This window comes from Micromonospora sp. NBC_00617 (assembly GCF_045161355.1).
Classification (GTDB): Bacteria; Actinomycetota; Actinomycetes; order Mycobacteriales; family Micromonosporaceae; genus Micromonospora.
The window spans coordinates 6,521,108-6,578,078 of sequence record NZ_CP107751.1 but is presented as its reverse complement, the minus strand read 5'-3'; the positions used below and the strand labels follow the sequence as shown (position 1 = coordinate 6,578,078).

General features: G+C 71.5%; 52 protein-coding genes, 1 tRNA gene and 2 pseudogenes (2 of these 55 cut by a window edge). 17 read left to right on the top strand and 38 right to left on the bottom strand.

Annotated elements, in window-relative coordinates; genetic code table 11:
- On the bottom strand, positions 1–137 hold the 5' portion of the coding sequence (locus tag OG505_RS30500; RefSeq protein WP_112726490.1) for a precorrin-4 C11-methyltransferase. 109 nt of this gene lie to the left of the window's left edge; the window shows 137 of its 246 coding nt (coding positions 1–137); the start codon lies at positions 135–137; its stop codon lies off the left edge, out of view.
- Positions 138–228: 91 nt separating this feature from the next.
- Complete coding sequence (locus OG505_RS30495; protein WP_405429452.1) at positions 229–564, bottom strand: hypothetical protein; 336 nt, start codon at positions 562–564, stop codon at positions 229–231.
- Between the two features lie 551 nt (positions 565–1,115).
- On the opposite strand from OG505_RS30495, the gene OG505_RS30490 reads away from it, so the two are divergent.
- Positions 1,116–1,538 (top strand): GntR family transcriptional regulator, encoded by a 423-nt coding sequence (locus OG505_RS30490; protein ID WP_405429451.1) that lies wholly within the window; start codon positions 1,116–1,118, stop codon positions 1,536–1,538.
- A gap of 96 nt (positions 1,539–1,634) precedes the next feature.
- Here OG505_RS30490 and OG505_RS30485 read toward each other — a convergent pair whose 3' ends face one another.
- Both OG505_RS30485 and OG505_RS30480 read right to left on the bottom strand, forming a co-directional pair.
- The gene (locus OG505_RS30485) at positions 1,635–2,177 is read right to left on the bottom strand and encodes a hypothetical protein (RefSeq protein WP_405429450.1); all 543 of its coding nucleotides are present in this window, start codon (positions 2,175–2,177) and stop codon (positions 1,635–1,637) included.
- Between the two features lie 184 nt (positions 2,178–2,361).
- Positions 2,362–4,374 carry a hypothetical protein gene (locus OG505_RS30480; protein WP_405429449.1) on the bottom strand — a complete coding sequence of 671 codons (2,013 nt, stop codon included), beginning with the start codon at positions 4,372–4,374 and terminating at the stop codon, positions 2,362–2,364.
- 909 nt (positions 4,375–5,283) lie between these two features.
- Here OG505_RS30480 and OG505_RS30475 point away from each other — a divergent pair.
- A complete protein-coding gene (locus tag OG505_RS30475; RefSeq protein ID WP_405425859.1) occupies positions 5,284–6,399 on the top strand; it encodes an ISAs1 family transposase in 1,116 nt (371 codons plus the stop codon).
- A gap of 526 nt (positions 6,400–6,925) precedes the next feature.
- Here OG505_RS30475 and OG505_RS30470 read toward each other — a convergent pair.
- A tRNA-Tyr gene (locus tag OG505_RS30470) sits at positions 6,926–7,009 on the bottom strand.
- Positions 7,010–7,156: 147 nt separating this feature from the next.
- Here OG505_RS30470 and OG505_RS30465 point away from each other — a divergent pair.
- A complete protein-coding gene (locus OG505_RS30465; RefSeq protein WP_007465350.1) occupies positions 7,157–7,651 on the top strand; it encodes a YajQ family cyclic di-GMP-binding protein in 495 nt (164 codons plus the stop codon).
- A 237-nt stretch (positions 7,652–7,888) separates the two neighbouring features.
- Positions 7,889–8,533 (top strand): signal peptidase I, encoded by a 645-nt coding sequence (gene lepB / locus OG505_RS30460; RefSeq protein WP_405429448.1) that lies wholly within the window; start codon positions 7,889–7,891, stop codon positions 8,531–8,533.
- A 627-nt stretch (positions 8,534–9,160) separates the two neighbouring features.
- Here the strand turns inward: lepB and OG505_RS30455 are convergent.
- The 9 genes from OG505_RS30455 to OG505_RS30415 form a co-directional block, all read right to left on the bottom strand.
- Positions 9,161–9,739 (bottom strand): 2'-5' RNA ligase family protein, encoded by a 579-nt coding sequence (locus tag OG505_RS30455; RefSeq protein WP_405429447.1) that lies wholly within the window; start codon positions 9,737–9,739, stop codon positions 9,161–9,163.
- 125 nt (positions 9,740–9,864) lie between these two features.
- Complete coding sequence (locus OG505_RS30450) at positions 9,865–11,124, bottom strand: MFS transporter (RefSeq protein ID WP_405429446.1); 1,260 nt, start codon at positions 11,122–11,124, stop codon at positions 9,865–9,867.
- A gap of 141 nt (positions 11,125–11,265) precedes the next feature.
- A complete protein-coding gene (gene htpX / locus OG505_RS30445; RefSeq protein ID WP_405429445.1) occupies positions 11,266–12,141 on the bottom strand; it encodes a zinc metalloprotease HtpX in 876 nt (291 codons plus the stop codon).
- A 111-nt stretch (positions 12,142–12,252) separates the two neighbouring features.
- Positions 12,253–13,731 (bottom strand): NADH-quinone oxidoreductase subunit N, encoded by a 1,479-nt coding sequence (locus tag OG505_RS30440; protein WP_405429444.1) that lies wholly within the window; start codon positions 13,729–13,731, stop codon positions 12,253–12,255.
- A 40-nt stretch (positions 13,732–13,771) separates the two neighbouring features.
- Positions 13,772–15,280, bottom strand: coding sequence for a NuoM family protein (locus tag OG505_RS30435; RefSeq protein ID WP_405429443.1), 1,509 nt, complete (start codon positions 15,278–15,280; stop codon positions 13,772–13,774).
- Positions 15,281–15,335: 55 nt separating this feature from the next.
- Positions 15,336–17,270, bottom strand: a complete 1,935-nt coding sequence (locus tag OG505_RS30430; RefSeq protein WP_405429442.1) for an NADH-quinone oxidoreductase subunit L — start codon at positions 17,268–17,270, stop codon at positions 15,336–15,338.
- Entirely contained in the window at positions 17,267–17,620 is a 354-nt protein-coding gene (gene nuoK / locus OG505_RS30425) for an NADH-quinone oxidoreductase subunit NuoK (protein WP_405429441.1), read from the bottom strand. The genes OG505_RS30430 and nuoK overlap by 4 nt, the downstream gene beginning before the upstream one ends.
- A complete protein-coding gene (locus OG505_RS30420) occupies positions 17,617–18,168 on the bottom strand; it encodes an NADH-quinone oxidoreductase subunit J (protein ID WP_405429440.1) in 552 nt (183 codons plus the stop codon). Before OG505_RS30420 ends, nuoK begins: the two co-directional genes overlap by 4 nt.
- A 55-nt stretch (positions 18,169–18,223) precedes the next feature.
- Positions 18,224–18,835: a NuoI/complex I 23 kDa subunit family protein gene (locus OG505_RS30415; RefSeq protein WP_405429439.1), complete on the bottom strand. Its 612-nt coding sequence runs from the start codon at positions 18,833–18,835 to the stop codon at positions 18,224–18,226.
- 95 nt (positions 18,836–18,930) lie between these two features.
- Between OG505_RS30415 and OG505_RS30410 the strand changes: the two genes are divergently transcribed.
- Positions 18,931–19,506 (top strand): Uma2 family endonuclease, encoded by a 576-nt coding sequence (locus OG505_RS30410; protein ID WP_405429438.1) that lies wholly within the window; start codon positions 18,931–18,933, stop codon positions 19,504–19,506.
- Here OG505_RS30410 and OG505_RS30405 read toward each other — a convergent pair.
- Positions 19,487–19,915: an ester cyclase gene (locus tag OG505_RS30405; RefSeq protein ID WP_405429437.1), complete on the bottom strand. Its 429-nt coding sequence runs from the start codon at positions 19,913–19,915 to the stop codon at positions 19,487–19,489. The genes OG505_RS30410 and OG505_RS30405 overlap by 20 nt on opposite strands.
- Before the next feature lie 116 nt (positions 19,916–20,031).
- Between OG505_RS30405 and OG505_RS30400 the strand changes: the two genes are divergently transcribed.
- A complete protein-coding gene (locus OG505_RS30400) occupies positions 20,032–21,051 on the top strand; it encodes a glutathione S-transferase family protein (RefSeq protein ID WP_405429436.1) in 1,020 nt (339 codons plus the stop codon).
- Positions 21,052–21,226: 175 nt separating this feature from the next.
- Here OG505_RS30400 and nuoH read toward each other — a convergent pair whose 3' ends face one another.
- Together nuoH and OG505_RS30390 are read right to left on the bottom strand one after the other, a co-directional pair.
- Positions 21,227–22,189 (bottom strand): NADH-quinone oxidoreductase subunit NuoH, encoded by a 963-nt coding sequence (nuoH, locus tag OG505_RS30395; protein ID WP_405429435.1) that lies wholly within the window; start codon positions 22,187–22,189, stop codon positions 21,227–21,229.
- Between the two features lie 359 nt (positions 22,190–22,548).
- Positions 22,549–23,145, bottom strand: a pseudogene (locus OG505_RS30390) (NADH-quinone oxidoreductase subunit C); the annotation flags it as partial.
- Positions 23,146–23,260: 115 nt separating this feature from the next.
- On the opposite strand from OG505_RS30390, the gene OG505_RS30385 reads away from it, so the two are divergent.
- Positions 23,261–24,307, top strand: a complete 1,047-nt coding sequence (locus OG505_RS30385; protein ID WP_405429434.1) for a glucose 1-dehydrogenase — start codon at positions 23,261–23,263, stop codon at positions 24,305–24,307.
- A 17-nt stretch (positions 24,308–24,324) separates the two neighbouring features.
- Here the strand turns inward: OG505_RS30385 and OG505_RS30380 are convergent.
- Both OG505_RS30380 and OG505_RS30375 read right to left on the bottom strand, forming a co-directional pair.
- Positions 24,325–25,089 (bottom strand): annotated as a pseudogene (locus OG505_RS30380) (DUF2252 family protein); the annotation flags it as partial.
- 60 nt (positions 25,090–25,149) lie between these two features.
- Complete coding sequence (locus OG505_RS30375; protein ID WP_405429433.1) at positions 25,150–25,731, bottom strand: NADH-quinone oxidoreductase subunit B; 582 nt, start codon at positions 25,729–25,731, stop codon at positions 25,150–25,152.
- A gap of 655 nt (positions 25,732–26,386) precedes the next feature.
- Here OG505_RS30375 and OG505_RS30370 point away from each other — a divergent pair.
- Positions 26,387–26,950, top strand: a complete 564-nt coding sequence (locus OG505_RS30370) for a SigE family RNA polymerase sigma factor (protein WP_405429432.1) — start codon at positions 26,387–26,389, stop codon at positions 26,948–26,950.
- A complete protein-coding gene (locus OG505_RS30365; protein WP_405429431.1) occupies positions 26,943–28,151 on the top strand; it encodes a hypothetical protein in 1,209 nt (402 codons plus the stop codon). Before OG505_RS30370 ends, OG505_RS30365 begins: the two co-directional genes overlap by 8 nt.
- A 44-nt stretch (positions 28,152–28,195) precedes the next feature.
- Here OG505_RS30365 and OG505_RS30360 read toward each other — a convergent pair whose 3' ends face one another.
- From OG505_RS30360 to OG505_RS30335, 6 genes are all read right to left on the bottom strand, one after another.
- Entirely contained in the window at positions 28,196–29,752 is a 1,557-nt protein-coding gene (locus tag OG505_RS30360; RefSeq protein WP_405429430.1) for a pyridoxal phosphate-dependent decarboxylase family protein, read from the bottom strand.
- A 21-nt stretch (positions 29,753–29,773) separates the two neighbouring features.
- Positions 29,774–31,210: an MFS transporter gene (locus tag OG505_RS30355; protein ID WP_405429429.1), complete on the bottom strand. Its 1,437-nt coding sequence runs from the start codon at positions 31,208–31,210 to the stop codon at positions 29,774–29,776.
- A gap of 75 nt (positions 31,211–31,285) precedes the next feature.
- Positions 31,286–32,413, bottom strand: coding sequence for a hypothetical protein (locus OG505_RS30350; RefSeq protein ID WP_405429428.1), 1,128 nt, complete (start codon positions 32,411–32,413; stop codon positions 31,286–31,288).
- Positions 32,410–32,937, bottom strand: a complete 528-nt coding sequence (locus OG505_RS30345; protein WP_405429427.1) for a SigE family RNA polymerase sigma factor — start codon at positions 32,935–32,937, stop codon at positions 32,410–32,412. The genes OG505_RS30350 and OG505_RS30345 overlap by 4 nt, the downstream gene beginning before the upstream one ends.
- Positions 32,938–33,043: 106 nt before the next feature.
- Positions 33,044–34,075 carry a TolB family protein gene (locus OG505_RS30340; RefSeq protein WP_405429426.1) on the bottom strand — a complete coding sequence of 344 codons (1,032 nt, stop codon included), beginning with the start codon at positions 34,073–34,075 and terminating at the stop codon, positions 33,044–33,046.
- A gap of 101 nt (positions 34,076–34,176) precedes the next feature.
- Positions 34,177–34,491, bottom strand: a complete 315-nt coding sequence (locus OG505_RS30335) for an MGMT family protein (RefSeq protein WP_405429425.1) — start codon at positions 34,489–34,491, stop codon at positions 34,177–34,179.
- A gap of 13 nt (positions 34,492–34,504) precedes the next feature.
- On the opposite strand from OG505_RS30335, the gene proB reads away from it, so the two are divergent.
- Positions 34,505–35,662, top strand: coding sequence for a glutamate 5-kinase (proB, locus tag OG505_RS30330; RefSeq protein WP_405429424.1), 1,158 nt, complete (start codon positions 34,505–34,507; stop codon positions 35,660–35,662).
- 64 nt (positions 35,663–35,726) lie between these two features.
- Entirely contained in the window at positions 35,727–36,968 is a 1,242-nt protein-coding gene (locus tag OG505_RS30325; RefSeq protein ID WP_405429423.1) for a glutamate-5-semialdehyde dehydrogenase, read from the top strand.
- A gap of 9 nt (positions 36,969–36,977) precedes the next feature.
- Here the strand turns inward: OG505_RS30325 and OG505_RS30320 are convergent, their stop codons facing one another.
- From OG505_RS30320 to OG505_RS30295, 6 genes are all read right to left on the bottom strand, one after another.
- Positions 36,978–37,883, bottom strand: coding sequence for a prenyltransferase/squalene oxidase repeat-containing protein (locus tag OG505_RS30320; RefSeq protein WP_405434818.1), 906 nt, complete (start codon positions 37,881–37,883; stop codon positions 36,978–36,980).
- Positions 37,884–38,019: 136 nt separating this feature from the next.
- Positions 38,020–39,201 carry an adenylyltransferase/sulfurtransferase MoeZ gene (moeZ, locus tag OG505_RS30315; RefSeq protein ID WP_405429422.1) on the bottom strand — a complete coding sequence of 394 codons (1,182 nt, stop codon included), beginning with the start codon at positions 39,199–39,201 and terminating at the stop codon, positions 38,020–38,022.
- A gap of 121 nt (positions 39,202–39,322) precedes the next feature.
- A complete protein-coding gene (locus tag OG505_RS30310; protein WP_405429421.1) occupies positions 39,323–40,162 on the bottom strand; it encodes a DUF3152 domain-containing protein in 840 nt (279 codons plus the stop codon).
- A gap of 82 nt (positions 40,163–40,244) precedes the next feature.
- On the bottom strand, positions 40,245–41,084 hold the full coding sequence (locus tag OG505_RS30305) for a DUF3152 domain-containing protein (protein ID WP_405429420.1): 840 nt from the start codon (positions 41,082–41,084) through the stop codon (positions 40,245–40,247).
- A gap of 5 nt (positions 41,085–41,089) precedes the next feature.
- Entirely contained in the window at positions 41,090–42,064 is a 975-nt protein-coding gene (locus OG505_RS30300) for an alpha/beta fold hydrolase (protein ID WP_405429419.1), read from the bottom strand.
- A gap of 23 nt (positions 42,065–42,087) precedes the next feature.
- On the bottom strand, positions 42,088–45,687 hold the full coding sequence (locus OG505_RS30295; RefSeq protein WP_405429418.1) for a hypothetical protein: 3,600 nt from the start codon (positions 45,685–45,687) through the stop codon (positions 42,088–42,090).
- 147 nt (positions 45,688–45,834) lie between these two features.
- On the opposite strand from OG505_RS30295, the gene OG505_RS30290 reads away from it, so the two are divergent.
- Together OG505_RS30290 and OG505_RS30285 are read left to right on the top strand one after the other, a co-directional pair.
- Positions 45,835–46,473: a TetR/AcrR family transcriptional regulator gene (locus tag OG505_RS30290; RefSeq protein WP_039909051.1), complete on the top strand. Its 639-nt coding sequence runs from the start codon at positions 45,835–45,837 to the stop codon at positions 46,471–46,473.
- Positions 46,474–46,535: 62 nt separating this feature from the next.
- Complete coding sequence (locus OG505_RS30285; protein WP_030329796.1) at positions 46,536–46,763, top strand: DUF3107 domain-containing protein; 228 nt, start codon at positions 46,536–46,538, stop codon at positions 46,761–46,763.
- Between the two features lie 76 nt (positions 46,764–46,839).
- On the opposite strand, the gene OG505_RS30280 is transcribed toward OG505_RS30285, so the two are convergent.
- Positions 46,840–47,490, bottom strand: a complete 651-nt coding sequence (locus OG505_RS30280) for a ferritin-like fold-containing protein (RefSeq protein ID WP_405429417.1) — start codon at positions 47,488–47,490, stop codon at positions 46,840–46,842.
- A 317-nt stretch (positions 47,491–47,807) separates the two neighbouring features.
- Between OG505_RS30280 and OG505_RS30275 the strand changes: the two genes are divergently transcribed.
- Complete coding sequence (locus OG505_RS30275) at positions 47,808–49,496, top strand: DEAD/DEAH box helicase (RefSeq protein ID WP_405429416.1); 1,689 nt, start codon at positions 47,808–47,810, stop codon at positions 49,494–49,496.
- An 89-nt stretch (positions 49,497–49,585) separates the two neighbouring features.
- On the top strand, positions 49,586–50,767 hold the full coding sequence (locus OG505_RS30270; RefSeq protein ID WP_405429415.1) for a class I SAM-dependent methyltransferase: 1,182 nt from the start codon (positions 49,586–49,588) through the stop codon (positions 50,765–50,767).
- A 13-nt stretch (positions 50,768–50,780) separates the two neighbouring features.
- Here the strand turns inward: OG505_RS30270 and OG505_RS30265 are convergent, their stop codons facing one another.
- The gene (locus OG505_RS30265; protein ID WP_405429414.1) at positions 50,781–51,605 is read right to left on the bottom strand and encodes a GSU2403 family nucleotidyltransferase fold protein; all 825 of its coding nucleotides are present in this window, start codon (positions 51,603–51,605) and stop codon (positions 50,781–50,783) included.
- A complete protein-coding gene (locus OG505_RS30260) occupies positions 51,583–52,155 on the bottom strand; it encodes a hypothetical protein (protein ID WP_405429413.1) in 573 nt (190 codons plus the stop codon). The genes OG505_RS30265 and OG505_RS30260 overlap by 23 nt, the downstream gene beginning before the upstream one ends.
- 276 nt (positions 52,156–52,431) lie before the next feature.
- Here OG505_RS30260 and OG505_RS30255 point away from each other — a divergent pair, with 276 nt between their 5' ends.
- Positions 52,432–52,671, top strand: coding sequence for a hypothetical protein (locus tag OG505_RS30255; protein ID WP_405429412.1), 240 nt, complete (start codon positions 52,432–52,434; stop codon positions 52,669–52,671).
- A 360-nt stretch (positions 52,672–53,031) separates the two neighbouring features.
- Here OG505_RS30255 and OG505_RS30250 read toward each other — a convergent pair whose 3' ends face one another.
- Positions 53,032–53,373, bottom strand: a complete 342-nt coding sequence (locus OG505_RS30250; RefSeq protein ID WP_405429411.1) for a hypothetical protein — start codon at positions 53,371–53,373, stop codon at positions 53,032–53,034.
- Positions 53,374–53,613: 240 nt separating this feature from the next.
- Between OG505_RS30250 and OG505_RS30245 the strand changes: the two genes are divergently transcribed.
- Positions 53,614–54,030 (top strand): helix-turn-helix domain-containing protein, encoded by a 417-nt coding sequence (locus OG505_RS30245; RefSeq protein WP_405429410.1) that lies wholly within the window; start codon positions 53,614–53,616, stop codon positions 54,028–54,030.
- 148 nt (positions 54,031–54,178) lie between these two features.
- Here the strand turns inward: OG505_RS30245 and OG505_RS30240 are convergent, their stop codons facing one another.
- The 3 genes from OG505_RS30240 to OG505_RS30230 form a co-directional block, all read right to left on the bottom strand.
- Entirely contained in the window at positions 54,179–55,108 is a 930-nt protein-coding gene (locus OG505_RS30240) for a hypothetical protein (RefSeq protein ID WP_405429409.1), read from the bottom strand.
- On the bottom strand, positions 55,101–55,331 hold the full coding sequence (locus OG505_RS30235) for a heavy-metal-associated domain-containing protein (RefSeq protein ID WP_405429408.1): 231 nt from the start codon (positions 55,329–55,331) through the stop codon (positions 55,101–55,103). The genes OG505_RS30240 and OG505_RS30235 overlap by 8 nt, the downstream gene beginning before the upstream one ends.
- Before the next feature lie 133 nt (positions 55,332–55,464).
- Positions 55,465–56,971, bottom strand: partial view of a DEAD/DEAH box helicase gene (locus OG505_RS30230; RefSeq protein WP_405429407.1) — the 3' portion only. It continues 623 nt past the right edge of the window; only the last 1,507 of its 2,130 coding nucleotides appear in the window; the start codon falls outside the window, past its right edge; the stop codon is at positions 55,465–55,467.

Here is a 56,971-nt window from a genome sequence, read left to right as displayed (position 1 = left end):
ACGGTCTGCGTCGCGCCGTAGCGGGTCGCGTCGAGCTTCACGGCCAGGTCCCTGCGGGCGAACCTGTCAACGACCAGTTGGACGGTGACCCAGCCGGTTCGCTCCCGTCCAATGGTGGAGAGAAGCCCGCGGTGCATCGGGTCGTTTGGTCCACAGCCTCGACACTAGACTGGGCACACGACCGGCGCGATCGACGGCACCGGCCGGCCTTCCGCAAGCGGGACCCCCTCACTCATCGTCGGCCCCTGGCCGTCCGAGTACCTGCTTCACCATGTCGCCAAGTTGCTCGGCCAGCTCGATCGCTTGCAGCAACGACAACTCAGCCCAAGCGTTCCCGCCCCGGCACGTCACGTGAACTCCGACCATGGCGCCACCCAAAGCCTCAGCACTGATGAGGTAGGTGACGACGAGGCCGCCTGACCGACTCTCGCCGACCCGCTGCATTGGGCCACGATGACGACGGGCCATGTGCGCCATCACCGGCGGCACCAGGTAGCCGCAGCGATCCGGGGCGCACCAGTCCGGGTGGCTCGTGACGGGAGTCGGCTTGTTCGTACGACTCATCGCGGCCACCGCCCGCCGTTGCCCAGGTAGAGCTGGGCCCGCGTCATCAAGGGCGCGTACCGGAGCGCAGGCAACTCACGAGTGGCGCCCGTCGACCACCGTGGCGAGAAGGCCGTAGAAGCCGGGCGCGGACTCGACGGAACGTTGCTGCCGGCACCCCGGGCCGACAGGCGCCTCCGAGACCACCAGGACGAGAGCCAATGGTGCCGACGATGAAAGCCGGACATCGCACCTCCACAGGTAGGCGGGGACCGGTGGCCAGCCACGGGGGAATGGGGCCGGCCACCGGCCCGGATGAAGGCACGGCGCACCGTCCGACGCCGGACGGGTCGGGTATCGCCGAGCCAACTTGTACGCGCGGCTACCGCAACCGGTCCGACAGGACGCCGCGCATCAGGTGCGACCAGGGCGGGCGCGAAACCACCCCTGACGCGGGCCGTCACTCCAGCCGCACACCAGGAAACGTATCTACAAGTGGATGAGTTGTCTAGGCGTCGAAACGGGTCACTTGGTTGGCACTTGGTAAGACAAGTGCCAGGTACGGTGACCAGGTGCCCACCCCGCACTACGGACAGCCCCGCTACCGCGCCATCGCCCAAGAGTTGAGAGAGCGCATCGAGAGCGGCACCATCCCGCCCGGAGCCCTCCTGCCTGCTGAGAGCGCACTCACCGCCGAATTCCGAGCAGCGCGAGGCACTGTCCGTCAGGCGATAGCCGCGCTACGCGAGGCAGGATTGGTGGCCACAGAGCACGGCCGTGGCACCTACGCCAGGCCGGACCGGGATGGAAACGGGTTAGGCATGATCGCAGAGCCCGAGATTCAGCAACGGGAGGTGCCCGCCGACCCGGAACTTGCGGCACTTTTCGCCGTTGATACTGGAACGGCTTTGCTCGAACAACAGGCCATAACTCGAGAAAACGGACTGGCAAACATTGTTGTCAGGACTTATCGACGACTTAAATCGAGCCCGTAAAGCTGGTCCGGAGTCAGTTAGGCCTAGGGGAATATCAGTAGTGGCAGACCTCGCGGATGTCCGGTTGTATAGCATGCCCCGCCCTGACCAAGATTTCTATCTTGAGTCCGTATCGTCCAACCCGCGCTGCGCGCCATACCAGTCACTTACAATCTTCAAGGGCTCAGCGAGCGAAGCCCTTGAAGATGGATCGGAGACCTGCTCGAGGAACCCCCTAATCACCTTCGCCGCCTCGTCATTCGCCGTACTCAAGTCGTAATCATTTTGGTTCGGCTGTAGGTTCAAGAGCGCCTGAAAAGACCCGTCGTTCAGGTAGTGGAGTCGGTCCGGGTTCTGGTTCGCCCACCAAAGCGCCGCGAGGCCTTGCTCTTGTGTGAGCCGCTGAAGATGCCTCAATTGATCCAGCATAGCTAGGCGTTGGGCCGACTTTTTACGACGCAAGCGTAAAATCCGCCGTTCAACTAAGCGATTCCAGGCAGAAGCTGAAAGCTCGGTCGAACCAAGCCAATTTAGCTTGGTCTCACCGACGCAGTGCGCTGTTTCGAGCCGCCTGTTCACTGCCGCTTGCGCGGCGGCGCGGAAGCGCAAGTCCCACTCTTTGGTGACTTCCTCGGCAGCCTTCCACAGTTCCTCTTTCACCGCCTCCGCGTCGACCGCTCGGACCTCTTGACCGTCGGTATTCCACCAGGTCGCTACAAGATAGGAGCGGAAATAGATACCAGGAACTGAGCTACGAAGTTCCGACCTTAATTTCACCGTGTGTACCGCGAATTCGTCCCTTGGCGAAGCCTTGAGCAGGCGCCGAAGACGTCGGCCGAACATATCAGACGCCGCTTTCTCGACCTGAAGGCGCGCCGTCTCGCGCCTTGCTCAGCTGACCCCATATCAGTTCCTGCATGAGGTGAGTTCGAAGGGGATCGCCGACATCCTTCCGTTCACTGTTGGCCCGCCTCAAGACCATCATCGCCAAGCTCTTATTCACCGATTCAGCAAGCAGGGGACCCACAATATCGGTAAGAGTTTCGGGCGCCACGTCTCCCTGTTCGCAAATGTCAATAAACTGGTCTAGGGCCGTGGCTAGCACCCGGCGCGGCATTGTCGAAGCAGTCGCCACAGCCCATCCGTCCTTGAAAAATGCTATTGATTCGTCATCCCTGTCGGACAGCAAAGCGGATTGCACGAAAAAGGGAGAGCGAGTAGTCAAGGCGATGAATGCTGGCAGTCCAGTTTTTGGTTGTGACCCCAACCATGTCCGGACGGTATCTAGGACTGCACGTCGAGAAATTTCGTCGTTACCCAGGGAAACGAGGGCCTTCTCGGCGGCCAGGAACCCCCTATCGCCGGGATCCCGAGACAACGCCCGACAGATTCTGTGCAGAGCGAGATTGGGTCTTTCCTGCCCGAGCCTTCTCCCGCATGCTTCGACCGCGAGCGCGGCCAGGCCAGGATCCTTATTCGTCACCCAGTTTAGCAGCCGCTGGCGGACTTGGGCACCGACTCCTGGCTCAAGAACAGTAAGATCTAGAATTTCAAGAGCCAGTGACCAACTCTGTGGATAGTCCGTCACAATTTTTCGCACGAGATCTATATAGGCGGTGCTTCCAGCTTGAAGAGCCGCTTTGACAGTAACGTCTGCTATCCGCCGAACACGAGATTGAGGAACATCTGTTGCGAGAGCCAGTAGCCATTCTTGAAGGTAAGGATGAGCCTGTGGCCATTCGTTCCAAACGAAGCGGATGACTGCTTCATCCAGACCTTTGCGCTGATGAGAGATTGAAAACCTATCTCTAACCTGCTGCGCCTGCAAGAGTTCTAGATAGCCGGTCCTTCCAGGCCCGGCCAACGGCGCCACTTCAGCCTCTCGGTCTTGAAGTATCTCAAGAAGCTTCTTCCGAGCATCTATGATATCGGCCGGTAAGCTGGGATCAAGTACCGCTGCTGCCAGCATCGCTGCTCGCGCTGGAACGTCTTCGTGCTCCTTGAACCACTTGCTGAGGTGCTTCCTCCAGCTGCCAAACTTGTCGAGAACCTCACTGACCGCCTCAGCAAAATTGTCCCGACGCCAATTTTCAGCGATCTCTTCGGCCAATTCAGCGGCTTCAGAGGGGCTTCCGATTCGGCTGATCAGCTCTTGAATATCTCGTACCGACAGCCACTCTTCGTAGTTCGCAACCTCGAATTTCGACTGTAGGTGGCGCTCCACGATTTGGGATGCGGGAGGAGGAGAGAAAGACTGCGTAAGGCCGCCCGTCGCACCTCTGCATTGAGACCAGACGTCTGACGTAGCTAGTACCACCAAATAAACCCCGTCATACCTAGCGTTATCCGCGTCTTGCGCTAAGTCTTCTCCGAACTCTAGGGTGGGCGGTTCGTCGCTGCTTCCGCTTAGGTCTAGCAGATAGCAGGTACCCGGCTCTTTCGGCAAGTGCCACGCATTGATCTCTTGCCAGCCCATCTTAATATAGTGCAGACCATTCAATCGCCTTCCGGCCTGCGTCAGCCGCTCTTGGCAGTCACTGAGAAGGCGGACCCCAAGAAGGTGCTTTCCCTTGTCCGGCGGAGCTTCGAGGATTATCAGGCCATGACGCCAAAGCAGACCCAGCAAGTCTTCGTAGCCCGCCGGCTTGATGAAGGAGGAGGAGGTGGCCTCCTTGATCGTTGTGTCGCTTATTCGCTTCGTTCGCAACTTGCTGTTGACTGTATATATAGTATCCCTGGCTGAAAAGATATTCGTGCCGCCCCCACCGGCATCCTGTGTGACAAGATGTCTGGCAGATTGCCCCGGGATGACTTCATCGGCCAAAAGAGAACTGTGAAGTCCGCTGTTTGTTTCCACAGACATCCCTCTACCTGAATCGGGTATCCCGGCCCGAGAATATGTTAAGGCTGCCGTTATCCGCCTTCTGGCTTACTCCGGAGTTGCTGATCCCATCCGACGCGCTTCCCAGCTTTCTCTCAAGTTCCTTTACGAGGTCATTCAAATCCGAAATAGCGGTTGGATGATTCTCCAGAATGTCTTCTAGGCGAACCGCCCAACTCGCGGCAGTCTTTCCGGCGAGCGCCTCTCTCGCGCTGTCGGACGCGGACGCCAGGGCCTGTCGGTCCCGGTCCAGTCGGGATTCCTTTGACGGTTCCCCGTTCTCGGAGAGAAACCGTCCAAATCTACCGCGCGCCGAGGCCCAGGCGTCCGTCATCATGCTGCCGACGAGAGCTGTGCCTGCGCTAAGGCAAAGAGCCACCGCTTCAGGGGGAAGCTCCATCTCTACCTCCGAGAGCTAGTCGGCATTTTAGCCAAGTTCATCCGCTACGTGCCTGCTGCGTCTAGGCATCGTAGGCTCGCCCTCTCCGGTAGAGCCCTGGTCTGTCAACTCCTCGTCACGAGGAGCTTTCTTCTTGCCGCAGTGCAAGCGGCGTGATAGCAAGGTGTCGCGCGCGTTCCAGGCAGCAATTAGAGGTGAATGCTCGACGCCCACCCGTAGGTGCTCTCCTCGTGTGTGCTCTCCTCGTGGCACAGGGCTGTTGCGTAGTCGGTGGCGGAGCATCTGAGCTGGGAGTTTGGGCGGAACTGGGGTCCATGTAGGACGGGTGCGATCCGTTGGTGATCATGAGGTTGCGAAGCCAATGATCACGAGAAGGACCGCACCCGCCGATGCCATCATCACCTACCGCAATGCTGCTGCCCCACCGGCCTACCGGTATACCCCTACCGACTGCGGTCACTGAGGGTGAACATCACAGCCTGATCGTGGCGTTGGCTACGGTGCCCGATCCGCGTGGCCTACGTGGCCGGCGCTATCCGCTGGTGAGCATCCTCTCCGTGGCGGTGTGCGCGGTGCTGGCCGGGGCGTGCACGTTCGCCGCGATCGCCGACTGGGTGCGAGATCTGGACCGGACGGCGTGGGGCCGGCTCGGGTTCACCGACCGGGTGCCCGCGGCCACGACGATCTGGCGGCTATTGATCCGTATCGACGCTGAGGTGCTGTCGGCGGTGCTGGCCCGATGGCTGCGGGCTCGGGCGGCGCCGGTCGTGGTGGCCGGGCGGCGGTGGCGCCTCGTCATCGCCGTCGACGGCAAGGTCGAACGCGGCGCCCGGCTTGCCGACGGGCGTCAGGTCCATCTGCTGTCGGCATACGACACCAGCACCGGCATCGTGCTCGCCCAGGTGCAGATCGCGGCGAAGTCCAACGAAATCCCCGCGTTCACCCCGCTGCTACGCCAGGTCGCCGCCCAACTGGGATCACTGAACGATGTCCTGGTCGTCGCGGACGCGCTCCACGCCCAGACCGGCCACGCCGAACTACTCGCCGCCGACGGCGGGCATCTGATGGTCGCGGTCAAGGGAAACCAGCCCACCCTGCACGCCCAGCTCAAGACCCTGCCCTGGGCGCAGGTGCCGGTCGGCTGCCAGACCCGCGAGACCGGTCACGGCCGTAAGGAGACCCGTACCGTCAAAGCCGTCACCGTGAACACCCCGGGCGGGCTCAGCTTCCCCCACGCGCAGCAGGCCGTCCGGATCACCCGAACCCGTACGATCAAGGGCAAGACCACCCGCGAGACGGCGTACCTGACCGTGTCTCTACCCGCCGAGCAGGCCCAACCCGCCGACCTCGGCACCTGGGCCCGTTCCGAGTGGCATATCGAGAACCGCCTGCACCACGTCCGCGACGTCACGCTACGTGAAGACGCCCATCAAGCCCGGACCGGGAACGGCCCCGCCGTCTTCGCCACACTCCGTAACACCTCGATCGGATACCACCGCACCAACGGTGCCACCAACATCGCCCGAGCCACCCGACGCGCCAACCGTCGACCGCACGACCTCATCGACGCCGTGACCAGGAGCAACCCGACAACGCAATAGCCCTGCCTCGTGGCATTGCCGATTTGTTCTGTTCTGGATCAAGGCGCCGCGCGCCGCGCGGCGCGGGCGGTGAGCCGGCCGGCGGCAAGCCGCCCCGGCCGCCTGCGGCGCCGGGGCGGAGAGCCGCCGCACTGCCGCCGGACCGCCGCCCCGAACTTCACTGATCCGAAAGCAGCACGACCACGGCCAGGCGGCACGGAAGCCGGCAGGTAGACCTGATCGCGAGCCAGGGCTTCCGACTGCCGCGCCAGTCCAACCCCGGGACTGGCTTGCCCCCGGCCTAGCCCCGCAGTCAGCGAAGCCCATAGGCAGCCCTCAGCCGGTCACTCCAGCCGTGATCGCGCCGGGCCGGCAACTCCCCGAGCACGAGCGTTCGCAGCCCCAGAGGAGCACTGAGAGGCAAGATCGAGCTGCCCACCATCTGCCCACAACCAGTCGTGACCGGCTGGACGCAGCCAGACTCGGCTAGATCAACGACAACGGCCCCCGATCAGCATCTCTGCTGGTCAGGGGCCGTGTCTGCACCTGGTGGCGGGTAGAGGATTCGAACCTCTGTAGCTTTCGCGACGGATTTACAGTCCGCTCCCATTGGCCGCTCGGGCAACCCGCCAGGGCACCCCACCGCGCCGTAACGCGGCGGCGGAAGCAAGGATAGCGGCTCACCCCGGGACCGACGCAACCGGGTACGGTCAGAGGGTCGTGCCGCTGGTCGGCGGCCGACGGCACGCCCAGACCGCCGGACAGCAGGAGCAGAAGCATGCCAGCGAACCCGTCATTCGACATCGTGAGCAAGGTCGACCGCCAGGAGGTCGACAACGCCCTTCGCCAGGCGGAGAAGGAGCTCTCGACGCGGTTCGACTTCCGCGGCACAGGCGCGGAGATCTCCTGGTCGGGCGAGGAGGCGATCGGCCTCCAGGCGGAGACCGAGGAGCGCGTCCGGGCCGCGTTGGACGTGTTCAAGGAGAAGCTGGTCAAGCGGAACATCTCGCTGAAGTCGCTGGATGCCGGCGAGGCGCGGCCGTCCGGCAAGGTGTTCAAGATCGACTGCAAGGTGATCCAGGGCATCGAGACGGACAAGGCCAAGGCGATCAGCAAGAAGATCCGCGACGAGGGCCCCAAGGGCGTTCAGGCGCAGATCCAGGGCGATCAGCTGCGCGTCACCGGCAAGAAGCGGGACGACCTCCAGGCGGTCATCTCGCTGCTCAAGGGCGAGGACTTCGGCGTCGCCCTCCAGTTCACCAACTACAGGTAAGGAGGCCCCGGCCAGCCTGGTCATCGGGCCGACCACGCTTTGTCACCTGGGCAGACGTCGTCGCCGGTGGTCGTCGTTGGTCGCTTGCGATCGGCCTCCGACGGCCTGGTGACGGCCTGGGCCTGTCGTGGCCATCCAGCCGGGGCCGGGCCACGGCGGCGGCGCGCCGATGGCGCCGCCGCATTTCGCGCCCCACGATCGGCGTGCGCGCGGACCTCGGCGTCGTAGGCTCCACCCGTGATTGACGAGCAAACCGAGAGGACGAAGCCGCGCAGCTCCTTCTGGAAGGAGCTGCCCATCCTGCTGGGTGTCGCTGTCCTCGTCGCGTTCTTGGTCCGCGCCTTCGTTATGCAGACATTCTGGATCCCGTCGGAGTCGATGGAGCACACGCTCAACATCCACGACCACGTGCTGGTCAACAAGCTCGTCTACGACTTCCGCTCGCCGAGGCGCGGGGAGATCATCGTCTTCGAGGCCCCCGAGCGGTGGGGCACCTCCGAGGGAGAAGACTTCATCAAGCGGGTGCTCGGCGTGGGCGGCGATCACATTACGTGCTGTGACGCCCAGGGCCGGATCATGGTCAACGGGAAGCCCCTCGACGAGCCCTACGTCTACACCGACGCGAGCGGCGTCCAGGACAAGCCGGCCGATCAGGACTTCGACGTCACCATCCCCGCCGGTCGGCTCTGGGTGATGGGCGACCACCGCTCCGCCTCCGCCGACTCTCTGCAGCACTGGAAGGGGTCCAAGGACATCCAGGAGTCGACGATCTCCGAAAATGCGGTGGTGGGGCACGCCTTCACCCTCTTCTGGCCGTTCAGCCGGGCCCGCTGGCTCCCGGTCCCGGGAACCTTCAACGCGGTGCCGGACGGCCCAAGCTGACCGGGGCGCGGACCGCCGCCCGGTCCGCCACGTCAAGCGGGCCTTGACGTACGTACGGGCGCTGCCGAACAGCCTGAGTCGGCTTTCGTGTCACGGACCGCGCCCCCGGCGGACACCGCCACAGTGGCGCAGTTGACCCAACCTCGCCCGGCACGGGCCCGGCTCCCGGGAGTCGGAGCTGGCCACCGGCGGCCACCCCTTCCCTCCCAGGTGAGCGATTGACCTGGCCCTGAGCGGCTGTGGAGTCGGCTCCTGGACGACCGGCATGCCGTCGCGCGGCCCCCGCCCCCATGCTCGGGGCTTGCCGCGCGGACCTGGCGCGCGCTTTTCTGCGCCGCGCTGCCCGGGGCGCGGCGCGGCTGGCTGCCGGCGACGAACCTCCACCACTCTGCCCGCTATCCCGTCTGCGGCGGCCCCGGGCTTCCCGCTCTCCGCGCCAGCCGCCGGGCATCAGGCGTGACGGCCGCAGAGCGACAGCGGCAGCGGCCGGCGCGCGCCCAGGCGGCGGCGCGTGCGGCCCGTCAAGGGCCGCCTTGAAGACGTACAGAAAGTTTGAACCACATCGCCGGCGGCCGGCGGCCGGCCGCCTCACTTCGGAGGCTGTCGTCCTGTCGCTGGCCTGCTGGCTCAATACCCGATGCGGACCTGTTCAGATCGCGTCCACTCGTACATGCGGTTGTCTCGGTGGAACTCCAGGAGGGCTACCTGGTGGAGGGCTACCTTGACCGGTGCCGCTTCAACCTGCGCCAGCGCTGCCGCGATGGGCTCTGCGGGCTGCGCCGTGTTGGAGTAGGCGATGCTCACGTGGGGGCGGTAGCCCTGGACATGCTCGGGCGCCAACTCGACGCTGTCCGGACCCAGCACATCTCCGATGACAGCCCTCACTGCGTTGCGCACCGCTGCGACTGGCTCGGACGGGAGCGCTGGCAGGTAGATGGCTTCGGGTCGCACGACAGGCCGGTGAAACGTGACGACGGGCGTAGGCGTCTGCGCAAGCTTTTGGCGGATCGCCCGGTCCAGCTCGGCCACCCGGTCGTCACTCAGGTCGTCGAGGAACCCGATGCCCTGCATGGTTAGGTGCAGCCAGGTTGGCGGAATGAGGTCAAGTCCGGGAAACGGCCGCAATGCTTCCTGGTAAGTAGCCGTCGAGCGACGCGGTCGCCGAGTAGAGCAGCTTGGCCATGATTCCCCCTCGTCGATGCCCATTCTGATGGACGCCGGGCGGCCACAGAAGCCATCGGGGCGTCCTCGTCAACCGGACACCGCGACTTGCAGCAACCCGAGTCGATCAAGGCGCGGGGCCGGACCGGACCGGGCCGGTCGGTGAGGGGTCAGACGGGGACGGGCTCTTCGGCGCGTACGGCCGAGGCTTCTGCCCGGGCGATGGGCCCGGCGGGCAGCGCGGCGACCGCGGCCCCGACGGCCACCGCCACCCCGGCGAAGACGAAGGCCCACGGCACGCCCCCGGCATAATCCACGATCAGGCCGGCCACCGCGCCGCCGGCGGCGCTCGCCGCCACGGCCACCGTGACGACCCAGGTGTACGCCTCGTTCAGCATGCCGGCCGGGGCGATCCGGCCGACCAGGGTGTTCTCCAGGGTCAACGCCGGCGCGATGGTGGCCCCACCGACGACCAGCGCCACGCCCAGCGCGAGCGGCGTGGGCATCACCGCGAACACCACGAAGGTGCCGGCCAGCGCGGCGAGCAGCAGCGCGAACTGGCGGGTCATGTTCGACGCCGGCCGGCGTACGCCGAACCAGAAGCCGCCGATCGCACTGCCGACTCCCCAGACCGCCAGCAGCAGCCCGGCCAGGCTCTCCGAATCGCCGGTGGTGGCGTTGCCGGCGTACGCCGGAACGGTCACACCGGCGGCGCCGAAGGCGATGCCCAGCCCGGCCACGCAGACCAGCAGGGCCGGAAAACCGCCGACCCGCAGCGGGCCGAGCCCGCGGGCGTGGTGTTCGCGCGGGTGCGGACGCCACCCCCGCATCACCCGACCGAGGGCGACGGCGGTGGTGCCCACCAGGGTGACGACCGCTGCCCCGATCAGCGCGGCGGCCGCGTCGGCGACCAGCACGAAGCCGGCCACGAGCAGCGGGCCGAGCACGAACACGATCTCGAAGAGCGAGGTCTCCGCGGCCAGGGCGGTGTTGCGCAGGGCGTACCGGCCGGAGGCGGGGCTGGTCAGCTCGTTCCAGGCGCCGCGGATGGCGGCGGTGAGCGGCGGGTACGTCGCACCGGCGACGCCGGCTGTCAGGTAGATGGCGGCGAGGGCGTCGTCGCCCGAGCGGCTGGCCAGCAGCAGTCCGATGAGCGCCAGCGGGTGAGCCACGGCGGTGACGAGCAGCACCGGGCTCGGGCCGACCCGGTCGGCGATCCGCCCGGCCACCGGGCTGAGCGCGGCGCCGGCGACGGCGTAGATGCCGCCGGCGACGGCGGCCAGCGCGTACCGGCCGGTCACCTGCTCGACCACCAGCAGCAGCGCCAGCGGCGTCATGCCGATTCCGAGTCGCCCGATGATGCCGGTGACCAGCAGGATCGGCGCACCGGGGATCCGCCAGACACCCAGGTACTGACGCAGCGCGGCCACCGTGAACCTCCGAGAATGTAATGAGCGTGAGCCGTTGTGACCCTAACGCCGCGGCTCGTCGGGGCAGTACCGGATATCGGCCCCGACACAGCGCTCCGCCCGCACCCGATGCGAGCGGGTGCGGGCGGAGAGCAGAGAAGGTCAGCGCTGGAACTGCACGGGCCCCGAGTTGGCGGCCATCCGCTCCAGCCGGGCGACCCGGTCCTCCATCTTGGGGTGGGTGGAGAAGAGCGCGGACACCGCGCCACCGGAGAACGGGTTGGCGATCATCAGGTGGGCGGTGCTGGTGAGCGTGCCCTGGGCGGGCAGCGGGCGTCGCCGGGCCACAGCGTCGATCTTGCGCAGGGCGCTGGCCAGGGCCAGCGGGTCCCGGCTCAGCTCGGCGCCCGACTGGTCGGCCTGGAACTCACGGCTGCGGCTGATCGCCAACTGGATCACGGTGGCCGCGATCGGGCCGAGGATCAGGGTCAGCAGCAGGACTGCCGGGTTGGGCGAATCCTCGTCGTCCCCACCGCCCAGCGGGATGAACCAGGCGATGTTCGCGAGGAAGGTGATGATGCCGGCCAGACCGGCAGCCACGCTGGAGATCAGGATATCCCGGTTGTAGACGTGCGACAGCTCGTGCCCGATCACACCCCGCAGCTCCCGGTAATCCAGGATCTCGGTGATGCCCTGGGTCACGCAGACCGCCGCGTGCTGCGGGTTACGCCCGGTGGCGAACGCGTTGGGCTGGGCGGTCGGGCTGACGTACAGGCGCGGCATGGGCTGCCGGGCCTCGGTCGCCAACTCACGCACCATCCGGTACAGCTCGGGGAACTGCGCCTCGCTGACCGGTTGCGCCCGCATCGAGCGCAGCGCGAGCTTGTCGGAGTAGAAGTAGGAAATGCCGTTCATGACCAGTGAGATGAGGACGGCGATGACCAGGCCGCCACTGCCGCCGAACCAGTAGCCCACCGCGAGGATCAGGGCGGTGAGCAGACCGAGCAGCGCGGCGGTCTTCAGACGGTTGTGGTGCACGATCTCTCCTTCGGTGCACGGATCGCCGGGATCCGCTGACCGGTTCAACAACCCGGTACCCGTCAACCATCCATCTCAACGCTGAGAATTAACTGAGACTGGAGTCGCAGGTCAGCGGGCGGCCAGATCCAGCACCAGCTGCGGGGCGAAGCCGAGCACCACGGCGGCCACCGTGGCCACCGCCAGCACCGCCGCCACCACACCCCCCAGCGGTACGGCCGGAGCCGCGCCACCCGATGTCGCCGTCGGCGCCCACAGCACGGCCGTGACCCGCAGGTAGTACGCCAGGCCGATCACCGCGTTCAGCGCCACCACCAGCGCCAGCCAGGCCGCACCGCCGTCCAGCAGGGACCGGACCACCGTCACCTTCGCGAACAGCCCGGCCAGGCCCGGCGGCAGCCCGGCCAGACCCACCAGCGCGAGACCGAGCGCCGCGCCCCGCCACGGGTGCCGGCGGGCCGCGCCGCGCAGGTCGTCCAGCGTGCCGCCGTCCGCACCCACCGGGCGCAGCGCGGTCACCCCGGCGAACGCGGCCAACTCCAACACCACGAAGAAGACGGCGTACGCCATTGCGGCGGCGTACGCGGCGGACCGCGCCTCGCCCGTGCGGCCGGCAGCCAGCGCCAACGCGCCCAGCGGGGCCAGGATGTAACCGGCCTGCGCCACCGAGGACCAGGCGAGCAGCCGGACGGTACGCCGCTGGCGCAGCGCCACCAGGTTGCCGACGGTCATCGTGAGCACCGCCAGCAGGGCGAGCACCGGGCCGGTCTGGTCCGCCGGCAGGGCCCGCTGCACCACGGCCAGCACCGCGACGAGGCCACCCAGCTTCGAGGCCGTCGACAGGTACGCGGCCACCGGCAGCGGGGCGCCGTCGTAGGTGGCCGGCGCCCAGGCGTGGAACGGCACCGCCGCCACCTTGAAGGCCAGTCCGAGCAGCAGCAGCGCCACGGCGGCGGTGGTCAGCGGCAGGTCGCGCAGCTCCGACCGCTCGGCCAGCAGAGCGCCGAGCCGGTCCAGGTGCAGTGAACCGGTCACCGCGTACAGCAGCGCCGCGCCGAGCAGGGTGACCGTGGTGGCCACCACGCTCACGACGAAGAACGTCACCGCCGCCTCGGCGCTGGCCAGGCTGCCCCGGCGCAGGCCGACCAGCACGTACAGCGGCAGGGTCAGCGTCTCCAGGGCCACGATCAGGGTGATCAGATCACCGGCCGCGCCGAGCACCACACCGCCGGTCATCGAGCAGGCGAGCAGGAAGGCGTACTCCCCCACCGGCGACCGCCCGGCCCGCAGCGCCGGCACCGACAGCCCGAGCACGCCCAGGGTGAGCAGCGCCACCACCGCGGCGACCAGGGCCGCCCGCCCGCCGAAGACCCAGGAGCAGTCGCCGCCGACGCAGAACGTGCGCCGCTCGCCGCCCGCACCGACCACTGCGGCGCCGAGCGCGGTGCCGAGCGCGCCGAGCGCGGCCACCGCGACCGTGGCCCGAGGCCGCGCCACCACCAGATCAATGATCAGCACGAGTACGGCGGTGCCGGCCGCCAGGTACGCCGGCAGCAACGCCACGCTGTCCACGCTCTGCACGGCGCTCATTCGGGCCTGCCTTCGTTCGCGTCCACCCGCTGCGCCGCGCTCATCGGGAGACCACCCCGATCAGGGCGTCGACGGGCGCCTCGGCGACGCCGAGGACCAGCGCCGGGACCAGGCCGATGGCCAGCGCGAGCAGCACCAGCGGCGCCCACGCGGTCAGCTCCGCGCCGGCCAGACCGGCGCCGACCCGACCCACCGCGGGGCTCGGCCGGCCGTGGGTGACCTGGCGCAACAACCGCAGGAAGTACGCCGCCGTGAGCGCACCACCGACCGCCGCCAGCACCCCGAGGGTGATCCACAGCGGACCGCCCACCTGGATCGCCGCGACCACCGCGAACGCCTCCCCCCAGAAGCCGGCCAGCCCGGGCAGGCCGAGCGACGCGATCGCCGCGAACGCCAGCAGGCCCGCCAGCCGGGGCGCGGTCTCCCGCAGCCCGGACAGCTCGGCGAGCGCACCCGAGCCGGTGCGGTCCTTCACGGCACCCGCCAGGAAGAACAGCAGGCCGGTGATCACGCCGTGCGCGACGTTGCCGATCAGGGCCGCCTGGATGCCGGTGGCGGTCAGCGTGGCGACGCCCAGCAGGACGAAGCCCATGTGCCCCACGCTGGAGTACGCGATGAGCCGCTTCACCTCGGTCTGAGCCAGGCAGACCAGCGAACCGACCAGGATCGCGGCGACCGCCAGCACCCCGAGCACCGGCGCGGCCCAGCGGGCGCCCTCGGGCGCCACCCCCACCGCCACCCGGATCAGCCCGTACGTGCCCATCTTGAGCAGCACGCCCGCCAGCACGACGCTGCCCACCGTCGGGGCCTGCGTGTGCGCGTCGGGCAGCCAGGAGTGCAGCGGCCAGAGTGGGCTCTTCACCGCGAACGCCAGCGCGAGCAACGTGAACGCGGCCAACTGGGTGCCCCGGGACAGCCCGCCCCCACCGGTCAACGCCACCACGTCGGCGGTGCCCGCCGCGGCGACCACGACGTACACGCCGACCAGCAGCAGCACCGACCCGAAGAGGGTGTAGAGCGCGAACTTGCGGGCCGCCCGCCGCCGGTCCGCGCCACCCCAGCCGGCGATGATCGCGTACATCGGCAGCAGGACGACCTCGAAGAAGAGGAAGAACAGCACCAGGTCCAGGGCGAGGAACGTGCCGAGGATGCCCACCTCGACCACCAGCAGCAGGGCCACCAACGCCCGGCCGCTGCCGCCGCCCGGCACCCGCCACACCGTGTACGCGCAGCAGAGCAGGGTGAGCAGCGCGGTCAGCACCACCAGCGGCCAGGAGATGCCGTCGACGCCGAGGTGGAAACGCAGATCCAGGCCGGGCACCCAGGGCAGGTCCACCTGGTGCCAGGGACGCACCGCGGGCGTACCGGCCGACCAGGCGAACCACCCACGCCCACCGAACACCAGCGGTACGGCGGCCAGCAGGGTCAGCGCCGCCGCGACCGTCCCGACGATCCGTGCGGCCCGGTCCCGGGGAGTCGCCGCCACGGCGACCGCGCCCACCGCCGGCACCACCAGCACGGCGACAAGCAGAACCTGCCCAAGCGTCATCGGATCGCCTCTGTTCGCGACTGCGGGGCTCGCAAACCCGACTCACTCCTCGCGCTCACCGGATCGCCCCCAGCATGGCGGCGGCCAGGCCGATCAGCAGGGCACCGGCCAGCACACCAGCGGCGGCTCGGGGCAGCGCCGCCCGGTGCAGCGCGGCGAGCCCGGTGCCCAGATTTGAGGCAGCCCGGCCACTGCCCTCGACGGCCCCGTCGACCACCACCTCGTCGCCGCTGCGCGCGAGGCGGGCCAGCGCCCGGACGGGGCGTACGACAAGGGCGTGCTGGACGTCGTCGAGCCGGAACGCGCGGGCGAAGATCGGCCGTAGCGGACCCAGCGCGGTCGCCGGGTCGGCGGCCCGGTCCCGCTGCCAGCGCACCCACACCAACCCCGCGCCGACCGCCAGCAGAGCCAGCGGCAGCAGCAGCGCCGGCCCGACGTGAACCAGGCCGTCCTCCGCACCGGCGACCGGAACGGTCGCGAACCGCAGCCGGTCGGCGAACGCGCCCACGAACCCGGCCAGGCCGAGCAGCCCGGCCGGCACGGCCAACAGCAGCACCGGCCACCGCAGCACCGCCGGCGGATCGTGCGGTGTGACCAGCGGCAGCCGCGGCTCGCCGAAGAAGGCCCGCAGCAGCAACCGGCCCGCGTACCAGGCGGTGATCGCCACACCGAGCAACCCGGCCAGCCAGACCAGCCAACCCACCCACGACGGCGTCGGCCCGGTGCCCTCCAACGCGGCCGACTCGGCGACCGTCAACACGCCGTCCTTGCTCCAGAAGCCGGCCAGCGGCGGCACACCGGCCAGGGCCCCGAGGCCGATCACGGTGCACCAGAACGTCACCGGCATGCTGCGCCGCAGACCACCCATCTCCGACATCAGCGTGGTGCCCACGGCGTGGATCACCGCGCCGGCGGCGAGGAACAGCAGCGCCTTGAACGCTGCGTGGGTGAGCAGGTGAAACAGCGCCGCCGACGGTGAGCCGACGGCCAGCGCGCCGGTCATGTAGCCGAGCTGGGACACGGTCGACCAGGCCAGCACCCGCTTGATGTCGTCCTGGGCGGTAGCGGCGAGCGCCCCGAGCAGCAGGGTGATCGCGCCGAGCACCCCGAGCACGGTCAACGTGACCGGAGCGGCCGTGAACAGCGGGTAGAGGCGGGTCACCGCGTACACCCCGGCGGCCACCATCGTCGCGGCGTGGATCAGCGCGGAGATCGGCGTCGGGCCGGCCATCGCGTCCGGCAACCAGGTGTGCAGCGGGAACTGCGCGCTCTTGCCGGCCACCCCGGCCAGCAGCAACAGGCCGGCGGCGGTCAGGGTCGCGTCGGAGTGGTCGTGCGCGAGCACGTCGGTGATCCGGAAGCTGCCCGTCGACACGCCGAGCAGCGCGATGCCGAGCAGGAAGCCGACATCACCCACCCGGGTCACCAGGAACGCCTTCATCGCGGCGGCCGGTGCGCCCGCGAGCCGACGGTCGTGGGCGATGAGCAGGTACGAGCAGAGGCCCATCACCTCCCAGCCGACCAGCAGCATGATCAGGTCGCCGGAGACCACCACCAGCAGCATCGCACCGGTGAAGAGGCTGATCTGGGCGGCGTACGGCGGATAGCGGTGGTCGACGTCGACGTCGTCGTGGGGGCCGCGCCGCAGATAGCCGATCGAGTAGACCTGCACGGCCAGCGCGACCGCGGCGACCGCGACGGCGACCAGCGCGGCGGCGCCGTCCAGGCGTAGGCCGAGGGTCACCCTCAGCCCGCCGATGTCGACCCAGGTCGTCGACGTCTGGGTCGGACCGTCGACAGTCACCAGCAGGGCGACGGCCAACGCCAGCGCGCCGGCGGCGCCGGCCACGCCGATCGTCACGGCGGCCGTCCGGGCCCGGTCGCCGCCGGCCGCACCACCCGGGTGACGCGGGGCCGGCGGCAGCAGCAGACCGAGCAGGCCGGCGACCAGCGGTACGGCGGGCAGCGCCGCCCCGAGCAGCCCGGTCACCGACCCGCCTCCGCGTTCTGGCTGACGGTCCGCGCGGGCGCCGGCGGCTCGGTCAACGCCACGTCATCCACCGCCACGGTGGCCCGCAGGCGGTAGAGCTGAAGGACGATCGCCAGCCCCACCCCGATTTCCGCGGCGGCGAGCACGATGACGAACAGCGCGAAGACCTGACCGGAGTGCGGCAGCACCGCACGGACCGTGGTGTCCGCCGTGACCAGGATGAGGTTCACCGCGTTGAGCATCAGCTCGACCGCCATCAGCACCAGCACGGCGTTGCGTCGGCGCAGCACGCCGTACACGCCGAGGCCGAACAGCAGCGCCGCGGTGACGTACGGGATGACGGGCCTCACCGACGCCCCCCGGAGGCCATGCTCCCCGTCGCCGCCTCGGCATCGTCGCCGCGCCGACCGATGTCCGGCCGGGACAGCACCACCGCGCCCACCAGGGCGGACAGCAGCAGGACGGAGAGCACCTCGAACGGCAGCACCCAGGACCGGAAGATCTGCTCGCCCAGCCGCTCGGCCGTGCCCGCGCCGGGCATCGTGACGGTGCTCCACCGGTACGCGTCGACCAGCAGGACGCTCAGCCCCAGGCCGGCCCCGCCACCGATCAGCGCGGCGGGCCAGCCGGGCCGGTCCAGATCGTCGGAGGCCCCGATCGGGGCCCGCGTCAGCATCACCGCGAACAACAGCAGCACCACCACCGCGCCCACATAGATCAGCACCTGCACCCAGGCGACCAGCTCGGCGCCGAGCACCAGATAGTCGCCGGCCAACGCGCCCAGGCAGACCACCAGGTAGAGCCCGGCCCGGACCAGGTGCTTCGTGGTCACCACCAGCACGCCGGCGCCCACCGCGACCGCGCCCAGGGCGAGCAGCAACAGATCCGCGCCGGTCACCGGGCCGCCCTTCCGCCGGGTCGGGCCGCGCCCCGGCCCGTCACGACGCGGGCGGTCACGACGCGGGACCCGGGTCGGCGTCGGGACGTACCGCCGGTGGGATCGAACGCGCGGCCTTGCGGGCCGCCGCGGTCTCCTCCTTGGCCGGCTCGCCGTTCGGGTCGTGCGCCGGCGGCGGTGGAACGGTGGCCATCCACTGACCGAGGTGGTCCTTGTCGTGCAGCAGGTCCTTGATGTCGTACTCGGCGTACTCGAACTCGGGAGACCAGTAGAGCGCGTCGAACGGGCAGACCTCGATGCAGATGCCGCAGTACATGCAGAGCGAGAAGTCGATGTCGAACTTGTCCAGCACGTTGCGTTGGCGGGGGCGGGCGGCGCCGGGCACCGCCACCTCCTCCTTGTGCGAGTCGATGTAGATGCACCAGTCCGGGCACTCGCGGGCGCAGAGCATGCAGACCGTGCAGTTCTCCTCCGACAGCGCGATCACTCCGCGCGAGCGCGGCGGCAGCTCGGGGGCGACGTCCGGGTACTGCTGCGTGGTCGAGCGGCTGGTCATCGTCTTGAGGGTGACCGCCAGCCCCTTGACCAGGCCCGCGCCGGGCAGGCCGCGTTCCGTGGCGCCGCCCGCCGGGTCGCCGTGCTCGCTGGGGTCGGTCATGTGGACCATCCTGCCCTGTGGCCCCGGCGCGCGCGACCACCACCCACAGGTCCACGGCGGTACGGTGGTCGCGGGGAGAACGACGCACCTGGAAGGACCCGCTCATGACCGCCGCGCTGCAGAGCGACTACCCGCCCGAGAGCGGATGGACGACTGACGATCTGGATGCGCTGCCCGAGGACGGCCGCCGCCGGGAACTGCTCGATGGAGTGCTGCTGATGTCCCCCTCCCTCACCCGTACCCACCAGAGCATCGCTGGCCGCCTGATGGCCGCGCTCGACGAAGACTGCCCCGACGGCTACGACGTGACCCAGGCGGTCGAGGTGCGGATCAACCGCACCCGATCGTTCATCCCCGACGTGCTGATCACCACGGCCGCCGCGGCGGCCCGCGAGCCGTCGAGGTACGAGCCGCACGAGGTGGTCGTCGCCATCGAGATCGTCTCGCCGAGCACCCGCTCGATCGACCGGGTGTTGAAGCCGGCGCTGTACGCCCAGGCCGGCATCCCCTTCTACTGGCGGATCGAGACCGATGGTGGCGGGTTGGAGGTCGTGACCTACCGGATCGACGCCGTGAACGAGGTCTACGCCGAGACCGGGCGGTGGACCAAGTTCGTCGACACCGGCGAACCCTTCCCGATCAACCTGCCGATCAACCGGATCACGCCCCGGGTCCGCTGACGACGGTCGGTGGGAGCATCTCGACGCCGAGCTGTTGGAGGAGCTGGAACAGCTCGTTGCAGCTCCACACCTCGACGATCCGGCCCGCCGTGTCGAAGCGCAGGAACGTCGCCCCGGAGTAGCTGACCACCTGGCCGGTCGGCGGCACCGGCCCGAACTGCCCGGTGTGGGTGCCGGCCGCCCGCCAGTGCACGGCCACCCGCTCGCCGGCGGCGACCACGTCGACGATCTTGTAGCGCAGGTCCGGGAAGGCCGCCCGCCGCTCGCGGTGCCAGGCCAGCGTCGCCTCCGGACCGGTCCCACCCAGGCCGGGGCACTCCTCGGCGATCAACTCGTGGGCCGACTCCTCCCGGCGGGCGTTCCACACGTCCGCGATGAAGCGCCGGGCCGCCGCCTCCACATCCGTCATGCCGGCAGGGTATCCGGACGGGCCGGCCCCGAGCCGGGCCAGGTTGAGCCGCACCGCACGGCCGGACCGAAGATCCGCGAGGATAAGAGGGAGGCGGCAACAGACCGGAGGATGACGTGGGCGAGGAAACAGGCGGGAAGTACGTCGAGCCGGGTGGCGAGTTCACCCGGGACCAGCGGTACATCGCCACCCGGATCACCGCGGACGGGCGGGACGGCTACCCGGTCGAGCCGGGCCGGTACCGGCTGGCGGTCAGTCGAGCCTGCCCGTGGGCCAACCGCCTGATCATCGTGCGACGGCTGCTCGGCCTGGAGGACGCCATCTCGATGGCGGTGGCCGGCCCGACCCACGACGCCCGGAGCTGGACCTTCGACCTCGACCCGGATGGGCGGGACCCGGTGCTCGGCATCGAGCGCCTCCAGGAGGCGTTCTTCAAGCGCTTCCCCGACTACGAACGCGGCATCACCGTGCCGGCGATGATCGACGTGCCGACCGGGCAGGTGGTGACCAACGACTACGCGCAGATGAGCCTGGACCTGTCCACCCAGTGGACCGCGTACCACCGCGACGGCGCCCCGCAGCTTTATCCCGAGCACCTGCGGGAGCAGATCGACGAGGTCAACAACGTCGTGTTCCGCGACGTCAACAACGGCGTCTACCGGTGCGGGTTCGCGGGCAGCCAGGAGGCGTACGACAAGTCGTACCACCGGTTGTTCGACCGGCTGGACTGGTTGACCGAGCGGCTGACCGACCAGCGGTACCTGGTCGGCGACACCATCACCGAGGCCGATGTGCGGCTGTTCACCACGCTGGTCCGCTTCGACCCGGTCTACCACGGCCACTTCAAGTGCAACCGGCAGAAGCTGAGCGAGATGCCGGTGCTGTGGGCGTACGCCCGGGACCTGTTCCAGACCCCCGGATTCGGCGACACCATCGACTTCGACCACATCAAGCGGCACTACTACGAGGTGCACCGCGACATCAACCCGACCGGAATCGTGCCGCTCGGCCCCGACCTGTCCAACTGGGTCACCCCGCACGGCCGGGAAGCGCTCGGCGGTCGCCCCTTCGGCGACGGCACCCCACCCCCACCCCCGGCCGAACCCGTAGACCCCGCCCACACCCCGCTGCACTAACCCCTCCCACCCTGCCCCACCCACCCCGCGCCCTGCCCCACCCCCTCCCCTCGCCGATCTTGCACTTTGTGTCGCCGAAATGCCCTACTCAACAGCATTTGTCGCCACAGAAAGTGCAAGATCGGCGAGGGGAGGAGCGGGGGCGCGCGGGGGCGAGGGCGGGGTGGGCGGGGGTCTACAGGGCTACGCGGACTGCTGCGGTGAGGACCAGTTGGGCCAGGGAGGCGGGGACCAGGACCAGCCAGCAGAGGCGTTGGAGCTGGTCCTCGCGCAGCCGGGGGTAGGACACCCGCAGCCAGATGATCACGAAGGCCACGGCGAAGACCTTGAGCAGGGTCCACAGCCAGCCCAGGTGCTCGTCGGCGAACGGGCCCTGCCAGCCACCGAGGAACAGCACCGTGGTCAGCGCGGCGATCACCACGATGCCGACGTACTCGGCGAGCAGGAAGAACGCGAACCGCAGCCCCGTGTACTCGGTCAGGTAACCGAAGACCAGCTCCGAGTCGGCCACCGGCATGTCGAATGGCGGCCGGCGGATCTCGGCCAGCCCGGCGACAAAGAAGATGATCATCGCGGGCGCCTGCCACAGCAGCCACCACGGTTGCCACGCCTCGACGATGCCGGACAGGCTGAGCGTGCCGGCCGCCATCGCCACCGACGCGGCGGCCAGCACCAGCGGCAGCTCGTACCCGAGCAGCTGAGCGGCCCCGCGCAACCCGCCGAGCAGGCTGTACTTGTTGGCCGACGCCCACGCCGACATGAGCACCGCCACCACCCCGATGCCGACCACGGCCAGCACGAAGAACAGGCCGATGTCCAACGGTTGCCCGACCAGGTCGTTCGGGCCGAGCGGGATGACCAGCAGCACCAGCAGATACGGAACCAGGGCCACCGCGGGCGCCAGCCGGAACACCGCCCGGTCCGCCTCGCGCGGGGTGATGTCCTCCTTCTGCACGAACTTGATGCCGTCCGCCACGAGTTGCGCCCAACCATGGAAGCCACCCGCGTACATCGGGCCGAGGCGGCCCTGCATGTGCGCCATCACCTTGTGCTCAGCCTGGCCGACGAGCAGCGGCAGGGTGAGGAACGCGACGATCACGCCGCCCACCCGGAGCACCAGCTCCACCCAGAGCGGCATCAGGCCGTACCCCCGTCGTGGTCGGTCCGGTCGTCACGGCCGGGCGGGTCCGCGACCGCCTCGCCACCGGCGGTGGCCGGGTCGCCACCGGACTCCGCGCCCGCGTCGGGGCCCGGCCGGTCGCGTGCGACGCCAGCTGCGGCCGGTCCTGCGCCGGGCGCGGGCTTGTCGGCCGATGCGGGGCCGTCGACAGTGCCGGCAGCCGGGCCGGCGCCGGGCGCGGGCTGGTCGGCCGGTCCCGGGTCGTCGGCGGGGCCGGCGACCCGGGGAGTACGCGCCGGACGGGCCCCCGGCGCAGGCCGCGCGGGTCGGTCGCCGGCTGGTCGGGCCGGGGTGCCGCCGCGCGGACCCTCCCCCACGCCGCCCGCGCCGGCCGGAGTCGGCGTCGTTCCCCACTCGCCCGGAGCGGGCACGCCCGGTGGGCGGATCGGTCGGCGGCCACCGCCGGCCTCCGACTCGCCCGGCTCCTTCGCGCCCGGCCAGGGCTTCGCCACCCGGGAGGCGAGCACGAACTCCTTGCGCAGCGGGTGGCCCTCGAACTCGGGGGGCAGGAGCAGCGGTCGCAGCTCCCCGTGGCCGACGAAGTCGATGCCGAACATCTCGTGGGTCTCCCGCTCGTGCCAGGCGGCACCCGGGTAGACGTCGACCACCGAGGCCACCGAGGGCGCATCGCGGGGCACCCGGGTGCGCAGCAGCACGCCGTGCCGCAACCGCGTCGACCAGAGGTGCGCCACCACGTCGAAGCCCTCGGCCAACTCGTCGACGGCGGAGAGCCAGTCGAAGAAGTCGCAGGCCAGCTCGCTGTCGTCGCGGGCGGCCCGGACGGCGGCCGACCAACTCGTCGGGGGTACGTCGACGGTGGCCCGGGCGAACCGCTGCCCGCCGGAGACCGACGGGGTCGCCTCGACCGGCGCGAGCAGCGCGACCAGCCGAGCGCCGACCTCTTCCTCAGTCATGCCGCTGATCCTAGGGCTTCGGCCCGGCGTCGACCCGGCCCGCGGTCCACGACCGACCCCGGTGATCTGCCCGCTTTACCGGGCGGCGGGCCCGTCGGCGGGGAAAGATGAGGGCGTGCGCGCTGTCACTGTGAAACCCGGGGTCGCCAACTCGCTGAGCCTCGCCGAGGATCAGCCGGAGCCGGCGCCCGAGGAGGGCGCGGTCCTGGTCGAGGCACTGGCCGTGGGAATCTGCGGCACCGACCACGAGATCATCGCCGGGGAGTACGGCGAGGCGCCACCGGGCGCGGACCGCCTGGTCATCGGGCACGAGTCGCTGGGCCGGGTGCTGGAGGACCCGAGCGGCACCGTGCAACCCGGCGACCTGGTGGCCGGCATCGTCCGGCATCCCGACCCGGTGCCCTGCCCCAACTGCGCGGTCGGCGAGTGGGACATGTGCCGCAATGGTCAGTACACCGAGCACGGCATCAAGGCGCTACCCGGGTTCGCCCGGGACCGCTGGCGGATCGAGCCCCGGTTCGCGGTCCGCCTCGACCCGGTGCTGGCCCAGGTCGGCGTGCTGTTGGAGCCGACCAGCGTGGTGGCCAAGGCGTGGGACCACATCGAGCGGATCGGCCACCGGGCCGAATGGCGGCCGCAGACCGTCCTGGTGACCGGCGCCGGGCCGATCGGGCTGCTGGCCGCGCTGCTCGGCATTCAGCGCGGGCTCACTGTCCACGTGTTGGACCGGGCCACCGACGGGCCCAAGCCGGAGCTGGTCGCCGGGCTCGGCGCCACCTACCACGCGGTGCCGGTCAACGACCTGCCCTTCGAGCCGGACGTGGTGATCGAGTGCACCGGCGCACCCACGGTCGTCCTCGACGTCATGTGCAGGGCCGCGCCCAACGGGATCGTCTGCCTGGCGGGCGTGTCCAGCGGCGGACGGCGCATCGACTTCGACGCCGGGGCCCTCAACCGCGAACTGGTGCTGGAGAACAACGTGGTGTTCGGCTCGGTGAACGCCAACCGTCGGCACTGGGACATGGCCGCGCAGGCACTCGCCCGCGCCGACCAGGTCTGGCTCTCCTCACTGATCACCCGACGGGTTCCGGTGAACAGGTACGCCGACGCGTACACCCCCGGGCCGGACGACATCAAGGTGGTGCTGGAGTTCGCCTCCTGAACGGCGGGCTGGCGACGTCAGATGCCCGGTAGCCGGCCGTTGCGGAACAGGTCCACGAAGAGCTGGTGATCCTGGCGGGCGCGCACCCCGTACGCGTGCGCGAAGTCCACCAGGTGGGTGACGAGGCCCGACTCGTCGGTGTCCACGGCGGCGACGATCGCCTCCTCGGTGGAGTAGTCCACCAGGTCGTGACTGGACTCGTCGTCGGCGACCGAGTGCATCCGGGCCACCGCCCGGCCAAGGTCGGCCAGCACCCCGGTCAGCTCGTCCGGCTCGTTGACGTCGGACCAGTCCAGGTCTGCCGCGTACGGGGAGACCTCGGCGACGAGCTGACCGGCGCCGTCCAGCTCGGTGAAGCCCAGCCACGGATCGGCGTGCGCCTGCAACGCCCGCTGCGACTCGGCGGTCCGGTGACCCTGGTGCTGGAAGTAGCCGCGTACCGAGTCGTCGGTCGAGTAGCGGGCCACCGCCGGCACCTGCGCCTGCTTCATGTAGATCACGACGTCGTTCTCCAGCGCCTGCGTGTGCCCCTCCAGCAGCAGGTTGTACGACGGCAGGCCGGCCGACCCGATGCCGACCCCCTTGCGCAGCACCACGTCCTTGATCCGCGTCGCCACCGGGCGCAGCCGGGCCGAGGCGGCCGGAAGAGTGCCCAGGTACTCCTCGAAGGCGGCGAGAACCCGGTCCCGGGTCTTCCCGTCGACCTCGAAGACCCCGTCTCCGATGGAGAACCGCCGCTCGTAGTTGTCGACGGTGGTCTGCTCGGCGAGCAGGTCGACCCGGGCCCGACCAGCCCTCACGTCGGGCGACCGACCGGTCCCCTCCGCACGACGGGCCGTTCGTCAGTCTGCGGCGGGTGGACGGACCGGCGGGGCGGTGAGGGAGTCGACCGAGCGCGGAGCGGCGGCCTCGATGGGCGCGGCGTCCAGCGGCGCGGCGAGCAGATCCCGCTGCGGCACCCCGCCGATGCCGGACTGCTCGGCGGCGATCTTCTCCTGTAGGCGCAGGATGCCGTGCAGCAGCGCCTCCGGGCGGGGCGGGCAGCCGGGCACGTACACGTCGACCGGGATGAGCTGGTCGACGCCCTTGGTCACCGAGTACGAGTCCCAGTAGGGGCCGCCGCAGTTGGAGCACGCGCCGAACGAGATGACGTACTTCGGCTCGGGCATCTGGTCGTAGAGCCGCTTGATGGCCGGGGCCATCTTGTCGGTCACCGTGCCGGAGACCACCATGAGGTCGGCCTGCCGAGGGCCGTGGGCGAACGGGATCACACCGAGCCGGATGAAATCGTGCCGACCCATGCTGGTGGCGATGAACTCGATCGCGCAGCAGGCCAGGCCGAAGTTGAACACCCAGAGCGAGTAGCGGCGCCCCCAGTTCAGCACGAACCGGATCGGCTCACCGAGCACTGCCGGTAGCTGCACGGACGTCCCCTCTCCTCATCCCACAGTGAATCACAGCCGCTTGTCACGGACCGGGCAGGCAACCCCACCGGGTCGACCGCAACCGGCGGGCGCGGCCGAGTGTGTGACCGGTGCTGGCGAACACGCCGCCTGCGCCCACCACGGAAAGGACGAGTGCTTGTGACGAGAGAAGTACGGGTGGGCGGACCGCCCCCGACCCGCCGGGAAGCCCCGTCCCCGCGACTGCGGAACTGGTCTTCGACGACTTCTACCACGCCCACTTCCGATCGCTGGTGGTGCAGCTCACGGCGTAGGCCTGGCTGCTGCGGCAGCGCGAGACACACGTCGCCGAGCCGAGCCCCGACCGGGTCGCCGCTGGCACCACTGTCGGCACGGGGAAGGCCGACGTGGACGTACGCCCGATGGACGCGAGCTTCGACTTCGTGCAGGAGGTCTACGACCCGGACAACACGGTGGTGGTCACCTACCGTTGAGCCGGCGCGACCGGGACGGGACACGGCCGCGCTCACCGAGCGCGGCCGTGTCGGCGTGCCAACCCGTCGCGTCCCTCGTGCCGACTGTCGGATTCGCGGCCATTCGGGTCGCAACCTCGTACGCCGCACTGGAGTGTTACCGGCGCCCAGGGCACCGGCCCGGCGGCGAACGGGGAGGGGCAGTGACAGCAACGATGGGAGCCCGCGCCAATGAACCACCGGCGGCGTTGACGGCCGGAAGGCTGCACGCGGCGGCAATCACCTTCGACGACTTCTACCACGCGCACTTTCGCAGCGTGACCGCCCAACTGTGCGCGTACACGGGGGATCTGGGCCACGCGCAGGATCTGGCCCAGGAGGCGTTCTGCCGGGCGCTGGCGCGCTGGGACCGCCTGGTCCGGTACGACGATCCGGTGGCCTGGGTCCGCCGAGTCGCCTGGAACCTGGCCCGCAGCCGCTGGCGTCGGCTGCGCACGGCCCGCAACCACCTGCTGCGGCAGCGGCGCACCGAGGCCGAGGTGGACGGCCCGACACCGGACCGGGTGGCCATCGACGCGGCGCTCGCGCAACTACCCGCCAACCACCGGCGGGCCGTCATCCTGCACTACCTGGCCGACCTGTCGGTCAATCAGATCGCGCTCCAGGAAGGGGTGGCCGAGGGCACCGTCAAGTCCTGGCTGCACCGCGGCCGGACCGCCCTTGCCGGACTGCTGGACGAGAACACCGAGGGGGTGTCCGATGTCTGATCTCGAACCGCGGCTGCGCGAGCGGTTCACCGCGTACCGCACCGATGTCACCACCCGGGTCGTCGGTCCCGGTCCCGACCAGGCCCGACGCACCCTGCGTCGGCGACGGCGGACGACGGCGGTGGCCGTCGCCGCGGCGGCGGTCGTCCTGGCGCTGGCACCGGTCGTCGCCAACGCCGCGCTGAACGGCGACCGGACGCCGCCGGTCCCGGCCGAGTCCGTCGACCCGACGTCCCCGCCGACGACGGCACCGCCGCCGCCCACACCGTCGGTCAGTCAGTCGCCGAGTTCCACACCCACGGCCGACCCGGACGCCCCGGACGGCCGGATCAGCCGGAGCCAACTGCTCGCCGCCCGCCTGGATCTGCCGGCGTGGCCGCCGGCCCTGCCGTCGACCTGCACCACGTCGAACGTGCGGCTGGCGACGAGCGCGAACAAGAACTTCGTTCCGCTGCTGAGCGACCTGGAGGTGGGCCACGCCGACCTGGACGGGGACGGCGCCGAGGAGACGGTCGCCGTCGTCTCCTGCCGGTACGGCGAGGCGTCGGCGAAGCAGGTCGTCGCCTTCGACAGGGACGACGATGGGCGGATCGTGACGCTCGGGAGAGTCGTGCGGACCACCGACGGTGTCGAGGACATTCGCGGCCTGGAGGTGACCGCGGCAGGCGCGGTCCAGGTGCGGGTGGCCGACCTGCAACCCTGCTGCGACACCCCGAGCTACTGGCCGCAGGAACAACTGCGCACCTACCGGTTCAAGGGGGGCCGGTTCACCCAGACCGACGGTCCCACCAAGTTCGGCAAGGATCCGCGCCTCACCGACCTGCGGTTGACCATGACCCACACGCTTGTCGATGCGCCGGGCGGCCGCAAGCTGACCACGGTCTTCACCGTGAAGAACGCGGGGCCGGTCGATGCGGCACAGGTCGAGCTGCGCGGCTTCAACCTGGGTGAGCCGGCAGGTGGCGACTGGTCCAGGTGCGACCCGAAGGTGGCGGCAGCTAACGACAACAACTCGTGCCTGCTGCCGGGGGTGCCGGCCGGCGAGTCGCGGCGCTACACCTTCGTGCACCTGGTGCCCGACCGTTCGGGCGCCGACGCGATGACGCGCGGCTTCTATGTCGAGCACTTCGACGCCCAGGACCGACGGTGGCGCGATCTCGCCGACGAGGACAACCAGGTGCAACTCCCCGGCGTGCTCTGAGCCGGACGTCAGGTGCCCCACCCGATCGGGTGGGGCACCGGCGTTCAGTCGTCCGAAGCCCAGGTGGGGCGTTGCAGCAGACCGACGAACTCGACCAGCAGGCGTTCGCGCAGCGCCGGCGGGGCGGCGTCGAGCAGCGTGTTCACCAGCGCCATCCGATCCGGCAGAGGCCCCGCGCCCGGTCCGTCGCCGTCACCGGAAGCCGGCCCGTCGCTGTCAGCGGAGGTCGGGCCGCCGTCGCCCAGACCGAGCCCGGCGGCCAGACCGACCACCACCTCCGGGGTCAGCGCCTCGGGGGTGAGGGCGCCGACCAGGGACGCCAACTCGGCGGGCAGCCGCACCGGGCCGGCCGCGTGGGCTGCCCCCACCGCGGCGGCCAGATCCGGGCCGAATTCGGCCACCCGGGGGGCGACGGCGGCGGTCACCGTGAGGTGCACGCTGGCCGGCAGGTCGGCGTACGACAGCTGGGGCTGGGTGTGCCAGCCACGCGCGGTCAGCTCGTCCACCAGGACGAACAGGTCGGGGCCATCCTCGGTGGCGGTGAAGCAGACCACTGTCGACTCCGGCTCGGCCATCAGCCGCAGACCGTCGACGGCGCGGACGGCGTCGGCCAGGCCGGCGACCGCGTCCCGGGTCACGGCGGCCAGTCGCAGGTAGCCGGCGTCGCCGAGGTGCCGCAGGGTGGCGTACGCGGCGGCGATCGGCCCGCCCGACCGGGTGGACGCGATCACCGGATTGATCATGGTGTAGCCGGGCCAGTCCGCGTACGCGAAGTACTGCGGGGCGCGTCCCGCGGCGTCGCGGTGCAGCAGCACCGACACGCCCTTCGGGGCGTACGCGTACTTGTGCAGGTCGACCGAGATGGAGGTGACCCCGGGCACCGTGAAGTCGAACGCCGGCACCGGCTCGCCGAGGCGACGCAGGTACGGCAGGGTCCAGCCGCCGAAGCAGGCGTCGACGTGACAGCGCACCCCGGCGTCGGCGGCCCCGGCGGCGATCTCGGCGACCGGGTCCACCACCCCGTGCGCGTACGAGGGCGCGGAGCAGGCGACCAGCACCGTCTCCGGGCGGATCGCGGCGGCCATCGCGGCCGGCTCGGGGCGGAGAGTGTCCACCGGGACCGGCACCACGTCCAACGCCACCCGCAGGTAGTGCGCCGCCTTGGCGAACGCGGCGTGGGCGGTCGCCGGCACCACGATCCGGGGTGCGGCGATCTCCGGGTGGGCGTCCCGGGCGGCCTTGACGGCGAGGATCAGCGACTCGGTGCCGCCGCTGGTGACGCTGCCGACCACGTCGGGCGCGGTCGTGCCCGGCCCACCGCCGAGGACCCGGCCGGCAGCGCCGACGAGCGCGTTCTCCATGGCCAGCAGGGACGGGAACGCGGTCGGGTCGAGCCCGTTGACGTGGGCGCTCTCCCGATGCGCGGCGGCCGTCAACTCGTCGAGCCCCGGCTCCGCCGGGTCGTACACGTACGCGAACAGCCGCCCCCCGTGGGTAGGCCGATCACCCGCGCGTAGCCGACGAATCTCCGCCAGCGCGACATCCGCGGCCACCCCGTCGGGCGACAGTGCCCCGCCCGCAACCCTGCTCTCGTCGATCATGAAATCGTGGTGCCTTTCTTGTCATCGTTCACCGCTTTCATCCCCCAGCACAACTCCATGATCGACGCGTCCGTGGGGCGTGACTGGAGCTAGGACTTCGGCAGTCAGGTTGTAGCGGCGCAGTAGCAGGAGGGGCGGGGCCATCAGTAGTGCGGGCAGGACTGTGAAGCCGAGCAGAACGCCGAGCCTCGCCGTGTCGGACTGGGTCGCCGCCGTACCGGTGTCGGAGGAGACGTAGCCGGAGAGCTGGAGCACCAGCCCGTACACGCCGGGGCCGAGGGCCAGGCCGAGGGTCTCCCCGGCGGTCCACAGGCCGGTGAAGACGCCGGCCTGCCGACGGCCGGTCCGCGCCGTGTCGTACGCGATGCAGTCCGGGAGCATGGCCAACGCGAACACCTGCTGCCCGGCGTACCCGACGCCGATGACCGCGACCACCAGGTAGACGACGATCGGGGGCAGCAGCGGGGCGGCGACCAGGGCGAGCGTCCCGGCGGCGAGGATCAGCCCGGCGGCGACCAGGGCGGACCGCTTGCCCAACCGGGCGCCGACGCGGGACCAGAGCGGCATCACCAGCAGCGCCGGCCCGACGAAGCAGGCGAAGAGGAGGGTCGGCCCGCTCTGCTCGTCGCGCAGGATCTGCCCGGCGAAGTAGTTGACCCCGGCGAGGATGGTCGCCACGCCGGCGGACTGCACCACGAAGCAGACCAGCAACGCCCGGAACGGCCGGTTGGCGGCGGCCACGGCGAGTTGGGCGCGCAGTGTCGGCTCGCTGGCGCCGACCACACCACCGGGCGCCGACCGGGTGCCGAGGAACGCGCCGAGGGCACCGACGACGATGAGCGACGCCACGAACAGGCCCATCCAGCGGTGCCCGGGCACGCCGTCGCCGCCGGCCCTCACGACCAGCGGGGCCACCGCGCCGGAGACCAGGATGGTCAGCGCCAGCACGGCGATCCGCCAGGTCATCAGCCGCGTGCGCTCGGCGTAGTCGTCGGTCATCTCGGCGGGCATCGCCACGTACGGCACCTGGAAGAAGGCGAACGCGGTCGCCGTGGCGAGGAACGCGAGCGCCACGTACGCCGCGGCGGCCGGTCCGTTGCCGAACGGCGCGGCGAAGATGGCCGCGAAGAGTACGGCGAGCGCGAGACCGGCGACGAGCAGGTACGGCCGGCGTGCGCCCCAGCGCGACCGGGTGCGGTCGGAGATCCGCCCGGCGACCGGGTTGACCAGCACGTCCCACGCCTTGGGCAGCAGTACCAGCAGGGCGGCGAGCCCGGCGGCCACGCCGAGCGTGTCGGTCAGGTACGGCAGCAGCAGCAGACCGGGCACCGTGCCGAACGCGCCGGTGGCCAGCGAGCCGAGCGCGTATCCGGCGTGCACCCGGCGAGGGAGCGGCCCGGTCGCTGGGTGGTCGACGGTCCCGGTCGACGAGCCGGGAACGACCGGAGCCGCGTCCATGTTCCCGAATGCTACTCATGTTGTGCCGTGGGCCACAGCCCCCGGGCGCGGCGCCGGCCCCGCGCCCAACGCCGGTCAGAACCCCAGCGCCACGGCGTCCTTGGGCAGGCCGCTCGAGGACGCGATACAGACCCCGATTAGGGTGGGTACGCCGGCCAGCGGCACCTCCCGACGCGTCGCACCACTGGCGACATCGGTCAGGCGCAGCACCGGCCGCCCGTCGAGGCGGTCGACGAGCAGCGCCACGGTCCGGTCGTCGTACCAGCCGAGGGGTTTCGCGCCGACCGGCAGGAGGCGGATCACCCGGCCGCTGGCGACGTCCACCACCTGGGACGGCAGCGGCCGGTCCGACTGCAGCTCGGACACGTCGGCGAGCAGGTACCGGCGGGACGGCGAGTAGGACTCGGCACCGCCGACCCAGCCCCCGCCGTCAACGGCGAGCCGGCGCCCCAGTGCACCGTCCGGGCGGATCTCCTGCAGCGCACCCGGCCGCACCGTGTCGCCGGTCTCCGCCCCACGCAGCAGCGCGAGGTAGCCGACCGAATCGGGCGCCCAGCCCACGGCACTACCAAGGAGGTCGACGGGCACCGGGGTGGCGGTGACCTTCCCGGTACGCACGTCGTACCGGTGAGCGGTGAACGACACCCTCGCGTCCCCCTTCTCGATCGACGTGACCAGCAGCGCCGTGCCGTCCGGGGACCACGCGAGACCGTTGCCGACGGGCAGATCGAGCCAGTGGATGGCCGCCGTGCCGTCCCGCAGCAGCGCGGCCCGGTCGACGAGCCCGGTACGCCCGTTGTCATCCACCGCCACCCTGCTCAGGTCCGGCGCGAGCAGGGCCCGGTACGGCACCTCGCGGTACTCGCCGGTGGTCGGATCGAGCAGGAGCGTGGTGAACATCGCCCGGTTCAGGTCGGTGGTCACGTACGCGTGGACCGCCCGCGGGCCGCCACCGGGCTGTGGGAACGTGCCCGCCGCGACCCGCAGCGCCGGCGTGCCCGGGCCGGCGTCGGGCGGCGGGACGGCCGGGGCGACCAGCACCAGGGCGACGAGGACGACGACACCCGCCAACAGGCCGGCGGTGCGGCGTTGCCTGCGGCGCGCGCCCCGCAGCACCGTGTCGGCGAGCCCGACCGGCGGCGCGAGCTCGGTCGGCATCGGCGCGTGGCGCAGCTCCGTACGCAGTTCGTCTTCGAAGGTCATCGTCCCGCCCTCACGTAGCCCGGAGACTCGTACGATTCGGCCTGGTAGGCCCGGAGTTTGCGCAGGGCCTTGGACGCCTGACTGCGGACCGTGCCCAGCGAGATGCCCAACAGTTCCGCGACCTCCGCCTCGGACCGGTCCTCGTAGTACCGCAGCACCACCACCGCCCGCTGCCGCGACGGCAGTCGCCGGAGCAGGTCCATCAGCGCGTGCCGCTGGACCGTCGCAGCGGAATGGTCGGCGCGGGCATCGCGGTCGGGCGGCTCGGCGGCCAGCACCTCCGGCCGCCGAGCCCGGGCTCGCCACCAGTTGACCTGGTGCCGGTACATCGCCCGGCGCACGTACCTCTCCGGCTCGTCCCGGTGGCGGATCCGCGACCAGCGGCGGGCGCTGGCCAGCAACGCCGTCTGCAGGAGATCCTGCGCGTGGTGCACGTCGCCGGTAAGCAGGTACGCCGTTCTCAGCAACGCCGGTGACCTCGCGGCGACGAAGTCACGGAACTCCTGCTCGTGCTCGTCGTTCATGCACCTTCCCCAACCCGCAGCCGATACCACCGACGCTGTCCCCGCCCGGGGCAGCGCCGGAACGGTCGCCCCATGCGAATCGATCACCACTCGGTGCGGCATCCGGTCAGAAGCCGAACTTCGCCGCGTCACCCTTCAGACCGGCCGAGGAGCCGATCTGAAGGAGCGCCGGTGGCAGTCCCGGCGCGGGCACTGACCGGGTGACTCTGCCGGTGCACACATCGGTCACCTCCAGCACGGTCGAACCGCCGCTGGTGTGCGCCACCTTCACCACCTGTCGCTCGTCGTACCAGCCGAGCACCGGCCAGGAGGTCGCCACCGACCCGATGGTCCGTCTGGTGGCGAGATCCAGGATCCGGGGGCGCTGCCACTCGGCGAGGAGGCTCGGATCGACGCCCTCGAAACCGACGCCGCGCGTCGGCTCCACCACCGCGTACCGGCGCGACGGTGAGTAGGCGGTGGCGTTCCAGATGTGTCCCTCCGCGCCGGCCAACCGGCCAGCAGTGCCATCCGGGTTCAGGTAGCGCATCGGCCCGGTCGGTAGATCCGGATCGAGGCCACGCAGCCGGACCACGTATCGGGTGGAGTCGGCCGCCCAGCCGGCCGTGCAGATGTCACAGTCGAGGTTGACGGGCGTGTGCCGGAGTCGCCCGGTGGCGACGTCGTAGCGGTGCACGACGAAGCTGCGGGTTTCCTTGTCGAGGGTGGTGGTGAGGAGGGCCTTCCCGTCCGGTGACCAGCCCGTGAATGTTCCCGGGGGCAGATCCGTCCAGCGCACCGCACCGCCACCCGCGAGCGCGGTCCGGGCCACCACGCCGATCCGACCATCGGTCTGCTCCACCGCGACGCTGGCGCCGTCCGGCGAGACCTGCACGCTGACGTACGGCACCCGCCGGTACTTCCCGGTGCGGGTGTCCAGCACGTACGCGGCGTCACCACCGAGGCTGGAGTAGGCGTGGATCGCCTGCGGGCCGCCACCGGGCACCGGGAAGGTGACCTGTGCACCTTCGGTCCGCCCGCTGCCGCCGATCGCCACGGTGGCGGCGTCCGCGCCCGGACCGGCCAGGACCGGCGTGACCAGCATGCAGAACGCCGTCAGGACGCCGGCCAGCGCGGTACGACGGGATCGATGTGACACATGTGCCTCCCAGGTGAGTGACCGTCACCCGGGAAGACAGCGGCGCGCCCGCCCGCGATGCCTGTCCGACGGGAAAACTTCCGACGGACTTGCCCGGCCGGTCAACCGGTCGCGTCGGGGTGCCAGCTCGCGTCGCTCATCCGCACCCCGTCTCCCCGCAGTGGGCAGCCCTCGGCGCGCAGCCTGGCCCGGGCCTCCACCTCGTGCCCTGGCGGCAGCCGCCCCGCCGAGGTCACCACACGATGCCAGGGCACCGAGCCTCCGTGCCGGGCCATGATGTTGCCCACCAACCGGGCCGACGTGCGCCCCGAGCGCTCGGCCAGCGCATCGGCGACCCCGCCGTACGACATCACCCGACCCTCCGGGATCCGCTCCACGAGGTCCAGCACCGCCTCGACGTACTCGTCAGGAGTCACAATCGGCCACCATATGGGAACGCTGCCGGGCGACGCGGGCGTGACCACGCAGAATGGGCGGGTGCGCGACGCAGTCACGGCCGCCCGACGGGTCGTCGTCAAGATCGGATCCTCCTCGTTGACCACCGCCACCGGCGGCCTGGCCGACGAGCGGGTCGACGCGCTCGTCGACACCCTGGGCCGACTCGCCGCCGAGGGACGCGAGGTCGTGCTGGTCTCCTCGGGCGCGATCGCCGCCGGCCTCGCCCCGCTCGGGTTGATCCGACGTCCGCGCGACCTGGCCACCCAGCAGGCCGCCGCCAGCGTCGGCCAGGGCCTGCTGATCGGCCGGTACGCGGCCAGCTTCGCCCGACACGGCCGCACCGTCGGGCAGGTGCTGCTCACCGTCGACGACGTGACCCGGCGGGCGCACTACCGCAACGCGTACCGCACCCTGCGCAAACTGCTCGACCTGCACGCGGTGCCGATCGTCAACGAGAACGACACGGTGGCCACCGAGGAGATCCGGTTCGGCGACAACGACCGGCTGGCCGCCCTGGTGGCCGCCCTCGTCCACGCCGACCTGCTGGTGCTCCTCTCCGACGTGGACGCGCTCTGGACGGGCGACCCGGCCCTCCCGCAGTCGACCCGCATCCCGGAGGTCCGCAGCGACGAGGACCTCGCCGGGATCACCATCGGCGGCGCCGGCCGGTCCGGGGTCGGCACCGGCGGCATGGTGACCAAGGTCGAGGCGGCCCGGATCGCCACCGGCTTCGGCATCCCGGTGGTGCTCACCGCCGCCGACCTGGCCGCGTCGGCGCTGGCCGGCGAGCCCGTCGGCACGCTGTTCCACCCGCAGCGGCAGCGCCCGACGGCCCGGCTGTTCTGGCTGGCCCACGCCACCTCGCCCCGAGGGCGGCTGCACCTGGACCCGGGCGCGGTGGCCGCCGTCGTCGCGCGGCGCAAGTCGCTGCTGCCCGCCGGCATCACCGCCGTGGACGGCACGTTCACCGCCGGCGACCCGGTGGACCTGGTCGACAACGCCGGCGCCCCCGTCGCCCGTGGCCTGGTCAACTACGACGCGGTGGAGCTGCCCGGGCTGCTCGGTCGCTCCACCTCCGAACTCGCCGCGGCGCTCGGCCCGGCGTACGAACGGGAGGTCGTCCACCGCGACGACCTCGTACTGCTGTAAGCAAGGGCCCCTTGTTAACGCCTGGTGTTGTACAAGGGGCCCTTCCTAACGCGAGGAGTGATCGATGAGCGTCGTCGAGCAGGCGCGACGGGCGCGGGACGCCGCCGCCGACCTGGCCGTGGCCACCCGTACGGTCAAGGACGCCGCGCTGGTGGCGATGGCCGACGCGCTGGTGGCGCGTACGCCGGAGATCCTGACCGCGAACGAGACGGACCTGGCGGCCGGCCGCAAGGCCGGGCTGAGCGCGGCCGTGCTGGACCGGCTCGCCCTCGACGCGGGCCGGGTGGCCGGCATCGCCGACGCGCTGCGCCAGATGGCCGCGCTGCCCGACCCGGTCGGCGAGGTGGTCCGCGGTTCGACCCTGCCCAACGGGCTGGAGCTGCGCCAGATCCGGGTGCCGTTCGGGGTGGTCGGCATCATCTACGAGGCACGCCCGAACGTGACCGTGGATGCCGCCGGGATCTGCCTCAAGTCCGGCAACGCGGCGCTGCTGCGCGGGTCGTCCTCGGCCGCGCACTCCAACGCCGCGCTGGTCGCGGTGCTGCGCGACGCGATCGCCGACGCCGGTCTGCCGGCCGACGCGGTGCAGCTGCTCGACGCCAGCTCCCGCGACTCGGTCAAGGAGCTGATGCGCGCCCGAGGGCTGGTCGACGTGCTCATCCCGCGCGGCGGCGCGTCGCTGATCCGCACCGTGGTCGAGGAGTCGACCGTGCCGGTGATCGAAACCGGGGTGGGCAACTGCCACGTCTACGTCGACGCCGCCGCGGACGTGGCGAAGGCCGTCGCGGTGACGCTGAACGCCAAGACGCAGCGCCTGTCCACCTGCAACACCGCCGAGTCGCTGCTGGTGCACGCGAGCGTCGCCGACGCGTTCCTGCCACCGATGCTGGCTGCTCTCGCCGAGGCGGGGGTGACCGTGCACGGCTCCCCCGAGGTGGCCGCGTACTCGGCCGCCGTGGTCCCGGCCACCGAGGAGGACTTCGCTACCGAATACCTGTCGGCCGACATCTCGGTCGCCGTGGTCGAGTCGCTGGACGCGGCGGTCGCGCACATCCGCCGCTTCGGCACCGGACACACCGAGGCGATCCTCACCGACTCGGCGAGCGCCGCCCGCGACTTCGTCGCCCGGGTCGACGCGGCGGCTGTCATGGTGAACGCCTCGACCCGGTTCACCGACGGGGGCGAGTTCGGCTTCGGTGCGGAGATCGGTATCTCGACGCAGAAGCTGCACGCCCGGGGCCCGATGGGCCTGCCCGAGCTGACCAGCACCAAGTACGTCGTCACCGGGGACGGGCACCGGCGCTAGGGCCGGAGGTCAGCCCGGCTGCGCGGTCGCTCCGGCCGCGGCGGGCCGGGCGGCCCGGATCGCGGACAGCGTGGCGTGCACGTCGAACTGGTGACCGTCGTCGCTCTCCCAACCACCGTCGCTGCGCTGGGTCTCGGCGAGCCGCCGCAGGGCCCGCACCATGATCCAGTCGTGCAGGTCGATGCCGACCCGGCGCAGTGTGGCCCCCAGCCAGGCCACGTCGCCCGGCGACATCGTGGGCATCCGTTCGGCGAGCACCACCTGGATCCGCGCCGACTCCTGGAACATCTCCTGACGGTGCAGCACGGCGGCGCTCAGCCAGCCGGCGGCGAGGAACGACGGCCAACTGCCGTCCGGGCGCAGCCGCGCGACGATCGACTGGGCCGCCGCCTGCACCACCCCGGCGTACGCCCCGCCGACCCGGTGATCGAGCGGGCCCGAGGCGCGGGCGTCCAGGCCGGCGACGGTCAGCCAGAGGCCGGCGTTGGCGGTGAGGAAGAGTTTGGCCTCCGGATCGCCGGGGCGGGCCCACTCCGGGGCCGAGCCGGTCAGCGAGAGGTCCTCGTCCCAGCCGCCGTCCGCCTGCTGCCGGGACGCCAACCAGTCCAGCGCCCGGCGGGCGGCGGGACGGCCCAGCGCGCCCAGGTCGTCCAGCTCGGCGAGCCGGAAGCAGGTGGCGTCGACCGAGGCGACCTCGCCACCCCAGCTCGCCGGCCAGCCGCCATCCGGCGACTGACCGACCTCGGCCGTCTCCAACAGCTCCGGCGGCACCGGCGTGCCGTTGCGCAGCCAGGAGAGGCGGGCGCGTTCCACCGCGTCCCCATGCGCCACGACGAACCCGATCGCGGCTTCCAAATCGACCACGGCGGACACGCTACCTGCGCAGACACGATCCCGCCTCGGGGAATCGGTCAGCTGGAATTGGCTGCGTCGCTCCGGCCGGAGCGCCACACGGAGCCACTTGCGTCGATTTACCGTCGGCGACGGCGTTCGGACCCCACACCGGGCCGGCGCCGGGGCGCGCTGGGTGGCGTCGCCCCGGCGGGGCCGGTCAGTACGCGGGCAGTGACGGGTCGATCTGCTTGATCCACGACAGGACGCCGCCCTGCACGTGGACGGCGTCGCGGAACCCGGCCGCCTTGAGCGCGGCGAGCGCCTCCGCCGAGCGGACGCCGGACTTGCAGTGCAGCACGATCTGCTTGTCCTGCGGGAGCTTCGCCAGCGCCTCGCCGGAGATGATGTCGCCCTTGGGGATCAGGGTCGCCCCCGGGATCCGCACGATCTCGTACTCGGCCGGCTCCCGCACGTCGACGAGGAAGATGTCCTTGCCGGCGTCCTGCCACTCCTTGAGCTCCAGGGCGGTGATGGTCGAGTCGAGCGTCGCCTCCTGGGCCTCCTCGGAGACCGCGCCGCAGAAGTCCTCGTAGTCTTCCAGCAGGTCGGTGACGGTCGGGTTCTCGCCGCAGAGCACGCAGTTCGGGTCCTTCCGGACCTTGATCTTGCGATACTCCATCTCCAGGGCGTCGTAGACCATCAGGCGGCCGACCAGCGGCTCACCGATGCCGGTGAGCAGCTTGATGGCCTCGTTCACCTGGATCGAGCCGATCGACGCGCAGAGCACGCCGAGCACGCCTCCCTCGGCGCAGGACGGGACCATGCCGGGCGGCGGCGGCTCCGGGTAGAGGCACCGGTAGCAGGGGCCGTGCTCGGCCCAGAACACCGACGCCTGGCCGTCGAAGCGGTAGATCGAGCCCCAGACGTACGGCTTGCCGAGCAGCACCGCCGCGTCGTTGACCATGTACCGGGTGGCGAAGTTGTCGGTGCCGTCGACGATCAGGTCGTACTGGGCGAAGATCTCGCGGACGTTCTCGCGGTCCAACGCGGTGTTGTGGATCTCCACGTTGACCAGCGGGTTGATCTCGCGGATCGACGCGGCGGCGGACTCGGCCTTGGATCGGCCGATGTCGGACACGCCGTGGATGACCTGGCGCTGGAGGTTCGACTCGTCGACGGTGTCGAAGTCGATGATGCCGAGGGTGCCGACCCCCGCCGCGGCGAGGTAGAGGAGGGCGGGCGACCCGAGGCCACCGGCGCCGACACAGAGCACCCGGGCGTTCTTCAGCCGCTTCTGCCCGGCCACCCCGACGTCCGGGATGATCAGGTGGCGCGAGTAGCGGCGGATCTCGTCAACGGTCAGCTCGGCGGCGGGCTCGACGAGCGGGGGCAACGACACGGTGGACTCCCCGGGATCGGCGGTGTGAACCGCGCCATTGTTGCTCGCCCGGGCCCCTCTCGGCCATGAGGGAGGACACGTGGCCCGCGATGCGGGAGGGGAATAACTCGCGTCCGGTCGGTCAGGGGACGATGTCGCCGCCGTAGCGACGGCCGTCGAGGTAGGGCCAGGCGTTGGCCACGCAGCCCGTCAGCCCGTACGTCTGCTGCTGCATCACCGGTGCGGGCTCCCCCGGGCCGGGGCATGCCTCGTGCTGCTCGCCGAACTCGTGGCCGACCTCGTGGTTGATGACGTACGTGCGGTACGTCTCCAACGGGGCCCCGTAGTCGGGCACCGCCTCCTGCCAGCGGGCCAGGTTGATGATGACCTGGCCGGGCAGCCGGCAGGAGGTGTAGCGCTCGGTGGTCAACCCGCCCTCGGCACACATCCGCTCGGATGTGACCGGGGTGGCGAGGTAGACGGTGAAGTCGGCGGCGTGGACGTCGGCCACCCGCTGCACCCGCAGCTCACCGGAGGCGATCCAGCTGCGCGGGTCGGCCAGCACCTCGTCCACCCGCGCGGCGAACGCGTCGGCGTCCTGGCCGCTGCCCCGTTCGACCACGACCCGGTAGCGGCGCAGCGGTCCGTCCGTACCATGCACGGGCGTTCCCCCGTCGGCGACGGTGAAGCGTCCCGCGCCGACCGACGGGTAGCCGCTGGGCACCGGGTGGGCCTTACCGCCGCCCAGGCCCATCCCGCCCTGGGTCGGGGTGGGCGGTGCGTAGGCCGTCGGTTCGTCGCCCCGCGTCGCGGTCACGCCGACGCCGACGGCGGTGGCGGTGGCGGCGGCGGCGGCCACGAGCAGGCCGAGCAGCAGGTTGCGGCGGCGGCGTCGGCGCATCCGCATGAGCGGGGGACGCGCACCCTCGTACACGGACCGGTCGGGCGGCTCGGGCGGGCCGTAAGGGGACGACGGCGTCATGACGTCCAGCCTGCCAGATTATTCGGGCAATTCTCCGCTTTTCGCTTCTATTGCCGCCATGCGTCTGATGGGGGCCGGATGATCAGAGAGCCGGGCCGGCGTAACGCCGACCGTTGACGTACGGCCACGGGTTGACCCGGCACCCGTTGAGAAAGAGGGTCTGCTGCATCATCACCGGCGCCGGACGCCCCGCGCCCGGGCAGCGCTCGTGCCGGTGCCCGAGCTGGTGACCCACCTCGTGGTTGACCACGTACGTCCGGTAGACCGCCAGCGGCACGCCCGCCGACACGTAGTGCGGCACCGACAACCGCCACCGATCCAGATTGATGATCACCTGGCCGGGCGCGCGGCAGGAGGTGTACGGCCGCCCGCCGATCCGGATGTCCACGCCACCCTCGGCACACATCCGGCCCGCCGTACGGGCGGTCGCCAGGTAGACGGTGAAGTCCCGGGGAGCGTCCCCCGGGACCTGCTGCAACCGCAGCCGGCCGCTGTCGACCCAACTGCCCGGCCCGGCCAGCGCCACCTGGACGGCCTGCGCGAACGCGGCGATGTCCTCGTTGCTGCCCGACTCGACCGCCACCCGGTAGCGGCGCAGCTCACCCGACCGGCCCAGCACCGGGCCGGAGTGGTCGTCGTGGCCGAACCGACCGGTCCCCGCGGTCGGCACCGCACCGGGCATCCGCAGCACCGGCGACGGGCTCGGCGACGCGGCGGTGGCGGTGGCGGTCGGCGGCGGATCCGCCGACGGCGGCAGCGGCCCGGCCACCAGCGGCGGCCCGATCTCGTCGGCAGTCAGCCGATCCGGTGGCACGCCCGGACCCTCAGCGATCACGGTCACCGCCCCGCCGACCGCCAGCAGCACCGCCACCAGCTGGGCGATCAGTGCGAGGCGACGGCGGCGGCGAGCGGACCTGAACATTCCGGTCAGCCTGCCAGATCGGACGGCCGAGCGGCCTCCTCCGTTTCGGCGAGCAGGCCCACCACCGCCCGGGCGACCAGCCGGGGAACCTCCAACTGCGCCACGTGACCGACACCGTCGAGCATCAGCAGGCGGCTGTCCGGGATGACCCGGGCCGTCTGGGGCGCGACGCGAACGTCGACCAGCTTGTCCTGCCGGCCGCCCACCACCAGCGTCGGCGCGCGCACCGCCCCGGCGAGCCGCCACAGCGAGCCCGCCCCCGGCAGGTACGCCCGCAGGAAGCTGGAGACCAGCCCCCGGAACGTCCGGACGTACGCGGCCGCGTAATGCTCCGCCTCGTACCGCACCCGGATCTCCTCCAGCGCCTCGGCCCGGCGCTGATCGCAGATCCGGCTGAGGTCGGCGACGCACGCCTCCAGCACCTGCTCGGCCATCACCTCGGGCGCGAGCTGGGTGAGTCGCCGGGCGACCAGCCGTTCACCCCGTGGAATGGCGAGCACCGGCAGCATCCGGCCCTGCAACGACCGCCGGAAGTCCAGGAACGGCAGCGCCGGAGAGATCAGGGTGAGGGTGCGCACCAGGTCGGGCCGCAGCCCCGCCACCTGGACCGAGACCGCGCCGCCCAGCGAGTTGCCGAACAGGTGCACCGGCCCCCGGCCGGAGTGCTCGATCCACCGGATGACCAGGTCGGCGAAGGCCGGGATCGTGTAGCGCGGGCCCGGCTCGCTGCGGCCGAACCCGGGCAGGTCGATGGCCTGGCCGTCCAGCCGGTCGGCGAGCAGCCCGGCCAGGTCGGTCCAGTTCTGCGACGAGCCGCCCAGCCCGTGCACGTACAGCGCCGGTTCGGCGCCGACGGTCGTCGCCGGAGTGTCCCGCACGTAGGTGACGACGCCGTCGAGGCGGACCTCCCGGCCCGGCCACGGCGGCGGTACCCCGACCTCGGGGAGGAGATGGTCCGGCCAGAGGGAGGCGCGCTTCATCCTCCCAGTCTGCCTCGGCCCACTCAGGACAGCAGCGCCTCCAGCCGACGGTTGACCGCCGCCAGCGTCGCCCGGACCACCGCCTGGCGCGGATCGCCGGCCACCAGGGCCGAGCCGGCGAGCTGCTCGACCCAGCCCTCGCAGACCAGCAGCACCACCACGGTGGCCACCTCGCAGTTGCCGAACGGCACCACCGCCGCGTGCTCGACGAAGCAGCGGCCACGCTCGGCGTTCTCGGCGCCGCGCAGCAACTCGTCCACGGCGGCGGCCGCGGCCACCGCGCAGAGACGCAGCACGTAACCGTCCACCGCGGGCCCGGTCGCGTACCCGGCCGCGCTGTCGTCGCCGGCCAGCAGCCGCACCTCCACGTTGGCGTCCAGACCGAAGGTGCTGACCTGCACGTGGTCGATGACCACGCGCGGCCCCGGCACGCCGCCAGTGTCCAGAGGCCGGGAGGGCGCCGACTCCGTCGTGGTCACCTGACCGCCGGAGTACGACGTACCGACCGTCGCCGGGCTGCCGGTGGCTCCGCCGGTGGGCGCGGCCGAGACCGAGCCCGGTTCCTCGACGGTGGCGCGGCCTCGGTGCGGGGCGCCCGCCCGCCGTCGACGCGCGGCGTCCGGCCCGACCCACTGCTCCGGGCCCGCCGGCATGGCCTCGACCCGACCACCCGAGGGTCGAGCGACCGAGGACGACTCGGCGGTACGCGGTTCCGCGCCGATGTCGCGCGGCTCAGCAACTCGTCGCTCGGTGGCGCGCGGCTCGGCAGCGCGACGGCGGACCGGCGGGGCTGGCGTGGTGGGTAGGCCGGGCATGTTCTGCGGGGCGGCGGCCAGCCCCATCCGTTCCTGGAGCAGCCGGGCCACCTGTCGACTCACCTCGGCCGGATCGGCACCGTCGGCCAGGTCCAGTCGGAGACTGTGCGCGCCGGCCGGCGTACGACGCAGGGCGGCGTCCCGAACGCCCGCCACCTCCCGTACCGCGTCCAGGATGGCATTGACGTCGAACCCCTCGGGACGCTCCCGCAACGGAGCGGGCTCGTCGTCGCGGCGCAGGTGGGTGGCGATGCGAGCGAGTTCGGGGGTTTCGGCGGGTGGTTCCACGGCTGGCGGCTCCGGCACAACGGGCACGTCCGGTTCCGCGGGGACGCGCTGCGGCAGCACCGCCGACGTGTCGGGCCGTCGCCCGCCGTCGGCGGGCTCGACCGGCGACGCCGGGTCGGGGGCGGATCGGCGAGCCGCGTAGGGAGGGGCGGACGCGGGTGACTGCCGGTCGTGACGCCCGGGGCCGCTGGTGGCGGAGGCCGGAACGGCACCGGCCGAGGGCGGGGGGCCGGCGAGGGAAGGACCGGTCGCCGTCGGGACGGCGGCCGGCTCGGCGGGCGACGGCTCGGGCGGCTCGGGGGTCGCCGGTCGGAGCCGGAACGGTGCGGTCGGCCGGACCGGGCCGGTCGACTCGCCCGCGTCGCTCGCCCGGGGAGAGGCCGCCGGCCGGGTGGCCGGCCAGGAGGGATGCTCGGCCGGAGCTGCCGGAATGCGTCCCTCGGACCAGTCGGGTCGCTCGGCCGCCACGGGTGTCGGCGATCCACCGGCCCACGAGGGCCGCTCGGCCACCGGACGGACCGGTGCCGCTGGTGGCGGCGCATCGGTCACCGTCGCCGGCGGGCCGGCGGGCGGCGGCGGCTCGACCGGCGCGGGCGGATCGACAGGTGCCGGGCCCGCCCAGGACGGGCGCGTACTCGCCGGTGCGCCGACGGACGTCGGATCGCCGGCCCTGGACGGGCGCGACGGCGGGACGCTGGTCGGCGTCGGATCCGAGCCGCCGGCCCAGGAGGGGCGGGGCGGCGGTGGGAGCGGCGACGCGGGGCCGGCCCAGGACGGGCGCGACGGCGGGGCACTGGCCGGCGTCGGGTCCGAACCGCCGGCCCGGGAGGCGCGGTCAGCGGCCGGGGGGCCACTCGTCGGCTCGGCACGGCCGGCGCCGCGCGACGCGGACCCTCCAGCCCACGACGGACGCTCGACCGCCGGCGGACCACTCGTGGGGGCGGACCCCCCAGCCCAGGAGAGGCGTTCAACGGCCGGCGGGCCGCTGATCGGCTCGGCACGGCCGGCGCCGCCCGACGCGGACCCCCCAGCCCACGACGGACGCTCAACAGCGGGCGGGCCACTCGTGGGGGCGGGACCGCCGGCCCAGGACGGACGCTCGGCGGCGGGCGACGCGGTGCGCGGGGGCACGGGCGGGCCGCTGGTCGGGGTGGGGTCCGTGCCGCCCGCGCGAGGCGACGGGTCGGCCGCCGCGCTGACCGGGGCCGGCGCGGCCCAGGACGGGCGGTCCGCGGGGAGCCCGCTGATCGGCTCGGGCGTCGGACCACCGGCCCAGGAGGGCCGCTCGGTCGGCTCGGGCCGGGAGACTGCCGGCGGCACGCTGGTCGGAGTCGTGGCCGGACGGTCACCGGCCCAGGACGGGCGCGTGGGCGTGCCGGAGTCGGCGTCCGCCTCGGCCTGGGGCGCGTCCCGGTTGATGTCGTACGCGCGGGGCGGCTCGGCAGGCACCGGCTCGTACGGGCGGGTCGGCTCGGCGCGCACCGGCTCGTACGGCAGGTGGGGCTCGGCGACCCAGCCCGGCGCGGACTCGTCCCGCGCCGGTCGGCCGGCCGACTCGCCGTCCTGGCGGGACCAGGGCGGCGCCCACCCACTGCCCCAGCTCGGGCGGTTCCAGCTGGGCCCGGACCAGTCCGGCTCGATGGACGGCGACTCACCCGCTCGGTGCGTGTCCTCGCTGGGGCGCTCCGACTCCGAGTCGTCGCCGCGCCCGGAGGCACGCCCCGACTCGGCCGCTGCCTCGGCCGCGGGCGGGGCCTGCCAACCATGCGAAACGGCCGGTTGATCGTCGACGGCCGGCCGTTCGCCGGTGGGCGCGCGGAGACCGGCCGGAACCTCGAAACCCGAGGCGGCCGTGCCGACGGGCGGCACCTGAATGGCGGCTGGCGTGCTGGGCAGACCGGGGTCGGCCCAGCGGACGCCGCGCGGCGCGGCAGGGTCGGTGGTGGAGTGCCGGGCCGGGCCGGTGTCGGCCTCTCCCGCTCTCTGCTCCCCGGCCGGCGCGGGACGCTGGGCGGGCACCACCAGCCGGCCCCCGCCCACGTCGGGCCGGTCTTCGGCGGCCCGCCCGGGCGGCGCGCTCACCGGCGCCTGGCGGCCCGACGAGGCCCCGCCGCCGAGGTGCGCGACGCCGTTGATCTCCGCATCGCCATGGCGGACGCCGTTGATCTCGCTGTCGCCGCTGCTGTCGCCGCTGCTGTCGCTGTCGATCTCGGCCTCGTCGTGGTGGACACCGTTGGTGTGGTGGCCGTTGACCCGGGCCGGGCGCTCGGAGTCACCGGTCAGCCCGGGCAGAGGCGCGGGCAGGTCGCCGTGCCTCGTGGAGGAGGCGTGCCAACCGGATGCGGGGGGTCGCTGCCACGGTGGTGCCTGCTCCCCGGCCGCCTCACGCTCAATAGACGGGGACCACCCGCCCGTCGAGGGCGCCCACCCGCTGCCGGAGCGGCCCGGGTCGTCGTGCTGACCCGTTCCGTCACCATGCTCTCCCGGGGTGGCGGCTCCGGGTTGCCCTGTTTCACTCACCGCGCGCTCCTTGGTCGCCCTCGCTGAGGCTACCGTGTGGGGAGAGTGGCGATAAGTTACAGCGGCGGGCCATTTCCACGACGCGGTCGAGGGCCGCCCCGGTCTGGGGGGAAAATGCCGGCTCGTACGGAGAACTCGGAGGATCCCATGACCGCTGTGGGGAACGGCGCACAGACCGCTGGCAGGCCCACCCGCCTGCCCCGCTCCGCGCGCCGTAAGCAGCTGCTCGCGGCGGCGCAGGAGGTATTCGTCGCGCAGGGCTACCACGCCGCGGCGATGGACGACATCGCCGAGCGGGCCGGGGTTTCCAAGCCGGTGCTCTACCAACACTTCCCGGGAAAGATGGACCTCTACCTGGCCCTTTTGGACACGCACTGTGACGCCATCGTCGCTCAGGTGCACGAGGCGATGCGCGGCACCAGCGACAACAAGGAGCGGGTCAGCGCGTCGGTGCGCGCGTACTTCGACTTCGTCGATCACGAGAGCGAGGCGTTCCGCCTCGTCTTCGAGTCGGACCTGCGCAACGACCCGGCGGTGCGGCAGCGGGTGGAGCGGGTCGAGCAGGGCTGCATCGCGGCGATCACCGACACCATCATCTCCGACACCGGCGTGAGCCGGTCGCACGCCGAGTTGCTCGCCTCCGGGCTGGTCGGCGCGGCGGAGACCGCCGCACAGTTCTGGCTGGCCGGAGGCCGGCAGGTGCCGAAGGCGGAGGCCGAGGCTCTGGTGGCGGCGTTGTCCTGGCGGGGCATCGCGAGCTTCCCGCTGCAAGGTGAGTCAGCCTGACCGTCGACCCCGTGATCGGATAGCCTTCGCAGGGCGGTTATCGCCCCAGTTGAGGAGGCACAGTGGAGGTCAAGATCGGCGTGCAGTACGCGCCGCGCGAGCTGGTTCTGGACAGCGCGCAGTCGCCGGCCGAGATCGAGCAGATCGTGACCGACGCCTTCGCCGGCAACGGCGGCACGCTCTCCCTGACCGACGAGAAGGGCCGGCGGGTCATCGTTCCGGTCGAGAAGGTCGCCTACGTCGAGATCGCCGAGGCGTCCCCGCGAGCGGTCGGTTTCACCGTTCGCTGACCGGTCCGGCCGTCGCGGCAGGTCGGTGTTCCCAGGCCACCTGCCGCGGGCCGGTTCCGCGCCCGACGAGTCACGGTCAGTTGTTCAGTCCGGCGACCGCCATCCGCGCGGTGTGCGCGGCGGTGAGCCTCCCGAACAGTCCCGGCACGTCGACCCGGCCGCCCCGCGCGATCAGCGCGGTGAGTGCGGCCCGTTCGGCGGCGACGCGGCCAGCCTGGGACAACGCCTCGCCGACCAGCCGCCGGGCCCACATGGAGAGCCGACCGGCCACCCGGGGATCGGCGGCGACGGCCACCCGGATCTCGGCGACGGCGAACTCCGCGTACCGGAAGTCGTGCAGCACGTCCAGCACCAGCGTCCGGTCGGGCTCGTCCAGCGCGTCGGCGATCTCCCGGATGAAATCGTCGGTGATCGCGTCGCCCACGTACGCCTTGGTGACCACCTCCGCCCAGTCCCGCGGCTCGGTGGAGTCGTGGTACGCCTGCAACGGCTGCACGTATGGCGTCATCGCCTCCTCGGGCGGCACACCCAGCGCGGTGAGCCGGTCGGCGAGCCGGCGGTAGTTGCCGATCTCGGCTGCGGCCATCTGGCTCAGCGCAGCGCGTCGGCGCAGGTCGGGGGCGAGTCGCGCGTCGCCAGCCATGCGTTCGAAGGCGAGCAGCTGACCGAAGGCGACTAGGCCCAGCAGGTCGGCGACGGCGGGACCGGGGGTGGTCGGCGCGGACACGAGCGCAGGCTACCGTGCGGGACCAGCGCCGGGTGGCCCGTGCGGGGCACGGACGAGCACCCGCGCAAATGAGGCGCAGGTCACATCCAGTGCCCCCGCGTGCCGGCTGGCCGACCGGGAATCGGGACGTGAGCTTGCCTGTTCAGGTAGCATAGAGCAGTTGCCGTGGGCGCCGATCTGATCGAAGCTCAGCCCGCGGCGCGCGTGCGGCCCGGTCCGGCTCGGCACTCTGCCGCCGACCGTGTGGCCCGCGTCAAACCGAACGCGCCCTGAGGACGAGACGGGGCGCACCCACGAGAGGGCACCCCCACATCCACATGAGCGAGCTGACTCAAGATCTGATGGACGGCCAGGAACTGGCCCCCACCGCCCCGGTCCGACCCGAGGCTCCCACCTTCGCGGCCCTCGGCGCCCGCGAGGAAACCGTCGAGGCGCTGGCCGCGGCCGGCATCACCCGCGCGTTCGCCATCCAGGAATACGCGATCCCGATCGCGCTGCGCGGCGTCGACCTGATCGGCCAGGCGCCCACCGGCACCGGCAAGACCCTCGGCTTCGGCGTACCGCTGCTGGAGCGGGTCTTCGCGCCGAGCGAGGGCAGCGACGGCGTCCCCCAGGCGCTGGTCGTCGTCCCCACCCGTGAGCTGGGCATCCAGGTCGCCAAGGATCTGGCCGCCGCCGGCCGGACGCGCGGCGTCCGGGTGCTGCCGATCTACGGCGGCGTGGCGTACGAGCCGCAGATCGACGCGCTGCGCAAGGGCGTCGAGATTCTGGTCGGCACCCCGGGCCGACTGATGGACCTGCAGAAGCAGAAGCACCTCCGGCTGGACCGGGTGCACGCGCTCGTCCTCGACGAGGCCGACCGGATGCTCGACCTGGGCTTCCTCGACGACGTCGAGAAGATCCTGGCGATGCTTCCGGAGGACCGGCAGACGATGCTGTTCTCGGCGACCATGCCGGACCCGATCGTCACCCTGTCCCGGCGTTTCCTGCGCCAGCCGATGACGATCCACGCCGGGCACACCGCGGAGACCGGGCCGTCGCCGCAGACCCAGCAGCTGGTCTACCGCACCCACTCGATGAACAAGGTCGAGGTGGTGGCGCGCATCCTCCAGGCGGAGGGGCGCGGGCTGACCATGATCTTCACCCGCACCAAGCGGGCCGCCGACCGGGTCGCCGAGGATCTCGACTTCCGCGGGTTCGCGGTCGCCGCCGTGCACGGTGACCTCGGCCAGGGCGCCCGTGAGCGGGCCCTGCGGGCGTTCCGCGCCGGCAAGATCGACATCCTGGTCGCCACCGACGTGGCGGCCCGTGGGCTGGACGTCACCGGCGTCACCCACGTGATCAACTACGACTGCCCGGAAGACCAGGACACCTACACCCACCGCATCGGTCGTACCGGCCGGGCCGGGGCGACCGGCGTCGCGGTGACCTTCGTCGACTGGGACGACATGCCGCGCTGGCGGATCATCGACAAGACCCTCGGTCTGGAGATGCCGGAGCCGCCGGAGACGTACCACACGTCGCCGCACCTCTACACCGACCTGCACATCTCCACCGAGGTCAGCGGCACTCTGCCCACTGCCGAGCGCACCCGGGCCGGGCTGTCCGCCGAGATCGAGGAAGATCTGGGCGGGACGACCCGCTCCCGCCGGGGCGACAGCGGCGGTCGGGGCCCTCGACGCGGTGAGAGCCGCGGCGACGGCCGGGGTGAGCGTCGTGGCCGCGGCGACGGCCGCCGGGACCACACCGACGCCGGCACGCCGGCTGCCGAGGCACCCACCGACGCCGCCGGCGACGAAGCCAGCCGCACCCCGCGCCGCCGGCGTCGCCGCCGCGCCGGCGAGACGGTTGCGGGCGAGCCGACCGCGGTGATCTCGGCCGAAGCGGCACCGGCAGAGCCGGCCGTCGCCGCCGCCGAGGGCGAGGCATCGAAGCCGCGCCGCCGCCGGCGCCGCCGTGGTGGCGGTTCCGGCGCGGGTACGCCGGCCCAGGCGACCGCGGACTGACGCAGCGAGATCCACCCGGCATCCCCCGCACCGCCTCAGCGCGGTACGGGGGATGCCGCCTTCCCACCCCACCTGCCAAAGATGGAACGATGCCGGAACCACTGGATGCCGCCCTGACCGAGGTTCGTGCACTGCTGCTCGACCCCGCGCTGACTCGTGCGGTGGCCGCCGGGCGCCGCCGCGGACACCGACCCACGGTCGTGCGGGCCGAGCTGCGCCCGGTGACGCTCAAGGCCGGCCCGCGGTTGCAGATCGCCACCTCCGACGGCGCGCGCCCGCACACCCGCAACGTCGCCCCCGGTCCCGAGGCCGCCGTGGCGGTCGACGAACTCCTGGCCGAGCCCTTCGGCAACTGGCACGTGGAGACCGCCGACGCGACCCTCCAACTGCGGGTGACCAAATCCGGTGAGGCGCAGGTGCACCGGGCCGCGGCGACGCGACCGGCGGCGACGCCGAGTGGCAACGACCGGACCAAGGAATACCTGCTCGATCCGGGCGACCCGATCTTCGCGGAGATCGGCGGCTCGGCGGCCAAGCGCCGCCAGGTCGACGCGTTCCTGCGCGCTCTGGCCGCGACCCTGCCCGCCGATCTGACCGGCCCGCTGCGGGTGGTCGATCTGGGCTGCGGCAACGCCTACCTGACCTTCGCCGCGTACCGCTACCTCGCCACTCGTGGGCTCGACGTCGAGCTGATCGGCGTGGACGTCCGGGAGGACCAGCGGCGGCGTAACACCGAGTTGGCGCAGCGACTGGGCTGGGCCGACAGGGTCAGCTTCGTCGCGGGCACGATCGCCGAGGCCGTTGTCGACCCCGCCCCGGATCTGGTGCTGGCGCTGCACGCCTGCGACACCGCCACCGACGAGGCGTTGGCCCGCGCGGTGCGCTGGGAGGCCCGCTGGGTGCTCGCCGCGCCGTGCTGTCACCACGACCTGGCCAGGCAGCTACGCGCCCAGCCCACCCCGGCGCCGTACGAGCTGTTGACCCGGCAGGGCATCCTGCGCGAACGCTTCGCCGACGTGCTCACCGATGCGCTGCGCGCGGGGCTGCTGCGGGTGCACGGGTACCGGGCCGAGGTGGTGGAGTTCGTCGACTCGCAGCACACGCCCCGCAACCTGCTGATCCGAGCCCGCCGTAGCGGCAGCACCGGCGACCCACGAGCGGCGGAGTACCGCGAACTCGTCGACCAGTGGCGGGTCACACCCCGGCTGGAGACCCTGCTCGCCGCCGACGAGCCGCCCGCCGTCTACGACCTGGGCGGCAACACTCTGTAATGCAGTTTGGCAGTCAGCCGGCCGAGGCCAACAGATCTTCAGCCAAAGCATGAGTGGCGGCCGACACGACGAGAGGATCGCCGATACCCTCCTCGGCTCTTCCCGCCATCACCGATCCCGGCGCTTCGGGGCCTGCCGCGAACAGGTTCGCCAAGAATCCCAGGGCCTGCTCAGTGGCCCTCCCTGCCAGGTCATCAGCCCGCAGTCGCCGCAGGCTGGCTGCAAGTTGCTCGGTTCGCACCGCCACGAGAAGACGGTAAATGTCGTGCGCGTCCTTGTCCACTAGACGCTTAGGCGTCTCCTGCCGCTCGCCAATCTTGTGCAATTTTGCCACCAGTAAAGCGGCAGGGCCCGCAACATTGGCCGCATAGACACGGCTGTCGCCTGGAGCGAGCGCACGTATGTCAAGCGCGACGTGGTCAACGACGACAGCCTCCAATCCGACCGCTCTCCTCGCAGCGCTCTTCGAGTGCGGCGGAATTTTCGCCGCGCGGCGACCTGATCCACCGGCAAGTGCCTCCGGGACCATCAGGTCAACGGGAATGCCCTTGTGGTTCAGCCATGCCCCAGGCTGGTGTGCGCGAACATCGAGATGAAACCCGGCGGCCCGCATGGCCTCCTCCAGCAATGGCTCCTGAGGGAGCGCGCGTGCGTCAAGTGCAAGGTCACAATCTTTGGTGGCCTCTGCCAATGCGACGGGCGCGGCCCCCGTGTGCAGGTAGATGGCCTGGGCTCCCACCACAACCACAGCGTCGGCATGGCGCCGGAGGGCTTCCAGTGCATCCAGCAACGCGCCACGTGCGGCTACAAGGAGATCACCGTCGCCAAGCCCGCTCATGCTCCTCCATCCAGGCGAGGAGTTCCTGCCCCTCGGCAGGAGCCCGCCCAGGACCTGTTAACAAATCGACAGCGGCTTGGCTCGGTGCCACATAAACCAAGCCCTCATCCTGCACCAGCCGTTCGAACACGGCGTCGTACTTCCCTTGAGCGAGCAGCACGTTTGCACCCGTATCAACGGGGCGCAGCTTGAGTTTTTCGGCGGCTTGGGCCGCGTCGTCCACATAAAGCATCGCCAGCTTGGCCGGCGCGTAAGGCGCTAGACGGTGTGCCGCCAGAGATCCCGTCAGCGCGTAGCGCAATCCGTGCGCTCCCCGCAGGTCTTCCTGCAATGCAGGAAGGCCTCGCGGACTCAAGTACGCGCTGACACTATTGCTGCGCTGAAAACCGTAATCCTCGCTCCATCGCTCCAGGATGCGACGCCACTCGACGTGCGTTATCGGGCCTCCTCGCACACGTGTGACGAGCGCTTCGCGCTCAAGGAACTCGACGACTCGGTACGTCGCTCCTGTCGATGCGCCAGACAGGCGTACCAGGTCTGGAACGCTCATGTCTGCAGCGACGTCCACCAGGGCACGCACGACACGGGCCGCTGGGGGCCCCTGCAGGGTGCCGCGCGGCCGGCCTGGCCCACGCCAGGGGTCTCGATCGGCACCCCTGTCACGCAGGTACATCGCCGGACGTTCAAGCGATATGTGCATGTTGCCAGTAGCGTCAACATAGGAGACCTTGCGCTCCTCCAGCCATGCCCGAGCGGAAGACCCGAGGTATCGCGCGGCGATCATCGGCAACGGACGATCGACGTGAGGCAAACTGCAGGAGCGAAGTTGGTCGAGGGCCGCGGCAAGATCACGGGTGACCACCAAGCGCTTTGCCTCGATGAAGAAGACCGCTTTCGTCCCGTCAAGGGCGGTCAACTCAGCTACCCCGTCGATCCGGCTGCCTATTGCTTGCTCAGCAAGGTGGATCGACCACCCAGGCGGCAGTCGATCCGCCACGAGCGCCACAGCACGGCGGAGGACATCGACCTCGCGCTCCGGCGGCGCATCAAGGGCTGCCTTGCCTGAGGCCCGCACGCCTCACCCCCTAGCCGGTTCGGGAAACTGGCCAATTCCGTTTTCAACGGAACCATCCTATATCCGGAACCGCCCACGCCGAGCATCTCGCCCCGCCCGGCGCGCCACCGTCCAGCGACTCGATCGGAGACGACCGCCAGTGGTCAGAACTGGGGCGTGGCCGCGATCACCTGTGCGAGCCGTAGCCTGCCTTATCAACGACGAACCGGACCGCCAGACAAGCCGCACCTGAAGTTCCGTCCAACTCCGGGTCAGCGTCGGCGGTCGCCGTTGGCGCCCCGGTTCCGGGCGCTGGAGCGGTCGAAGACCGACACCCGGTCCCCGCTGTGGCGCAGGGTCGAGCGGTCGTCCTCACCGGCTGCTCGGGAAGGGCACCACCTTTCCCGAGCTCTCGGCGTTGCCGGCGGCCGTGAACGCGTTCCAGGAGATGTCGACGAGCAGCTTCTTCGTCTCGGCGTGCCGGATAGCGGCGTTACGTTGCAGCGCCATCCGGGCGCCCAGCACCACCGCTACCAACGTGGTGGTGATCGCGCCGGCGGCGGCCAGCACGTGGAAGCCGGTCGCCGCGTCGGTACGGAGCACCAGGACCAGCAACCAGATCCAGAACCCGGCGGCGAAGACGCCGGCCTTGGCGACGAAGAAGAGGCTCACCGCACCGGGCTGGTACGGCAGCGGACGGCTCGATTCGGCCATGGTGCTCCTCGGCGGTGGTCCGGGCGATCGGCGGCACGCGCGCGTGCGCCGTGCCGGGACGGGCACCGAGCTTAGTGGAAGAACGACGATGATCGCTCGGTGCCGGTACGAATACTGCCCGAAGTGGAGTCTCATCCATGGGACAGTTTGTGCGGTCAGTCAGTGGCTTCCGGTCCCCGGCGTACTACGCTCGGGAGGCGCATCTTCCCAGTGCTCGGGCGGGAGGGAAAGACATACCGGATGGGTTCCGCAGACGTGTCACCGCAGATGGCGTTCGCCCGCTTCGTCCGGCGTGCCATCGACGACGCTCGCGAGGAGCGCGGATGGACCGTGACTGATCTTGCCTCGCACACGGGCGTGGGCCGCTCGACCGTGTTCCGTTGGCTCGCCGGTGACTGGCAGGATTACCCCGAGTTGGCCAAGGTGCGCGGCTTCTGCGCCGCACTGGATCTGCCGGTGGCTGCCGCGTTCCGGGCGCTCGGGCTGCCCGACGCGGGCCTGGTGCCTCGGCGCCGCAGCGATGACGGTCCGGTCGAGGCCGACGTCCGGGCCATCCTCGATCGGCTGGCCGACCCCGCCGTCCCAGCCGAGGAGAAGCACCACATCCGCGACCTCCTCCGCTACCTGGCCCGCCGCCCCACCCGCCGAGCCGGCTAACCCCCCACCCCCACCCCCACCCCCACCCGGGTGGATCATGAAGTTATTGCCGCGACACGCCGACGCGAGTGGCAATAACTTCATGATCAACCCCGCGAGAACGGGCAGGGAGCCGGACCTGGGAGGGGAGAGAGGGGGGAGGGAGGGGTCAGGGGACCGTTGCGGTGAACTCGGCGGTGTGGACCTTGTTGGCTACCTGGAAGTCGAGGTAGAGGCGGTAACGGCCCGGGCCCGGGGTGGTCAGCCAGAACTTCACCTGGCCGTCGGCCAGCTCCGGTTCGGGGTGCACGTGCAGGTAGCCCAGGTCGCCCTCGCGCAGCGCCACCAGGTGACCGTACGCCCCGAGGTAGCGCTCCAGCACCGCGTCACCGTCCGCGCCGTCGATCCGGAAGGTCAGCGGCACCGTGACACCGGCCTGCGGACTGCCCTGGTAGGCGACGGTGAACCCGTCCACAGTCGTCGAGGTCGCCGGAGCGGGCAGCGGACGCGGCTCGTACCCGCCCGGCACGACCAGATCCACGCCGAGGGTCAGCGCGCTCTGGCCGCCGTTGTCGGCGACCACCGTGAAGTCGGCGTACGCCCGCCAGACGCCGGGCTGCGCGAGGGTCACCGGCACCGTCCAGGTGCCGTCCGCCGCCATGGTCGGGTGCAGGTGCTGGTAGCCCGTCAGGTCCCGACGGACCACGATGAGGTGCATCGGCTTGTCGTGCACGACGGCGAAGCGGGTGACCGGGCGGCGTTGCACGTCGCGCACCTGAAAGCGGAGCTGCCCGGGGCGGCCGGCCGGAAACTCGGTGGCCACGGGGACGAGCGTGTATCCGGCCGAGCTGACCGACAGACCGCCGGGCTCGGCGGCCGCGCCCTGGTCGGCGCCCGTCACGGACCCGTGGTCGTGGGCCCCGGTGCCCGGCGGGTGGGTGTGGTCGGCGGTCAACGCCGCAGGGCTGCCGCCGGTGGTGGTGGTGCCGTTCATGCGACCGAGGCCGAACCCGAGCAGCACGGCGAGCACCAGCCCGCCGACCACCAGCGCCAGCCGGACCGTGCTCCGGTCCGGCACGGTGGCGGCCTGCTCAGGCACCGCCAGCGTCCAGCACGTAACCGGCCTCGTCGACTGCCGCCCGCACCGACTCGTCGGGCAGCGGGCTGTCGCTGGTCACCGTCGCGGTGCCGGAGGTCAGGTCGACCTGGACCTGCCGCACACCGGGCAGCGCCGACAGCTCGTCGGTGACCGCACGCACGCAGTGCTCGCAGGTCATGCCGGTGACGGCGTACGCGCGGGTCACGGGCTGCTGATCGGTCATGCCGCCACCGTACCGCCGCGCCCGGCCAGCCCTGACCGATGCCGGTGCGGCGTGGCGACCGTCGCAATCCGCGCGGCCCGGGAACTTTCCGCACCGCGGCCGCCCACCGACCTCCGCGATCGCGCACGGCGGCTCAGCCAGCCACGGCGAGAGCGAGCGGGAGGACGTCGGGAGCACCGGCCCGTCGCAGCGCGCGGGTCACCATCGTCATCGTCCAACCCGAGTCGACCAGGTCGTCGACGAGCAGCACCGGCCCCTCCAGCGCAGCCAGCGCGTCGGCCAGGTCAGCCGGCACGGTGAAGGCGTCGTGCAGGGCGCGTACCCGCTGGGCGCTGTTGCCGCGCGGCCCACCGGGGCCGTCCGGACCGGTCGGGGTGACCGCGCCGAGCAGCGGCAGCCGGCCCACGGCGGCGATCCGCTCGGCCAGCGAGCCGACCAGCCGGGGCCGCCGGCGGGAGCCCACCGCGACCACGCCGACCGGGCGGCGGGGCCACGGGTCGTCGCCGTGCGCCCACGCCTTGAGCACCTCGACCACCGCGCCGGCGACGTCGTCGGGCACCGGCTGGTCGGGCGTCTCGGGGCCCACCAGGGCCCGCAGCCGGCCGCCCCAGCCCAGGTCGGAGAGGCGCCCGACGGCACGGCCGGGCAGCGCCTGCTCCGCAGGGGCGATCCGGCCCTTCAGGGGTACGCCCACCCCGTCCAGCCCGGTCGGCCAGAGCTTCTTCGGGGCGATCTCCACGCCGGGGCGCCCCAGGAAGGTCTGCGCGGCGGCGAGCGCTGCCGTCGACACGTCGGCGGCGAAGAGCGGCTCGGCGCACCTGTCGCACCGGCCGCAGTCGGTCGCGGCGGTGTCGTCCAGGCGTTCCCGTAGATACCGCATCCGGCAGTCGGACGTGGTCGCGTACTCCCGCATGGCCTGCTGCTCGACGTGGCGCGCCTCGGCGACGCGGCGCAACCGGGCCTCGTCGTAGACCCACGGCTCGCCGGTGGCGAGCCAGCCACCGCGCACCCGGCGGACCGCGCCGTCCACGTCGAGCACCTTGAGCATCAGCTCCAGGCGGGCCCGGCGCAGGTCGACGAGGGGTTCGAGGGCCTGGGTGGAGAGCGGGCGGTCGGTGTGCAGGGCGGCCAGCACGGCCCGGACCTGCTCCTCGGGTGGGAACGCCAGCGAGGCGAAGTACCGCCAGATGGCGGCGTCCTCGACGCCGGGCAGCAGCAGCACCTCGGCGTGCTCGACGGCGCGGCCGGCGCGGCCGACCTGCTGGTAGTACGCGATCGGCGAGGGTGGTGCGCCGAGGTGGACGACGAAGCCCAGGTCGGGCTTGTCGAAGCCCATGCCGAGGGCGCTGGTGGCGACCAACGCCTTGATCTTGTTGTCGAGCAGGTCCTGCTCGGCGGCCCGCCGGTCGGCGTCGTCGGACTGCCCGCTGTACGAGGCGACCGGGTAGCCCCGGGAGCGCAGGAACTCGGCCGTCTCCCCCGCTGCCGCGACGGTCAGCGTGTAGACGATGCCGGACCCGGGCAGCTCGTCCAGGTGGTCGGCGAGCCAGGCCAGCCGGTGCGCCGGGCTGGGCAGGTCGAGGACGCCGAGCCGCAGCGACTCGCGGTCCAGCGTGCCGCGCAGGACGAGCGCGTCGCCC

Excerpts from the sequence above, each read along its gene's own strand:
- OG505_RS30415 (WP_405429439.1), bottom strand. The coding sequence starts at position 18,835 with ATGGTCCACATGACCGACCCCAGCGAGCACGGCGACCCGGCGGGCGGC.
- OG505_RS30305 (WP_405429420.1), bottom strand. The coding sequence starts at position 41,084 with ATGTTCAGGTCCGCTCGCCGCCGCCGTCGCCTCGCACTGATCGCCCAG.
- OG505_RS30270 (WP_405429415.1), top strand. The coding sequence starts at position 49,586 with ATGCCGGAACCACTGGATGCCGCCCTGACCGAGGTTCGTGCACTGCTG.
- OG505_RS30455 (WP_405429447.1), bottom strand. The coding sequence starts at position 9,739 with ATGGGCATCGACGAGGGGGAATCATGGCCAAGCTGCTCTACTCGGCGA.
- OG505_RS30405 (WP_405429437.1), bottom strand. The coding sequence starts at position 19,915 with ATGACGGATGTGGAGGCGGCGGCCCGGCGCTTCATCGCGGACGTGTGG.
- OG505_RS30250 (WP_405429411.1), bottom strand. The coding sequence starts at position 53,373 with ATGGCCGAATCGAGCCGTCCGCTGCCGTACCAGCCCGGTGCGGTGAGC.
- OG505_RS30365 (WP_405429431.1), top strand. The coding sequence starts at position 26,943 with ATGTCTGATCTCGAACCGCGGCTGCGCGAGCGGTTCACCGCGTACCGC.
- nuoH (WP_405429435.1), bottom strand. The coding sequence starts at position 22,189 with ATGCCGCTCTGGGTGGAGCTGGTGCTCCGGGTGGGCGGCGTGATCGTC.
- proB (WP_405429424.1), top strand. The coding sequence starts at position 34,505 with ATGGGAACGCTGCCGGGCGACGCGGGCGTGACCACGCAGAATGGGCGG.
- OG505_RS30260 (WP_405429413.1), bottom strand. The coding sequence starts at position 52,155 with ATGAGCGTTCCAGACCTGGTACGCCTGTCTGGCGCATCGACAGGAGCG.
- OG505_RS30310 (WP_405429421.1), bottom strand. The coding sequence starts at position 40,162 with ATGACGCCGTCGTCCCCTTACGGCCCGCCCGAGCCGCCCGACCGGTCC.
- OG505_RS30275 (WP_405429416.1), top strand. The coding sequence starts at position 47,808 with ATGAGCGAGCTGACTCAAGATCTGATGGACGGCCAGGAACTGGCCCCC.
- OG505_RS30435 (WP_405429443.1), bottom strand. The coding sequence starts at position 15,280 with ATGACGCTTGGGCAGGTTCTGCTTGTCGCCGTGCTGGTGGTGCCGGCG.
- OG505_RS30495 (WP_405429452.1), bottom strand. The coding sequence starts at position 564 with ATGAGTCGTACGAACAAGCCGACTCCCGTCACGAGCCACCCGGACTGG.
- OG505_RS30350 (WP_405429428.1), bottom strand. The coding sequence starts at position 32,413 with ATGACCTTCGAAGACGAACTGCGTACGGAGCTGCGCCACGCGCCGATG.
- OG505_RS30325 (WP_405429423.1), top strand. The coding sequence starts at position 35,727 with ATGAGCGTCGTCGAGCAGGCGCGACGGGCGCGGGACGCCGCCGCCGAC.
- OG505_RS30235 (WP_405429408.1), bottom strand. The coding sequence starts at position 55,331 with ATGACCGATCAGCAGCCCGTGACCCGCGCGTACGCCGTCACCGGCATG.
- OG505_RS30245 (WP_405429410.1), top strand. The coding sequence starts at position 53,614 with ATGGGTTCCGCAGACGTGTCACCGCAGATGGCGTTCGCCCGCTTCGTC.
- OG505_RS30355 (WP_405429429.1), bottom strand. The coding sequence starts at position 31,210 with ATGGACGCGGCTCCGGTCGTTCCCGGCTCGTCGACCGGGACCGTCGAC.
- OG505_RS30440 (WP_405429444.1), bottom strand. The coding sequence starts at position 13,731 with ATGAGCGCCGTGCAGAGCGTGGACAGCGTGGCGTTGCTGCCGGCGTAC.
- OG505_RS30345 (WP_405429427.1), bottom strand. The coding sequence starts at position 32,937 with ATGAACGACGAGCACGAGCAGGAGTTCCGTGACTTCGTCGCCGCGAGG.
- OG505_RS30360 (WP_405429430.1), bottom strand. The coding sequence starts at position 29,752 with ATGATCGACGAGAGCAGGGTTGCGGGCGGGGCACTGTCGCCCGACGGG.
- OG505_RS30465 (WP_007465350.1), top strand. The coding sequence starts at position 7,157 with ATGCCAGCGAACCCGTCATTCGACATCGTGAGCAAGGTCGACCGCCAG.
- OG505_RS30265 (WP_405429414.1), bottom strand. The coding sequence starts at position 51,605 with ATGAGCGGGCTTGGCGACGGTGATCTCCTTGTAGCCGCACGTGGCGCG.
- OG505_RS30410 (WP_405429438.1), top strand. The coding sequence starts at position 18,931 with ATGACCGCCGCGCTGCAGAGCGACTACCCGCCCGAGAGCGGATGGACG.
- OG505_RS30290 (WP_039909051.1), top strand. The coding sequence starts at position 45,835 with ATGACCGCTGTGGGGAACGGCGCACAGACCGCTGGCAGGCCCACCCGC.
- OG505_RS30300 (WP_405429419.1), bottom strand. The coding sequence starts at position 42,064 with ATGAAGCGCGCCTCCCTCTGGCCGGACCATCTCCTCCCCGAGGTCGGG.